The organism is Ekhidna sp. (assembly GCF_964218185.1).
Lineage (GTDB): Bacteria > Bacteroidota > Bacteroidia > Cytophagales > Cyclobacteriaceae > Ekhidna.
The window spans coordinates 1-57,671 of sequence record NZ_CAXPLV010000008.1; the positions used below are offsets into that span (position 1 = coordinate 1).

The window sequence follows — 57,671 nt, forward strand, 5'->3', positions numbered from 1 at the left end:
ACCAGTGTGGGGGATCATCCTCTCAGAACCCCTAAAGATCGTCGCCTTGGTGAGCCGTTACCTCACCAACTAGCTAATCTTACGCATACTCATCCAATACCGATAAATCTTTAATCACTTCAAGATGCCTATCTGTGATACTATGAAGTATTAATCCGAGTTTCCCCGGGCTATCCTCCAGTACTGGGTAGATTGTATACGCGTTACGCACCCGTGCGCCGGTCGCCACCAGTCCGAAAACCGTGCTGCCCCTCGACTTGCATGTATTAGGCCTGCCGCTAGCGTTCATCCTGAGCCAGGATCAAACTCTCCATTGTATATAAATCTTAATGTACTGTTTAAACCTAGCTACTTATTACTCAAATAATAAAACTTAAGTTGGAACTAAATTGCTACATAACAACATCCGTTCAAAGAACTTTTGCTTGACTTTTCAAGCTTAGAGAGCATTTAAAGACTGTTTTTTAGTGCTCTGTGTCTGACCTCCCTGCGAAAGCGGATGCAAAGATAAGAACATCTTTTTTATCCGGGCAAGATTTTTGAAAAATTATTTTTAAAAATTTTCAAATTATTTCAGGAAGTCTTTTCCGTGTTTACGAACCCGTTGTGATCTTTATCTCGAACGGGGACGCGAAGATAGAACTTTAATTTCTACACTCGCAAGTTTGATCTCATTTATTTTTCAATAAATTTTCTTGATCACCTAGTAAACATCTCAGCTGGAATCTTTTTTCCGAAGCGGGATGCAAAGATAACTAAAGGAGTGATTTTGCAAAGTTGAAAAATGCTTTTTTCTAACTTTTTTTCAGGACCGTTTCGTTACGGTCTGGTCCTAAGGAAATTAGGTGTATTGGGACCCCTACAGATTGCTCAATTGAATGAATAAATGAGTGAAGATTATCCGGAAGATCGCTGTAAGCAGGTACTCCATTTAATTTCCAAGATGGAACTTCTCTAAATATTGGAGAGAATGTGTCATCCCATATATATGGAAATTCCTTTATAATTCCGTTTGAAGAATTGTAAGACTCACATATTTTAACCGGAGTGACATCTGATAGTACGTCCGCCTTCATCATGAAGAGCTGGGTTACTCCATTAAGCATACATGCATAATTTAGAGCAGGAATGTCTAGCCATCCGCATCTTCGTGGACGTCCTGTTGTTGCACCGAACTCATTTCCCAATCTTCGCAGATCCTCCCCTTCCTGATTGAATAACTCTGTGGGAAAAGGGCCACTACCTACTCTTGTGCAATATGCTTTGAAAATACCAAAGACTTCATTGATTTGGTTTGGAGCTATGCCCAGTCCTGTGCAAGCACCAGCCGTTGTGGTATTGGAACTTGTGACAAACGGATAACTACCAAAGTCTATATCTAATAAGGTTCCTTGTGCTCCTTCTGCTAAAATATCTTTTCCAGACTTTAATGATTCGTTGATCAAATATTCAGTGCTCTGAATTTTGAACTTTCGCATAAGATCCAGGCTTTTAAAGAATTCCTGTTCTTGCTGATGAAAGTCATCATCTAATTCAAGTGTTGATAATAGCGATAAATGCTGTTTTTTCAACTTCTGATATTTGACATCAAAATCCTTATGAATAATATCTCCTATCCTGAGTCCGTGCCGACCAATTTTGTCTTGATAAGTTGGGCCTATACCTCTCAGCGTTGATCCGATCTTTTCCTCCCCTTTTGATAATTCTAATGCTTTATCAATCAACTTATGTGTCGGTATAATAAGCTGAGCCTTGTTGGAAAGGATCAGTGTCTTGGAAGCATCCACTCCAAATGGTTCCAGATCCCTTATCTCTCTAGCAAAGACAATCGGATCGATTACCACTCCATTGCCAATTACATTTAGTATCTCCGGATGAAAGATTCCCGATGGTATCTGGTGGAGTACGTGTTTTTTTCCGTCGAACTCCAATGTGTGTCCTGCATTGGGACCACCCTGAAAACGTGCGACTATATTGTACTTAGGAGCAAGAAAGTCTACTGCTTTACCCTTACCCTCGTCTCCCCATTGAAGACCTAAGAGTACATCTACTTTTGACATCTACTTATTTGATTTTTTGGAGTGCTTCTTCTTCTGATTCCGCAATATTAAATATTGCTTGAAGTTTTGTCATAATAAGAAGCTTATTTACATGCTCTGATGGATTGATAATGTAGAGTTCGCCGTTTTTGTTTCTGAATTTCGTCAAAAGGGTGATGAGAACTCCTATCCCGCTACTATTGATGTATCGAACATCCGAAATATTAAGCAAGCAATGAGTGATACCATCTGCTATAGCATCATTGGCCAATTCAACCACTTCCGGTCCGTTGTTTTCACCAATTAAATCACCACTGAAGTTGAGTTTTAAAATTCCGTTGCTTAATTCCTGGGTATACTTCATTTATTTATTCTTAATAATATGATCTATCTATTCTCACAGTTTTCCTTTTGGCATGCTCCATACAGAATTAACGAATGGTGCATCACCTTAAACTGCAAAAGTTGACCAACGGTAGTTTGTATATTCTGAATGCGTGGATCGCAGAATTCATGAACCTTATTGCAATCAGTACATATAAGGTGGTCGTGCTGACGAAAACCGTAAGCTTTCTCGAACTGCGCCAAGTTTTTACCAAATTGATGTTTGGTAACTAAATCGCAATCAACCAATAAATCCAGCGTATTATAAACAGTGGCTCTACTCACCCGATAGTTCTTGTCTTTCATACTTACATATAAAGACTCAACATCAAAGTGGCCTTCCCGCACATATATCTCTTCCAAGATTGCAAAACGCTCGGGGGTTTTTCGAAGATTCTTGTTTTCAAGGTGTGCCTGAAAAATCTTCTTTACCTCTTCCATAATATTCTGTCCCTGCATATTGCAAATATAATTTAAGCATCTGATCAATTTGACCTGCTGACCTTGACAACCCCAGTTACTTTTTCGAGCTTTTTCACAAGCATGTCCAAATGTGAGGTATCCTCCACATATAAGCGTATAATGCCTTCAAAGATTCCACCCTCGGTGTTGATTGAGAGCGAACGCATATTTACTTTCAGTTCTTCTGAGATGATGTTTGACACATCACTAACCAAGCCAAGTCTATCCGTACCTATTATAGAGAGTGTGGCCTCAAAGGAATGCTTTCTTGAAGATGCCCACTTTGCTTTAATGATGCGATAGCCATAATTAGAAAGAAGCTCTGCCGCATTGGGGCATGTGGTCCGGTGAATTTTAATGCCTTCACTTACCGTAACGAAACCAAATACATCATCTCCGGCAATTGGATTGCAGCACTTGGCAAACTTATAATCGATGATATCCAAATCCTCACCAAGCAATAGCAGGTCGCTATCTGTTTTTCTAACCCTGCTAAGTTTTTCTTCTACCTCCTTAGCTCCCCGTACTCTAGCATCAGGTTTGGAATTTACTTTGTCAGTTTTGACAAATGATTTAATAAGGGAGTGATCGATTTTACCAGTACCCACCAAGTAAAGCAGGTCAGAGGCCGATTTCACATTGAAGTAGTGAGCGATTTCTTCAAGGACAGTTTGTTTGTAATCGATCTTGAGCTGCTTCAGTTTTCTCTTGACGATTTCTCTACCCTCATCTATAAACACCTTTCGCTCTTCCTTGAGAGCATCCTTTATTTTTGACTTTGCCTTCGAGCTTACCACATATTGCAGCCAGCTCTCATTTGGTTTTTGCTTGCTTGAGGTTAATATTTCAACCTGATCGCCATTCTTTAGTTCAAAGTTTAATGGAACCAACTTCTGATTCACCTTGGCTCCTAAACAGTGCTCACCAATCTCTGTATGTATATCAAACGCAAAATCAAGAGCTGTGGCTCCCTGGGGTAAAGTTCTTAAATCTCCCTTTGGAGTGAATACGAAAACTTCATCACTATATAGGTTGGATCTGAAGTCATCAACGAACTCAATAGCATTACCATCATTCTGCTCCAGAATCTCGCGCACTTTGGAAATCCACATTTCAAGTCCTGTTTCATCCGTGGCTCTTCCATCTTTGTATTTCCAATGAGCTGCGTATCCTTTTTCGGCGATTTCATCCATTCGCTTTGTTCGTACCTGCACTTCGACCCATTTTCCAGTATCACTCATTACGGTTGTATGAAGTGATTCATAACCATTTGCCTTAGGGATGCTAATCCAATCCCTTAATCTGTCCGGATTGGGCTGATAATAATCCGTGACCAACGAATAGACCTGCCAGCACAGCGCCTTCTCTTCTTTATAAGGCACATTCAATATTATCCTTACAGCGAACAAGTCATAAACTTCTTCAAAGGGAACCCCCTGCTTCTTCATTTTACTCCAAATAGAATGGATGGATTTAGGTCGTCCTTTGATTTCATACTCAACCTCAAGAGAGTTGAGTTTATCCTTTATAGGTTTGATGAAGTTTCTAATAAATTTATTCCTGGAGTCCTTGGTCTCATTGATCTTGCCGGCAATGTCATTGTAAACTTCTGGCTCACTGTATTTCAGGTACAAGTCCTCTAACTCTGATTTGAAAGCATAAAGACCTAGACGGTGGGCGAGCGGTGCATATAAGTAGATGGTTTCATTAGCAATTTTAAGCTGCTTATTGCGAGGCATACTTTCCAGCGTCCTCATATTGTGAAGCCTGTCTGCGAGCTTTATTAAAATCACCCTCACATCATCCGAGAGTGTTAGGAGCATTTTTCGGAAATTCTCGGCCTGCTGCGAGCTTCCATGATCAAACACCCCCGCGATCTTCGTGAGCCCGTCAATGATGACCGCCACCTTCTTTCCAAATAATCTCTCTATATCATCCAGCTCATAGTCTGTGTCCTCAACAACATCGTGTAACAAAGCAGCTACTATGGAAGTAGTGCCAAGCCCAATCTCAGCAACACAGATTTCTGCTACCTCTAACGGATGAAAAATGTAAGGCTCTCCAGATCTCCTACGCATCCCACTGTGCGCTTCCATCGAAGTATAAAAAGCTTTTTTTATGATTTTGGCATCACCATCTTTCAATATTGGCTTAGCCTTTCTGAGTAAGCGCCTGTATCGCCTAATTATCTCCTTTTTTTCTGATTCTAAATCTTCCTCTACTACCATAATAATTTTACAAAATTAATCCCTTGTTGAATCAAAAATATTACCTACTTTTGCCTTCCAATTTTCAGGGCAAGAAAAAGTTCGAGCAAAGAAAACTGCGGATGTGGCGAAATTGGTAGACGCACTAGACTTAGGATCTAGCGCCGCGAGGCATGGGGGTTCGAGTCCCTCCATCCGCACTGAAAAACAACCCTCTTTCCGAGACCCGATATACGGGACGAGTAAGAGGGTTTTTATTTTATAAACACCAAACAATAGTACGTTGGATATAACTTTTGACAAAACCGGAAAAACACAAGGTGTAATTAAAATTAGCGTAAACCGAGCTGATTTTCAACCTGGAGTAGATCAAAAAATCAAAGAGTACAGCAAGACTGCAAACATTAAGGGATTCCGACAAGGGAAAGTGCCTACTGGCATGATTAAGAAAATGTACGGCAATGCACTTATTGTAGACGAAATCAACAAACTCGTTTCAGAAAAACTAAATACCTATCTAAGGGAGAGTGAAACTCAATTTCTGGGCGAGCCACTTCCTGTGCAGCAAGATGTGGAGTTTGATTGGGAAAACCAGGAGTTATTTGAGTTTGAATATCAAATTGGATTTGCTGAGCCATTTGAGGTGAAAGCTGACAAGAAAGTGAAGCTGGAAAAGTACTTTATCAATGTAGACGATAAGGTAATAGATGAAACTATCGAAAATCTGCAGCGTCAGTTTGGGGAAATGGAAAATCCTGAAGTTTCTTCTGAAAAAGACACGCTTTATGGTCAGGTAAAGTCTAAAGATGGTGCTGTTGATCAAGAGATCAGTATTGATCTTAGAGACGTGGAAAAAGGCATTTTGAAAAAGCTGGTTGGGATCAAGAATGGAACGGAAGTGGAGCTTGATCCTAAAAAGAGTTTCAAGCACGAAAATGTTTTGAAAAATCAGTTGAGGATGGATGAAGATGAATTCAAGAAATTGAAGAAGTTGACATTCACTTTAAAAGCCATCAATCACTACAAGCTTGCTCCTGTAAATCAGGAGCTATTCGATAAGACTTTCGGAAAAGACACAATCAAAGATGAAGCTGGTTTTAGAGATCGAGTAAAGGAGATTGTTTCTCAGAATTATAAAGGCGAGTCAGAGCAGTTTTTTGATCACCAGGTTCGTGAAAAATTAACTGAGTCCGCTAAAATCAATCTTCCTGATGAGTTTCTGAAGGAGTGGCTCATAAAAACGAATGACAACATCACTCCTGAATTGATGGAGTTGGAGTATGGATCGTATGCGAAAGAACTGAAGTGGTCACTTATCAGAAATCAGATTGTGAAAAATCAGGAAATAAAGGTGGAGCATGAAGATGTGATTAATGAAGCAAAAGAGCTGATCAAAAAGCAATTTGCCGGCTCAGGCATTGGGAATCAGATGGATGATCAGTTGGACACGTTTGCTAACAACTACTTACAGGGAGAGAATGGTGAGAACTATATGAAAGTTTTCAATCAGGTTCAATCGAAGAAAGTGCTTGATTATATCAAAAGCGAGGTAACAGTGAAGGAAAAGACTGTTTCACTTGATGAATTCAGAAAACTTTGATTTTGAACCAAATAATATCATTTTGAGTTTTGAAGAAGTCCTGTACACGGGACTTTTTTATTTTTACACCTTATACTTTAACTTTTTGAAATGATAAATACTGAGGAATTCAGAAAATTTGCCGTAAAAGGCCAAAATATAAGCGGAACTACAGTAGATAGCTATGTTCAGCATGTTGAGAATATGACCCGCGCGGTGATAGAAGAACGACCAACTAATTTCCGAGAAATTGACGTGTTTTCACGTTTGATTATGGATCGGATTATTTTCCTTGGTATGCAGGTAGAGGAAAATATTGCCAATATTATTACTGCACAGCTTTTGTTTCTTGAGTCTGTAGATTCTAAGAAAGACATTTTGCTTTACATAAATAGCCCTGGTGGTTCTGTTTACGCAGGATTGGGTATGTATGACACCATGCAGTATGTAAATCCGGATGTAGCAACAATTTGTACTGGAATGGCTGCATCTATGGGGGCAGTGTTGCTTTCGGGTGGCGCTGCTGGAAAGCGATCAGCTCTCCCTCACGCACGAGTGATGATACACCAACCAAGTGGCGGAATGCAGGGTCAATCTAGAGATATGGAGATTACCCTCAAGCAAATGCAAGAGCTGAGAAAGGATCTATACGGAATTTTATCAAAGCATTCTGGTAAATCGATCAAAGACATTGAAAAAGACTCAGATCGTGACTATTGGATGCGCGCATCAGAAGCAAAAGAATATGGCCTCATTGATGAGGTGCTAGAGAAAAAATAAAAAATCATGGCTCAGGTAACTTGTAGTTTTTGTGGTAGAAATAAGAAAGATGTAGATCTGATGATCTCAGGCATACATGCACACATATGTGATAAATGTATAGCTCAGGCTCAGCAGATTCTTAATGAGGAGTTGAAAACTACTTCTGAAAATGATAGTCCAAACTTCAAACTCATCAAGCCAGCGGACATGAAATCGCACCTTGATGAGTTTGTGATTGGGCAAGATGAAGCCAAAAAGTATATATCAGTGGCTGTATACAATCACTATAAGCGATTGATGCAGACAGTCGATAAAGATGATGTGGTTATTGAAAAATCAAACATCATCATGGTTGGTCAGACCGGAACTGGTAAAACATACCTGGCAAGAACATTAGCTAAGATTCTTCAGGTCCCTTTTTGTATTGCTGATGCCACCGTGCTTACTGAAGCAGGATATGTTGGAGAGGATGTGGAGAGCATTTTGACCCGTCTTCTTCAGTCTGCAAACTACGATGTAGAGGCAGCTGAAAGAGGTATCGTTTACATCGATGAGATAGATAAGATTGCTCGTAAATCGGACAATCCATCTATCACTCGTGATGTAAGTGGTGAAGGTGTTCAGCAGGCATTACTAAAACTACTTGAAGGAACTACCGTAAACGTGCCACCGCAAGGAGGAAGAAAGCATCCGGATCAAAAGATGATCAATGTCAACACCGAGAATATTCTATTCATATGTGGAGGAGCGTTTGATGGTATTGAAAGACATATTGCAAATCGTCTAAACACACGGCCAATTGGTTTTGCAAATGATAATGAATTTAGAACTGATGCAATTGATAAGGATAATCTACTGCAATACATTACAGCTCAAGACATCAAGAGTTTCGGTTTGATTCCGGAGCTTATAGGACGTTTGCCTGTCTTAACTCACCTTGATCCGCTAAATACAGAAGCACTCAAGCAAATCCTGACAGAACCTAAAAATGCGCTTGTAAAACAGTACACTAAACTCTTCGAAATGGAAGATGTAAAACTGGATTTGCAGGAAGATGCTCTTGAATACATTGTAGATAAAGCAATGGAATTCAAGCTTGGAGCAAGAGGTTTGAGATCCATATGTGAAGCAATCGTAACGGATGCGATGTTTGAATTACCTTCAAATAAAGATATCAAGGAGATCATAATTGACCGTGCATATGCGGCTGAGAAGTTTGAGAAATCGAAGTTCAATAAGCTGAGAGCAGCTTAATCTTCCTCTTCTAGCCATTCAACAATTTCACGGGCAACCTGTCTCGCAAAAGGTCTATTGCCAACCTTTGCTCTAAATACTTGATATTTTTCGAGTATACCTGCACTGTAGTGATGATCTGAAAGTATCAAGTCGAGTTCGTTTGCTATTGCTTCTTTGTTACTCATCGGAAGATTCTTCACTGTCTGATCCTTAAGAAGCCCATTGATGCAAGACTGCTTGTTTGCAACCTTTCGAAGTAACCCAGTCCTGTAAACATTCACCAAAGGTACGTTGGACAATGCGGCCAAGGCATTTGCAAATTGATCTAAAGCAATAACGGCATTTGCCTGTCCTATCTGCTTGATTGCACTATCAAGATTTGAAGAATAATCAATGAATTGGAACTTATAATTGGTTCTCTTATCCGTTAATCCTTCAATAAAACCACCACTAACAACTGATCCACAAATGGCTATTTGAGCCTTGGTATCAATTTCATCTGTTCGATCCGACTTTCGGATTAAGTCAGAGAGCAAACTACCCTTTCCATCATCTTTCTGATCAACCGAAGGCATGTCCTGATAAACTTTCTTGCTTTTTGAAGAAGTCATGAGATTGGGATATGAATCCAATATCGACATATAAAAGAAACAGCATCTAATGCCCTTTCGCTCTGCTAATCGAATTGCCTTTATGGATTTTCTTCCCCCAAGAAGAATAACAAGACCAGGTTGAAAAGACTTTAAATTTTGTTTTAATGCTTTAATACTGTCAACTTCAGCTATCTCACTCCTAATGTCAAATCGGTTCAACTCTTCTATCAACAGGGATGACAGCCTAAAACAAATCTTATTCTCAGAATAAACCAGATATCTCACTTACTCACCGTAATAATCAACAAAGTTTCGAGGAGTCTCATAAAGACGCAAACGGTGGAGTTTGGCATTGGAGTTTACCTCTTGAATCTTCGGTTGGAGTATCTTCCAGAATTCAACCACCAGGCTTTCGCAACTAGCCATCTTGCCAAACATAAAAGGAACATCTAGATTCAGATTCTTGTGATCAACCTTTTCTATGATCTCATCCTGAACCAAGCTACTTAATTGCTGCGGATCGATAACATAACCTGTTTCAGGATCTGGATCACCTCTCACTCCCACAATCAATTCAAAGTTGTGTCCATGCCAGTTAACATTGGCGCAGGGGCCAAAAACCTCAGCATTCTTCTCATCAGACCAGTTTGGATTGAAGAGTTTATGAGCCGCGTTGAAGTGGTGCTTTTGAAGGATGATTGGCATTGCAACAAAAATAGAGTGATGAAACTGCAATTCTTACTTATATGCAGGCTTTATCAGTGGGGGGAGCTAATTTCCTTTACAAAAAAGAATACTTTTACAGCAAAAAAATACATGAAGTCCATTTTAAACATCGTCTGCATTTTCTTTATCTTAATCAACTCATTCGCACAAAAAAATCTAAAACCTGGGTATATCGTTACACAAGAATATGATACACTAAAAGGCCACATAGACTACCTTGTCTGGGACTCAACACCTACCAAAATACTCTTTTATGACGAGAATTCAAACGCAACAGAATTTGAACCCATTCAAATTAAGGCATTTGGAGTAATGAGTAAACATTATGTAAGTGAGAGTGTTGAACTTGAAACAAGTACTCGAAATATTAATAGCATTGATACTGGCGATGATCTAAAAATTACTAAAAAGGTAGTTTTTCTACAACGACTAATCGCTGGTGAAAAAAGCCTTTATTTTAATCGAACAGAAAATGGAATTGATAACTTTTACATTGTTGAGAATGGCGAATTTATCTTGTTAATCTATAAGATTTACTTGATAGAGGGCACCTCCAATGTTGGAGTTGAACTGACTCATCGATTTTCAAATGAAAACAATAAGTTTATTGGTCAATTGACGTACTACTTTTCAGACTGCAAAATCTCATCTAAAAATTATGAGAATTTAAAATATTCTCTTAAAAGCCTTTTAAGCTTATTTGAAAGATATTATGAGTGTAGAGGTATAAAACCACATTACCAAACAAGTCTACCAAAGATGCAAGTTATTCTTGGTCCTTCTTTTGGATGGAACATTAACACACTGTCGTTCGATTATCCAATCTCACATATCAACTATGATTATTTAAGAAATTCAGACTGGAAGCACTCAGGTTTTTCAGCTGGTATTTTCTTCGATTTATTGAATCCAAAAAGTAAACTATCATTCCACAGTGAATTTCTCTATTCGAAATTCAAGTCAGAGAATAACTATAATTTCACACAGGGTATAACCGAATTTGATATTGAAGCAGTATTTGATCTACAGTACATTCGTTCCATTATTTCCTTACATTACCAAGCTAAGAGAATTCCATTATTTTTTGAAGTAGGACCTTCATTTAATTACTTAATAGGGGACAATTCATCCAAAACAGAAAGAAGAGAATTTTCAAACAGAGTAGAAATAACAACTGAACATCCTATTCAAAGTGGAATTAACAAAGTTAGTCCTGGATTAAATGTAAGTATAGGCACGAACTATGATAACATGGATTTTAGGTTACGTATGGAAAGAATGATTGGGATTGGTCAAAAAACAAAAGATTTGGGATCCTACTATAATAGAATTGAATTTGTATTAAATTATTCACTTATTAAATGATTATCAAAAAGGAATGAGAAAAGTGCTTTTCGTAGCTATTGGGCTTTCAATAGCTACTGCTTGTAAGACAAAACAAAACTATTCGAGCGGAGAAGAATGCATCAAGAAACCTACTCTCGAAATGAACTGCACTCAAGAATATATCCCAGTATGTGGATGTGATGGAAAAACATACTCCAATGATTGTGTAGCTAAGAGAAATGGAGTTCAAAAGTGGACAAAAGGAGAATGTGAATCAGAATAACGAATAGATACTCCTCCTTTAATCTAGGGTTCCATTTATTTCTGCAAAAAAATCTATTATTTCAATTGATGATTGAAGTGAATATTGAAGCTCATTTTCCCTGACATATTCTTTTAGCTCATTCTTATTACCTAAAAGTTTGAAAAGGCTATTGAATGATCTAAACCTATTAAAAACGTCACCTTCTCTTAGGTAAAGAATATTGTACTCTTTAACGATGTTCCTGTCTCCAACACCCAATACAGCATTATAGTCCCCTTTTAAAATTTTAATGACTCGTTCAACAAGGATTTCATAATCCCTGGTGACTTTTACAACTTCCAAAAAAGTCATATTGGTTTCTAATTTATCAGATTTCACTCGTTCAAAAAATCTTGCGGAGGAGTCAACTTCAACTTGAAATCTCATAATCTGATTGAGACCATAAACTTGATCTAAACCAGAAATGGTAGCATGAAGAAGATTTTTATGATAGTTAAATTTCAATAAACCTTCAGAGTTGAATGACGAAAAACCTATCTGACCTGGAAGATTTCCATCCCAAAGCCACGGATTAAAGTCTGACTCATTTATAGTCCTATCCTCAAGAAAAGGCACTAGAGATCTATTTACTACCACATTTCCCCTTGTGCCAATACTGAAGTCTTGTTGACAATATGACTGTAAAGCAAATATTATGGCTAAAAGCCATGTAAGCATTCTAAAAATCATCTTTTGATAACTTTAATAGATTTCACATTGTCACCAGACACAATACGAACAAAGTAAACTCCACTTGCCAACTCACTCCCGTTTAGCAAAACCTTACCATTATATCTTCTTAAATTGGTTAGATATTCCCTTCCACTGGTATCAAACAAGCGCACTTCTGCTCTTTGTTCTGTTAGATTTAACATGAGATTGTCTATGAATGGGTTAGGATAAATCAGAAATTCTTCATCATCCTCATTCAAATTCAAAACAACATAAAATAGCTCTTCACTTATAACAGTACATCCTCCTGAAGTAACAGCTACAGTATAAAAACCTGTTTGAGTCGGCGAAAAGGTGGCAGATGTTGCACCTGAAACATCTATTCCATTTAGTTTCCACTGATAAGCATCGCCCACGACATCAACTGTCAATTCAGAAATATTCTGCTGAACTTCAGGTTTCAAAAGCAATGGCTCAACAACCAATGATGACTCACCACTCTGACACCCTCCATCATTAGCAGTAACAGAATATGTTCCGACGTTAAATGAATCAAAACTTTCTATTTGAATCATTGATCCTGATTTTTCAAATCCAAAAGGGCCTGACCAGAAGTATTCAAGCGATTCATCAGGATTTTCAACACTTAATGTTACATCATCTCCTAAACAAAATCCAGAAATGGATACAACAGAAGGAGTAGAAGGAGTAGTCGATGCACCTATAGTTATTAATTCACTATCAGAAGAACATCCAGAATTAGTATCGGTTACAGATACCGAGTAATCTCCGGGAGTCGTAACAATTATTGATCTTGTAATAGCTCCGTTACTCCAAAGATACTCATCCCCTTCTGAAGCTATCAACTCAATTGCAACCCCGTCACATATTACATTTCCATCAGGAGTACTTACATCATTTTTTGGTAAAACATTTAGATAAATTGGAGTTCTAACACTTTCGTCTTCACCAACAACATTGGACACATACACAACCTTATCATCAACTAAATTACCTGTTGAATAGATTTCATTTTCACCTAAAAGAGTACCGCCCTCAAAACTATCATACCATCTTACACTACTAAATCCATCCATAGATATATCCTCAGATGTCCCATAACAAACATCGAAAGATTCTGAAGGGACTCTTTCAATTGAAAGAGTCGTATTATAAAGATAATCAGCAGTGTCATATGAAGATAGCATTCCCTCACTTCCCAATGCTCCGCCAACAAAAAAAGCTATTTTTATTTTTTCTCCAGCTGGAATACTCAAGGGGCCTAATCCTATGAAACCGCTCACATCGCTGGGCGAGGAAATCACAGAATTCTGAAGCCCCCCAGTTAACCCATTAATATTATTTTGAGATGAAAATGTAAAGTCTGCGTTATCTACTATTAAATAATTGGCCTCACCCAAATTAGTAAGAGGTGCTATTCCCGCATAGATTGAACCATTTTGCGATGATATGAGTCCCATTTTTCTTTGGTTATCAAATTCTGCTAAATTATTTGCAGGATCATCTCCAACGTCCCAATCGGAATATAAACCAGCGTAATAATTGCTAATATCACTGACTGATGAGTTTTCAATCTCGTATTCTACTATAATAAATTCATTAATTTCAGGTGACTCCCATGCATAAATATTATAAGTATAATTGAGGCCTAAAGGAGTGTCAGCTCCAGTATCATCAAATGTCCCTGTTACATGAATAGCTGATTTCCGTATTTCATCATCATCTATTAAGTACGCTTTGACGTCCTTTTTAAAATCATTATCAATATTACCAGCATCGCTTCTAACACTGCTATTCAAAATAGTACCATTGCTAGCCAAAAAGCCAAGTTCATAAAGTAAGTTTTCATTATTGTAAATAAACCCTAATCCTAAGGGTTCTTGAGAAGGCTGCAAATACCCAAGTCTACCATTACTGGCAATGGTGGTGGAAATTTCATCTGTATAAACATTAACAATTGACCTATTTGCTACCAATGTGTAAGAGTCCCAATCCATAAATCCTGATGGAGAAGAAATCTCAAATCGAAGTAAAATCTTAAGATTCTCAGGAGCTGTATCGGAAATTTTAAAAGACAATTGATCATCGATTCTTGTAGAAGAATTTGTACCCAAGGAACCAATTATAGATGAAGAATTTATAAGTTCCACATGATTATTACTCTCAACTATGGATACTTCCAAACCAGAAATCGGTTCCAAATAATTGGTAAACTCCAGATCCAAAGTAACTATATCCCCAGCCTGAAGATTTGAGTTGTTTATATCAAAATCCGTAACTCTAATTGCAGCTGACTTTTCAGTCAATGCTCTAAATAGATTTACTCTTCCTTTACCAAGTTCATTTGAAAACCCACCTGTGTTCTCTGAAATATCATCAGAGGTGATTCTAATTTGCTCCGCTATTTGACTTGGGCTATAAGATGGGTATCTCTTTTTTACTAATGCAGCCATACCGGCAACAACAGGGGAAGACATAGATGTACCAGTCTTTGTACCATATTGTCCATTAAAAACGGAACTATATATATCAGTACCCGGTGCTGAAACATCTACTTGATAGTTGTATGTGGAGGAGAAATTTTTTCTATCTTCTACATTAACATTTGCAACAGAAAGGACGTTATCATATGAAGCTGGGTAAGACAATTCGTCATTCCCATCATTACTTGCAGCGGCAACTACTAAACTTCCTAACTCAGTCGCATAGTTTATAACATCCTGCTCGAATTGACTAAAGCCTGGCCCGCCCCATGAACAATTGATTATGTGCGCTCCTTGCTCTGCTGCGTAAGCTATTGCATCATAACCTCTCAAAATAGATGTTGAATAATCTCCTCCGGCATCCTCGCCGCATTTTAATGCCATAATTTTTGCTCCAGCAGCTATTCCAGCTATGCCAACACCGTTATCAAAAGAAGCCGATGCGATTCCTGCTACATGCGTACCATGATCGCTTCCACTTGTATTAGGATTATTATCCTCCCAATCAGCCCAATTTACTGGTGCTCCTGCATCTATTATATCACTAATACTAGCCCCTACAAAGTCCCAACCCAAATAGTTGTCTATATAACCATCCTCATCATCATCAATTCCATTGTCAGGGATCTCATCATCATTCGTGTAAATTTGATCTTTTAGATCAGAGTGATTTAGCTCCACACCTGAGTCAACGATGGCGATGATTATATCTCTAGCGTCTCGTACAACATCCCATCCCTTATAAGCTTCAATGTTATCCAAATGCCATTGCTGGGATTTTAATGGGTCGCCAGGTTGATATTGCATCTTCCTAAGAAAGATCGGCTCAACATACTCAACTTGCAACTTTGACTTAATATTCTGTATTTCTTTTTGATGATCTATTTCTGAGTCATAAATAACTATAAAGATGTTATCCAACCTTGAGCTTAATTTCCTCGCATGGGAAATCATTCCAGGCCTAAAATTTTCTATTCTTAAGAACTTTGGAACACTAACAAGTCTATTTCTTAGGTCTTGTGGTGAACCTGCTTTTGTTTTAACAACAAGCATGTTAGGAAGAATGTCTGGGGATACTAAAGTCCGCTTCTTATCCTGAGAATAGGAAGCGGACAAGAGACAAAAAAATATTATTAGGCTAGAAAGATTCTTCATACTTCAATTATAATTGAATCATAAAATTAAAATAAAAAAGGCTCATCAAGCATTGATGAGCCTTTAAAATTAAATGCTATTTAAATCATGATCCTCCATGAACCTCTGTAGCCGTTAATACATCCGGTAGAGGACTTGGCGTACTTGTATTAGTATTTATTTCAGATTGAGGATAAATCAATCGCTGTGGAACTCCTGAAAAATTCTTCAACTGAATTTCAGCGATATTATTAGTCCTTCTTAAATCTGTGAATGGCTCTACAGTACCTGCTAATGATATATATCGCTCTTCATATATTTCTCTCAAAAGCGCATTAACAGGCGAGGACGCAGTACTTCCTGGATCTTCTAAACCACCTGGGTTAAAATCAGCATCAACATATGCTTGGAAATCCCATGTCGTAACACCCAAATTGGTTGTAAATCCATATCCACCATTAATCAATGCTCGATAAGTATTATATGCTGTAACACCGGCAGATAACCCATTAAGTCGAGCTTCTGCTTCTGCTATAATTAAAAGTGTCTCACCATAAGTAACTAAAGGGAAATCCTCACCAAATCTTCCACAATCCTGACAACCCCAATCGAAACCATTCAAAAAGTTCGGCTCATACCCAGCTGTATAGTATTCAAATGGCTCGTAGTAGTAATAAAATCTAGCACCCTCGTCATGTTTTGCATGATTTCGATTAGCTCCTCCATACGTATTAGCAAAATTTCCATCTGGATCCATAATTGTTGGTGCATATGCATCCATAGCACCCATATAGCCTGATCTGTCATATACTAAAAAAGAATAGTATGGATTAAAACTTGTACCATATCCAGCGCCGAAATCAGCAATCATATCATTCGCAGCTGAACTAATACCTAAAGCTGCATTGGTAGCTGCATCGGCGTAATCGCCAGTGTGCAAATAATACCTCGCTTTCAAAGTATAAGCTAATTCAGTCCAAGAAGCTAAATTTCCACCGTAGAAAATATCCTTAGCTGAGCTAATTCCAGGACCACCAGCAGCTAAATTAGTTATTGCATCATCGAGAAGATTCTGCAAACCAGTATACACATCAGATTGTGAATCATACGCAGGGTTCGGATTTGTATCATCCGCTGCTTCAGTAAAAGGAACGTCCCCCCATAGAGAAGTTACTGTTCCCATTGCATGAGCTTCCAAAACTTGAGCGATTCCAGCTAAAGCTGGATTACCCTCTGCTATAGCTTTGTCTGCTGCAATTCTTGACTGTGTAATAATTCCATAATATGCTGTACCCCATGGGCTATCAAAATCAGTTGAAGCCGTAGTATTCCAGTCATTCAACCCGACATATTGTCTATCTTGTCCTGTAAAATGATTGGTCCACAGCCCTACTAAACGGGCTACCTCGCCTGCATGAAAAAGCTGATTTGCCACCATAGGACCCTGAATCATGTTTGTTGCATCAGCATCCAAAGGTCTGTTCGGGTCTATTCGTAAATCCTCAGTGAAGCTTTCACATGCGAATATTCCTCCTAGTAATAATACTATCGAAATTCTATTTATAATTTTCATATTAAACTTCTTTTATTAATTAAAAAGTAGCAGTCAAAGTGAACACATAAGACTGTGTACCCGGGTTGTTAAAGTAAAGGAGTCCTCGTCCATTACTTGATCCAGTCAAGTTAGACTCAGGATCTACACCAAAGTACTCTTTACTCCAAATCTTCAAGTTTCTACCTGTTGCAGCTACTCTCAGATTATTCATCTTAAGCTTAGATGCGATTGAAGATGGGAAATTGTAAGCCAAGGTTACCTCTCTCAGTCTAGTCCAAGAACCGTCCTTAACGAATTGCTCTCCTACAGGCCCAAAACCACCTCCAAGAGAAGAATACCAAGCCTCATCAAGAGCAACAGTCCCAAAACCAAAATCCTCTAGATTTCCTCTAAAAGTATAAGTTCCATCACCATTATCAGTTCCAAACGCTGTGATAGGATTTCCTGCATAATTAGTAATAGTTGCAGCATCAGCAGCAGAAACAGTTGTTTCATTCGCAGTTTGAAGTGCTCTACCAAACGTATGAAGCGCACCATCAGTTCCGTCCCACATGTCTCCACCTTGCTTGGTTTCAACCAACACAAACAAAGAGAATCCCTTATATGATACAGTTGAGTTCAACCCTGCCATCCAATCTGGGTTAGGATCTCCTAAAATCCCTTCATCCAATGCTTGCTGAGGGAATCCAGACACAGGGCCTTCTGTTAGGTTACCATCTGCATCACGATCCCATCTACCTCCCCAAAGAGTACCTACTGCTTGACCTAGAACTGCTCTTGAAGAAGTACCGGTAAATCCAGCCAAGAATAATGACTCAGTACCACTCAAATCGGTTACAGTATTTTCGTACTTAGACCAGTTACCACCAACTGTGAAGTTGAAATCGCCTGTTCTTATCACGTTTGCAGAGAAATCTAATTCAATACCGTTGTTCTCAAGGGTAGCAGCATTATCGTACTGGTTAGTGAAACCAGTAGAAGCAGCAGTTTGAACAAAAAACAACGCACCTTCTACTTTATTCTGATAATAAGTTGCTGACAGGTTGAATCTATCTTCTACAAATCCTAAGTCAACTCCAACCTCAAACTCAGTTTTCTTCTCAGGCTCGACAGCTTCATTACCCCTAGTGTTATCTCGGATAAATGAACCATCATATGCAGAAGCACTCGCACCTGGCCCCCAACTCTCGCCGAATGCTGCAGAAGCATAATAGTTATCTGCAGTATAGGCCGCAGGTGCAAGACCCACTTGACCATAAGTTGCTCTGAATTTACCATTTGAAATAACCGGAACGTCAATCAAATTAGAAAACAACACACCTAATTCAGCGGATGGGTAAACAAATATCTTAGAAGCATCACCAAAAGCAGAAGAATTTTCCGCTCTAGCAGTCAAGTTTAAGAAATAAGTATCATCATATCCGAAATTAGCATTTAGATACCCTGCAGAAGTCCTTACTTTAGACTCACCTGTGAATGGGAAGGTATTGTTATCAGTTGCGTTAGCAAATGTAACTGCCTCAGTATTCAAGATGAATGTTTGGTATGTACCGCCCATGCTCAAGAACTGTCTCTGATTTAGATTCATACCAACAATAAATGATCCAGTTAAATCATCAGAAAGGTTAGTTGCAATTCTTGCCATGAAGTCTGCATTCGTTTGCGTTTCAGTAATCACGTTATCTGTTGCAGATCCATTACCGCCATTAGCAGCTGAATTAATTGGAAATACAGTAAGTCTTCTATCTGAATAGTGATCAGCACCTACTCTTGCAATTAATGTCAACCAATCGGTTGGCTTAACATCAACTTGGAATGATCCAATGATACGATCTACTTCACTCGTATTTGTAAATTCATTGATTACCCAAAGCGGGTTATCGTAAATAGGACTTGCGGAGTTTCCTATTTGTCTTCTATAACTTCTTTGTCTATTGAAAGAAGGAACACCTGCTGCATTATAGTATGTTCCCTTATAATCTCTCTGATCAAAGTCAGCTGGAGTTCTCAAAAATCCTAGATATAAACCACTAGTATTAGATCCAGTTTGAATTCTATTGGATGTAATTGACGAATAAGTTACTTTCGTTGAAGCTGTAACCATATCGTTGAATTGCATTGTTGAATTCAATCTTCCTGTTGTTCTTCTATAGTCAGAGTTATTTCTAATAATACCTTCTTGGTTCATATCTGAGAAGCTCAGATAGAATGTACCATTGTCTCCTCCGCCACTTAAGGAAATATTATTTTCAAAATAGTTACCATTCTGGAAAACACTATTAAAGTTACTTTCCTCATAGTTTGAGTTATCATTCTTTGTAATGATTGGATAATAGAGAGAACCATCTTCAGCCTCAAAGTATTGGCCAGAAGTGTCAACCTCATCAGCTCCACCAGCTCTGTCTTCAATTTTATCACCCCAAGAGTTACCAGTTGTACTAGTTCCAGTTGCAGCATTACCACCACTTCCTTTACCATATTTAGTCTGGAGATCATGTTTGTAAGAAATCTTATCAACGGAATAAGTACCTGTGTACTGTACCTGTACCTGACCTTTCTTACCTTTCTTTGTTGTTACAACAATAACACCATTTGAACCTCTTGAACCCCAAAGAGCAGAAGCTGACGCTCCTTTAAGAATTTGAACACTCTCGATATCGTTAGGGTTTAAGTCATTTAGTCTTGATTGCTGGTGAACACCACCTGTATTGTTACCTATTTCACTATTGGTCATAGGAACACCATCAATAACGATAAGAGGTTGCAAAGATCTTGTAATTGAACTTTGTCCTCTAATTTGAATGTAAGCACCAGAACCTGGATCTCCAGAGTTTTTAGTAATTCTAACACCAGAAGCTTTACCAGCTAATGATTGAATTACTCCAGGTTCTCCTGATTTTTTGATGTCGGCTCCACCTACCTGGGATGAAGAAGATGCAATTTTATTTCGATCTTCTTGGAAGCCCAATGCAGTAACCACTACTTCTTGAAGCTCAGTAGCTCCCCCCATAGAAATATCAATAGTCGATCTAGCACCAACTTGAACTTCCTGAGTTTCAAAACCAACAAATGAAAAAACCAAAGTAGCTCCTTCATCTACTGAGAGACGGTAATTACCATCAAGGTCAGTAGTTGTACCAGTAGTTGTGCCTTTTATCACAACATTCACTCCTGGCAGAGATTCACCTGAATCATCGGTGACCTTACCAGAAACCGTTCTTTGCGCCATTGCACTAAAAGCAACAACAGTTAAGAACGCAAAACTTAGTAGTAAAATCCTCTTCATACTAACTAGTTAATCGTTTAACATTAATTTAATAAAGCCCGAAAGATATTACTTTTTAAGATTATTTAACAAAATATGAAACCAAGAAATCTATCGACATATTAACTACTAGTGAAGATAAACCTGATTATTTTGATTCATTTTGAATAAAAATAACAAATGACAAAATAAAAAATGCCCGTCCCTAGTAATACTTCAATTAAATTCTGATTTCAATAAATTTTAAAAATTGTAATAAAAAGCAAAACCTTTCATTGCTTCGTCCGTATGACACGAAATTCTATTCTACGGTTGGATTGACGGTTAAAATTTGATGTGTTCGGTAATAAGGGTTGCGAGTCTGCATAGCCTTTGAACAGAAGTTGATCCTTAGCACACCCCATTTCTATTAGCTCATTATAAACCGATTCAGCTCTCTTCTCGGAAAGGTTCTGGTTATAAACTTTTGAACCTGTATCATCTGTATGTCCAGAAATCTCAACTATGATTCTTGGATTTTGATGTAAAAGCTGAGCCACATTCTCAATTTCAGACTTAGACTTTTGATCAAGCATATAGGAATCAACATCAAAATAGATATTCTTCAAAATCATTTTCTCCCCCACTTGTATTGGCTGTAAAGCGATTTCAATTGTATCAGGATTAGCTAGTGAGTTCTCGTTGGTTGTGAAAGTATAATCAGCAAAAAGGTATCCTCGCTTTTTTACATAAGCAGCAAGCTCCAATCCCAGGGGTAAGACCATTAGATATTCTCCCGATATGGAATCTGAAGAATTTTCATAAATCGTCTCATTGGTCTCCATATTCACCACCTGAACTTCAGCCCTAAGTGGATTAGAATTTTTAGAATCAATCACCCTACCTATTATATAGGTGACAGACTCTGTTTGTTTTTCCTTGGGTACTTTGAATGAGACTATTCTGCTATCTAAAATCTCAAAGTTCTTTTGTTCCTCCTTTGCGTAGAAGGCAGTACGTCCATCTGACCCTATCACGATAGCCACTTCATCTTTATGAGTATTAATCGGAAAGCCTAGATTCTCAGGAACACTCCAGCTTGAATCATGCTTCGATACATAAAGATCATAGCCTCCCAAACCTATATATCCATTTGCAGAAAAATATAGAGATGTGCCATTTGGATGGATGAATGGGGTTGTTTCATCTTTTGGTGTATTTATCGATGGTCCGAGATTAACTGGCTCACCCCAGTCTTCGTCTACTTTCTTTGAAACCCAAATATCCCTTCCTCCATATCCCCCAACTCTATTGGATGAAAAGTAAAGTGTATTGCCATCAGCTGAAAGTGAGGGCTGAGATTCCCAATACCTTGAATTGACAGGTTTGCCTAGGTTTTTAGGCCTAGACCAAACATCGCCTGTTTTCTTAGAAATATATAGATCACAACTTCCCAATGAGTTCCTTCCATCACATGAAGTGAAGATCATCGTTCGACCGTCAGCAGAAACGGCGCAGGCTCCTTCATTCAGAGATGTGTTGATTCTTGGCGAAACAGATTCAGCAGCCGACCATTTTCCATCCCGGTAATACGAAACCACAATATCCTCATCACCCTGCACGAAATCACGCTTGGTATAAAACATGGTAGAATTGTCTACTGTGATGGACGGTAAATACTGAAGTTTGAAGCGATTAATCTCTTTGGGCAGCTCTTCAATCTTCAAACTATCGCTAAAATTTTTGATTTCATTTTGTGCAAACTCCAAGCTCTCAAGAAGAAGTTTAATATCTCCGCCGGATCGTCTTTCGGGTACTTTTTCTAAAAAAGCATTTACAAAGGACCTGGACTTACCGTACTCGCCTCGATCAAAAGCCATGAATGCTAGCTTTTCCAAAACTGAGGCAATAGGATCATTGGCTGTTTTAACATAGGCCTGAAACTTAGAATAGACCGAATCTACCTGCCCCATTGCATTATAGAGGCTACCCATCCTTATATAAGCCTCAAAAAAAAGAGGATCTTCATTTGCCGCCTCTTCTAGAAGCCCTAATGCTGTTTGAAAGTCCCGCTCTTTGTATTTCTTATCAGCTTTTTCGTAAAGCTTTTTGGCCTTTTTGCTTTGGGTAGACAGGCCACTTTGAGAGAATGAGAAAAGGGTGAATATGAAAAGAAGAATGTATAAGAGAATTCTCCTCAGGGAATGTCCATGTATTTGTGAGTCTGTAATGATATCTTCCATCTTGGATTTCTCTTGACAAAATCAACGACCAAAGGTGTCATTTCTTTTTCTTTTGACCACTCAGGTTGCAGAAACAATTGCGAATCCTGGTTCATTTTATCCCCATGCTCTGAAGCCCACTTGAAATCGCTCTTATTGAAAGCAATCACCTTAAGCTCATGAGATTTGGAATAAAACTCCTCCAAAGGAGCTTTGAATTTCTTTGGTGAAAAGCAAATCCAATCCCAATCACCTGATAATGGATAAGCTCCAGATGTTTCAATGTTGGCTTGTAAACCGCTTGCTTTGAGGGATTCTGTGAGCTTAGTCAGGTTGTACATTAATGGCTCACCACCTGTAACCACCACGACTTGGGCTCCAGAAGCTTTTGCTTCTTTCACAATTTGACCCACACTGAACCATTCAAATTGAGATGCATCCCAGGAATCCTTTACGTCACACCAAACACATCCCACATCGCAACCGCCCAGACGGATGAAGTAAGCTGGGGTTCCGGAATAGAAGCCTTCTCCCTGAATTGTGTAAAAGGACTCCATCACCGGAAGGTATTCCGGATCAGTGATTGAGCTCATAAGCTTTTAGCGTATTCAAAAGCAAAGATGCAATGGTCATCGGGCCAACGCCACCAGGGACCGGGGTTATGTAGCTCGCAATCGGTGCGACTTCATCGTAAACAACATCACCCGAGAGTCTGAAGCCTGATTTTTTAGTCGCATCCTCTACCCGGGTAGTGCCAACGTCAATTACCACAGCACCCTCTTTTATCATGTCTTTTGTAATCAATCCTGGCTTTCCAACAGCCACAATAAGGATATCGGCTTGAGAGGTGTGAGACTTTAAGTCAACCGTGGCTTTATGACAAACTGTAACGGTAGCCTTACCCTCCTGAAGCATCATCAAACTTAAGGGTGCTCCTGCAATTCTACTTGCTCCGACCACTACGCAATTTTTTCCTTCAGTTTCAATTTCATATCTGCGAATCAGCTCCATAATACCATAAGGAGTAGCAGGCAACAATAATTGATTCTCTGAGACAATACTTCCAAAGTTTTGGTTAGTGAAACCATCAACATCCTTGAGAGGAGAAATGCGCTCAGTAATGTGTTCAACAGAGATATGATCAGGGAGCGGAATTTGAACAATGAATCCATCGATATCAGAATCTTCATTCATCTGCTCGATATGCTTGATTAGTTTCTCTTCAGAAATGGTACTCGCAAAATGCATTAAGGTGAAATCAAAACCTACCGCTTTACATGCATTAATCTTTCCGTTCACATAGGTATGACTTGCGCCATCATCACCAACAATTATGATAGCCAGATGAGGTGCTCGCTGACCTTCTGCTTTGATTTTTTCAACCTTAGCAGCTATTTCATTCTTTATATCCTTGGAGACCTTTCGTCCGTCAATAATTGTAGGCATCTTTTCTTTGATTAGTCAAGTTTCAAAACAGCCATGAATGCCTCCTGAGGAATTTCTACGTTCCCTACCTGACGCATTCTTTTCTTACCTTTTTTCTGTTTTTCTAATAATTTTCTTTTCCGTGAGATATCTCCACCATAGCATTTTGCCAATACGTTTTTACGCATAGCTTTCACTGATTCACGAGCTATAATCTTTGTACCGATTGCCGCCTGTACCGCAATCTCAAACATCTGCCTTGGAATTAACTCTTTCAGTTTTTCACAAAGCCTTTTCCCCCACTCATATGCTTTATCCCTATGAACAATTGCCGAAAGGGCATCTACTTTATCACCATTGAGCATGATATCAAGCTTCACCATATTCGATTGTCGATATCCAATCAACTCATAATCAAGAGAAGCATAGCCTCGTGATATTGTCTTTAGTTTATCAAAGAAGTCGAAAACAATCTCAGCGAGCGGGATTTCGAAAGTCAGTTCTACTCTATTAGAAGTGAGGTATACCTGGTTTTTGATCTCTCCACGCTTGTCCATACACAAGGCAATGATAGGTCCTATAAACTCCGCCTTTGAGATAATCTGAGCTCGAATAAAAGGCTCCTCGATATGACTGATTAGGTTGGACTCTGGCAGCTCTGATGGTGCACTTACTTTCAATATTGAACCATCATTATTTATTGCATGAAAACGTACTGAAGGCACTGTGGTAATCACAGTCATATCAAATTCTCGTTCAAGTCTTTCCTGTACGATTTCCATGTGCAGCATTCCGAGAAATCCACATCTAAAACCGAACCCAAGAGCTGCGGATGTTTCCGGCTCCCAGATCAATGAAGCATCATTCAATTGTAGCTTTTCCATAGATGCTCGCAGCTCCTCAAACTCACTGGTCTCAACAGGGTAAATTCCAGCAAAAACCATAGGCTTCACATCTTCAAATCCCTTCACCTGCTTCTGAGTAGGGCGACTCACATGGGTAATTGTATCTCCCACTTTCACCTCTTTTGCCACCTTGATACCTGAAATCAGATATCCCACATTACCTGCTGATATAGAATTTTTCGGCTCGTGATCAAGCCTCAGCACTCCGATCTCATCCGCCTCGTAAGTCTTTCCTGTATTGACAAATTTTACCTTGTCGCCTTTGTTCAGTGTGCCATTGAATACTCTAAAGAATACCTCAATTCCTCGATATGGATTAAATACTGAGTCGAAAATCATGGCCTGAAGCGGCTCCTCTGGATCTCCGACGGGGGCAGGCACTCTGCTTACAATAGCTTCCAGTATATCAGTCACACCAATACCCTCTTTCGCACTCGCATGAATGATTGATTCTTTGTCACATCCAATCAGGTCAATGATCTGATCGGAAACTTCTTCGGGCATGGCTCCCGGAAGGTCAATTTTGTTCAGTACCGGAATAATCTCCAGATCATGCTCCAGAGCCAGATATAAGTTTGAAATGGTTTGTGCTTCAATCCCCTGAGCTGCATCCACCACCAAAAGAGCTCCCTCACATGCCGCAATTGATCTAGATACCTCGTACGAAAAGTCCACGTGTCCGGGAGTGTCAATCAGATTGAGCGTGTATTTCTCACCATTCAGCTCATAGTCCATCTGAATAGCATGACTTTTTATCGTAATCCCCCTCTCTCGCTCCAGATCCATATTATCGAGCAATTGTGCCTGCATATCACGATCTGATACGGTATGGGTAAACTCCAAAAGTCTATCGGCCAAGGTGCTTTTACCATGGTCAATGTGTGCTATAATGCAGAAGTTTCGAATGTTCTTCATAAATGTAAGTCAGCGGATTGTTGACTTTCAATCTCCTCAATCCTTTGAAAATTAGGCGCAAAGGTAGCAATCCTTTCACCTATTCAATCAAAAAATATCATTGTTTGTTTTTGGTGTCTACCAAAATTGTAACAGGACCGTCATTGACTAAAGAAACCTTCATATCAGCACCAAATTCACCTGTTTTAACTTCATGGCTCAGATGGGTTTGAAGCTCCTTAACAAATGATTCATATAGAGGAATAGCAGTATCAGGTTTTGCTGCCTGAATATACGAGGGGCGATTCCCTTTTTTGGTACTTGCATGAAGGGTAAACTGGCTCACCACCAATGCTTCCCCATCAACTTCAATAAGACTTTTATTCATGACACCACCTTCATCCGGGAAGATCCGCATATTAGCAATCTTTCTGCAAAGCCAATCAATATCCTCTTTCGTATCGGCCTCCTCAATGCCTAAAAGGATCATGACGCCAGTATTTATGCTGGATTTGATTTGGTTGTCAATTGTAACTGAAGCCGAAGAAACACGCTGAATAACTACTCTCATGAATAGGCAATATCTATCATGTGACTGGGCTTGTAGCGGTTAAAGCCCACTTCATTTTTCTTGGCTACCTCAATCATTGCTTTGGCCACTTCTACATCTCTTATGGCTCCTACTCTTCTTTTTGAACCAATTACAAAGAATGAAGCTATTGAGCTGATGACTTTGGCTACCTCTTCAAAAAATCTACTTTCTGGTCGATCACCAAGCAGCAATGATGGTTGAAAAATTTTCAGAGACTTTAAATCCAGATTTAGGAGGCCATCCTCCAGTTTCCCTTTTGCCATATTATAAAATAAGGGAGAAGAACTATTAGCGCCAACAGCGGTCACAACCAACAATTGCTGAAAATCCGGAAGGTCTGAGACAATTTTTGCGAATTCTAAAGGAAAGTCAACATCTACTTTAAGGAAAGCTTCTTTGGATCCCGCCTTCCTCCTTGTGGTTCCCAACGCACAATAGTAATCGTGCGCTTTCATCTTGGATTTGTACTTGCTGAGTTTTGAGAAATCCTTTACAATCACCTCTACAAGTTTGGGATCTTTTAGTTCGTGTGAACGACGGGTCACAACAATAACAGAGTCATAACTCTCATCTTTTAACAATAACCGAACAAGCTGTTTCCCTACAAGTCCAGTCGCTCCAATAACCAATGCTTTTTTTGCTGACATTCGTAATTTTTTGTGTCTAAAAGAATTTAGTACAATGAAATTAGTCAGCTTGTTCCCATTGCTCCTCTTCCCATAGATGAAACTTCTCAATATCTCGATTAAGCTTCCGCGCGATCAGAAAAACCACCGAAGCATCGTCTGTAAATCCGAGGGCAGGGATAAAATCAGGGATGAGATCTACAGGTGTGATAAAGTATACCAAGGCAAAAACAATCAAGACTATGGTGGATATCGGGAACGAACGATACTCCCCCGCAAGATGTGACTGAATCATGCGCATCAATATCTCAAGTTTCGACTTCAGCTCCTGCAACTCTCTGGAATTTTCAGCCAAGTTCTTCAGTTTATTTCCGGCAGAAGACAAGGTGCTCTTGATTTGCTCCTTATCCGTAGCAGTCCTTTTAGCTTTTTCCCAAATCTTCTTTGTCTTATCCATAATTAAAATACGTCCTGAATCTCTTCTTTGATGTATCTGATCGCCTGCTTTGGAGTGTCCATTTCTTCACCTGCACTATTTTCTATGATCGCCCTGGCCAGATCAAACCCTTTCGCTTTGTCATCCAGTGCATTGGTGGAGGAGTTGATGATAGAAATAGTCTGTTCCACTGCGGTGGTTACATACGTCCAGGCACTGTCTGACATGTAAACTTGCTGGGAAAGGTTGTGGTTGAATTCATTCCTGATTTCATGAATCAAAATCTGCTGAAATTCCTCTGCTGTATAATCTGAGCTGCTTAGCCTGGAAATCAAATTGGATGGCGTGATTCGCTCCAATAGCAATACAATCCGCTCGTAAGCCTGTAGTCGAATAGGTACCACGATCTCCTGATTTTTCTGGCGAACGCTAAATGCAATTTCGTCGAGTTGCTTTTGTAAAAAGGAACGAACCAGTAGGTATGCCAGGTATAATACCAGTCCGGCCGGAATTGTAATTTTCAGAAGGTCGTAAACCATTTCCATGTATAGGATTGTTTAGTGTTTGATAATCGTCAAAAATAATACTTTTACAAGGAGGTCGTAATCCTTTTGCAAAAGAATGAGCAAGCATATGAAACCACCCGTGGAAATAACGGAAAGAGCGCTGGAAGAGGTGAAAAATATCCTAAAAAATAAAGGCATACCCGAAGGTTATGGCCTGCGCATTGCTACTAAAGGCATGGGGTGTGGTGTGGGATTTAAGCTGGGATTTGATAAGAAAAAAGAGACCGACGATGAGTACATCATCGATGGTGTGCAGGTGCTCGTTCAAAAACGGGAGGTGATGTTTTTGATTGGGAAAAAGATCGAATTTTATGATGAGGCCGATGCGAGGGGGTTTGTGTTTGTTTAACCCTCCAACTCAACAGTAGCCTTATGACATAGCCCTTTGATCGGTGGGTTGTATTTGCTGATTCGAACTTGTACCTGATTGATTTGAGAGAAGTTTTCTTTTAGTGCCTTAATCATTTTACCTGCCAGATGCTCCAATAGATTTGCGTCTATGCTCATGACATTCTGTACGATTTCATAGACCTTCTCATAATTGACCGTGCCTTCCAGCTTATCATCTGTGGCAGCTTCCGAAAAATCCACATCGAGCGTTACATCCACGCTGTACTTGTTGCCAATGACACGCTCCTCCTCATAGTAGCCATGACGAGCATAGAACTCCATCCCTTCCAGCGAAACCTTCCCCATGTTTTAGTCAGTATCTAGTTCGTCAAAAAAGGAAACAGTTTTTGAAACACGAGGGCCTTTCTTTTCTTCAGCCGGCTCCTCTTCTTCGTTAGATTCTGCCTTTGATGTTTCAGGCTTGGGCTCCTCTTTTTTTATTTCTTCTTTAGCTTCCTGCTCTGGCTTCTTAATCTCAAGCTCTTCTTTTTCTTCAGCCGGTGCAGGCTTAACTGATTTTTCCTCTACCAACGGCTTCTGCTGTATGATTCGCTCGCGCAATTCTTCCGTCTTTGGAGGTTCTTTTGCCGCCTGAGCTTCTTGTTTGGCAACTGGTTCTTTCTCTTCTTTCTTTGGCTCAGGTGTTTCCTTTGGAGGTGCCTCTATCCGGGTGGATTCTATACGAACCTCTGTCTTCTCAGCCTTAATGCGCTCCTCACTATCACGAGCCAGCTGTTTCACACGCTTCACATAGTCGTCAAACCTAAACTCCTTGGTGGTCTGGCTGTTGCGCTCCACTTTTTCAATAAGCGTGACAGAAAGATTCTTTAGCTCCTGAATGGCAATTTGACGATGATTTTCAATATCACGGTGATTCTGCTCAATGCTTTTTACTGCATCCTGAAGCTCTTCGATGATCTGGCGGGCCTCCATCTCAGCCTGCTCAATCATCGCTCGGGCCTTATTTTTTGATTCGCTCAGGAGTGCCTCGGCATTCATCTTGGTCTCCTTCATGTGAAGCTCAGCAGCCTTGTTGGCTTGCTCTATCACATTCGCCCCGGTATCTTCTGCAGTTTTTAATGTTTTGTAAAGTGAGCTTTCTACCTCACGAAGCTTCGATACTTCTTTCTCTGCCTGCTTCAGCTTGAGGTTAAGCTCCTTATTCTCCTCCAGCATGCGCTCCCACTCATTGGAAAGTGACTGGAGAAAAGCATTCACTTCATCTTTATCATACCCCCTAAGCTTCTTTTCAAAGTCTTTCTGACGAATTTCCAGCGGTGTTATCTTCATTCTGCAAATTTAATTTCCCAAACGGAGATCGAACGATCATCGCTACAAGTTACTAACAAGTCACGATAATTCATCCAAAGGAGCTTATTAACGCTATTTCCATGCCCAGCGTGCCTGTGTTTGTCCAATACCTTCAATAGCTGAAAATTATGGGCATCCCATAGTTTGATGGACTTGTCCATGCTGGCGGTGACGAAATAGCGTCCATCCTGACGAAAGATCACATCGTTGATCGTATACAGATGGGCGGCAATGGACTCCCTTAGCACATAATCAGCCTGTGTATCCCAGACCTTAAGCTGAGCATCTCTCCCCCCTGAAATCACATATTTCCCAGATGGGTGATATTTCGCAGCAAAAACCGAGTTTTTATGTCCACTAAGCTCATTCACCACTTTCATGGAAGCTAAATCCACAATGCGTGTAAGGTTGTCACTAAAAGCTATAGCCACCTGACCATCACATGCATCAAATCTTCTCACACGATCATTGGCATACTTTACTCTATTTTCTATGGCCAGATCTTTGGTCAGTGTCACCACCTCACCATTTGACAGCCCAGCCCAGATCGTGTCATTGATGATTTTGATATCAAAAATCTGATGATTGCCCAGCTGAACGGATTTCAGCTCTTTCTTTTCCTTGAGATCGATCTTATGAATACCGTCGTTGTTTTGGCCAACATATAATATACCTTCCTCCTCATCGAAAGTCAAGCCATAAACAGACCCTTCCACCTTTGCAATCACCTCCCCCTCATCCGGTGATTTTAAATCCCACAGCACCACCATACCGTCACCTCCGGCCGAAATAAACCGATGATCATCCAGGCTTTGCAAGGTGTAAATGCTGTCATTGTGGCCAAGAAATGTGTGGAGTTTTTTTACGCTGATCATGCTCATTTGGTATGCAAAAGTATTACAATTGCTTTATGCCTTTGCTATTGAACAAGCAGATAGATGATGTGTCTGCCTATGCTGTCTGGAACATTCAGGAAACGTTTTTAGAACTGCCGTATCTGTCTCCAGAACCATTTCCAGCTGATCTCAATCCCGTGAGGCAGGCTGAATGGATCGTCGGAAGAATTTTGGTGAAATCGCTCTGCGAGAAGTTTGGTATTGAATTTCAGGGGATCAGTAAGCATGAGAAAGGCAAGCCATTCCTCAATGGAAGCAAAGCGCACATTTCCATCTCTCATTCATTTCCAATCGCGGCAGCAATGATCCATCTTGAAAAACCGTGCGGAATAGATATGGAGCGTCCCAGAGACAAGCATGAATATGTGAAGATGAAATACCTGCATGAATCTGAGATGGAATTTCAGAATGACCTGCAGAAGCTCTGCACCATCTGGTGTGCCAAGGAGGTGATCTACAAAATTTTCGGCAGGAAATTTCTCAGCCTGAAGGATGAAATCAAAGTTTCATTTGAATCGGACAGGATTATCAAAGGAGAGATCTTGAAGAAAGGGCATGAATCCACCCATATGATCAACTATGAATGGGTGAAAGAGTATTTGCTGGCGTTTGGGGTTTAAAAAAAGCGTGCTGAGTTTCATCTAACCCAACACGCATTTATTTTATTCATCTTTCAATGTTTTTACAGGATTGACCCTGGCCGCCTGATAAGATTTAAAGCTTACCGTAATAGCACCTACCATAAAGGTGATCAAGCCTGCTACAATAAATAAACCAATACTCACTGAGGTTCTGAACTCAAACCCATCAAGCCACTGCTGTGCATAGTAGTAACCAAAAGGAATAGCCAGGATGAATGAAAATATCATCAATACTGAGTAATCTTTCGATAGCAATAAGACAAGGTGTTTCACACTTGCACCATGTACTTTCCTCACCCCAATTTCTTTCGATCGTTGTTCTGCTGTAAAGGCTGAAAGGCCAAAGAGCCCTAGGCAGGATAAAAAGATGGAGATGACCACAAAGATTTTCACCAGGTTGCTGATCAGAAATTCGGTATTGTAGTTTTCGGCATATGCCTGATCCACAAAGTTGTAGTCAAACTCATAGCTGGAGCTTAGGGAGGTCAGGATTTGCTCAGTTTGCTCAAGTACCTCGGCAGGATTTCCATCAACCCGTATCAGCGCCACATCTGATCGCGACGGAGCAATACAGCTTATGATCAATGGCGAAATACTCTCATACATATCTTGCATGTGATAATTCCTGATCACCCCAATCACTCTTCCATCAATCCCCCAGAAAGAAACCCTTTTGTCAATCGGATCATCAAATCCCATGAGCTCTGCTGCCACCTCATTGATGAGGAAACTGGTAGAATCAGCTAAATCATCAGAAAAATCCCGTCCTCTGATTACTTCAACTTCTGTGGTCTCAACAAATGATTTATCTGTAAGCATGATGTTGATTTCATAATCTACATTGGGGTCTTTTCCCTCCCAGTTCGTGGAGCTCGTGGATCTATTTGATGCAAGCGGATTCCCAGACGCAACTGAAACGGCTGTCACATTTGGTAGCTTATTTACTTCTTCTTTCACTGTTTCCCAACGTTCGCCCAGCTCATAATTAAGGTCCACGGCAATGAGGTTTTCTTTATTTAGTCCAAGGTCTTTATTTAACACATAGTCTAGCTGCTTATAAACTACACTGATGCCAATGATCAGAAAAGTAGATATGGCGAATTGAAACACAACTAGTCCTTTACGCATCAACGCCGAGCCTGAAGTTTGCTTCACCATACCTTTCAGCGAACTAATGATATTGAATCTGGGCAGTAGCATGGCGGGGTAGCTGCCTGACAATAGTCCCACTACCAACACAATCCCTATGATATACATCCAGGTGATAGGAAGGCTGTAATCAATGGTTAGCGTTTTATCTACCATCTGGTTAAATGAAGGCAACAAGAGATAGGTCAGAATAATTGACACGACCATGGCGCAAGCAGAAAGAAGAACCGACTCCAGCAAAAACTGAGTCCCAATCGATGACTTATACGCTCCCATCACTTTTCTTAATCCCACTTCTTTGGACCTTCGGCTGGAGCGTGCAGTGGCTAGGTTGGTGAAATTGATGCAGGCAATGATCAATATCAGAAGAGCCACCACACTCAAAATCTTTACATACCCGATACGCCCTCCATCCACGACACCATTGGAGAAGTTTGAATAGAGATAATAGTCCTGAAACTTATGAAGAACCAATTCCTCATCCCCGGCATTATCCAGGCCAGCAGCATAGATTTTGATCGCATCCCTTATTCTATCTGCCACCACAGGTACTTTTGACTCTTCATGGAGGTTGAAATAGATTCTGAAACTACCATTCCCCCAATCGTCTACCCATTGATTTTCCTTAAAAAAAGATTCTGCGTTTACCAACCAGTCAAACTGTAGTGTGGAGTTTGATCCTGTGTTTTCAAAGACGCCTGTCACTATTGCCTCACGATCGTTATCAATCTTAAGCGTATTGCCAACCGCTTCATCTTTCCACTGAGAGCCAAAATATTTTTCTGCAACAGACCGGGAGATCATGATGGAGCTGATGTCATCAAGTGCAGTGTTTTTGTCTCCCTCAAGCACTTCAAATGAAAACATGGAGAAAAAACTTGAGGTCACGAAGTAGCCCACTTCATCTGATTTGTCATCTCCTTTTTCAAATCTCATTTCAATAGGCCAGCTAACCTGTACCACCCGATCTACTTCCGGATATTCATCTCTCATAAGATCAGCGGCAGGTTTGGGTATTGTCCAGGTAGTTCTTGTCTCCTTACCGGATTGCTTCATGTTTCGAAACATCTGATAAATTTTATCCCCATCCGTGTGAAACTTATCCATGGACACTTCATCGTGCACCCAAAGGAAAATGATTGATGAGGTGGTAATGCCGACAATCAATCCCAAAAGATTCAGCGCGGTAAATCCTTTGTATCGAAGCGCATTTCGAAGCGCGATTTTTAAATAATTTTTAATCATAGCAGTATGTATTAGTCCGTTTTTGAGTTCGATGTTTTTGATAATTCCCGGTCGAAAAAGGAGCATTACATCCAGTAAGTATCTGAACTTTGCTCCAACAGGGCTTTTGCTTCTTCGTTCTGCATAAAGCTCAGAAAGATCCCCCTCCACATCTTCTATAAGTTGTGGGTTGCAAAACCATCTTAAAAATCTGGTCGGCAATCGTGGAGGTGATATTTCTGATGAATTGCTCATGCAAATTTGAAATCAAAAGCTACCGATGGGATCGAATCCCATAGTTGTTTGCGGGTTTCCATTACTTGCTCAAGTACTTTTTTCCCAAGTGGAGTAACTTTGAAATAGCGTTTCCTCTTACCCCCTCTTACAGCAGTCGCTTCACCAAATTCAGAGTCCAGAAATCCCTTTTTCTCAAGTCTATTGAGTGCGGTACGCATGGCTCCTACACTCACTTTCCTTTCCAAACGCTTTTCTATTTCTTCCTTGATGGAGATACCATAGGCATCATCGTAAAGAATAGCGACTGTTAGCATTACTACCTCCTCAAACTCCCCTATTGAATATTTTCCCATAGAATTTTTATTTAAATCCTAAAAGTAATCTAAATATTTAAGTCCTAAACGTAGCTATTAAAAAATGGTTAGATTTTTTTTGGATTAAGGCTTGAGCCTGTTCTGAATTTTATCGCTCCTTAGCTCTCTCAGTGCGTCAGAAGCAATCCAGCGTGCAGCCTTAGAATCTTGAGCCTTTATACGCTCGGCTACCTTAATCGCTTGTCTGTTGAGATATAGATTTCGTTTCCCAATTTGCCTTAAAGCCCAATTAACTGCTTTTTTCACAAAATTTCGATCATCCCATGCCTCTCTTTCGATGATTGGAAAGAATTGTTCTATTCTATCATCCGTTTGCTTCGCACCTTTAAGAGAAAGGCCGACCATAGTGGCAAACGCCATCCTTTTTTCGAATTCTGGCTTGCGTCTGCTCCATTCTTCGACTTTAGAATAAGCGTATTCTTTTTTCGGGATGATCTTCATCCCGATACCATCTACCAAATCCCATGAATAGCAGTCAGATGTCCATTTTTCTGCAATTGCTTCTGAGAATTCTTTAGGATTAGCTGTCAGTATTGCCAGATGCTTGCACTCATGAATAGATTGATCCCAAAGTGCATTAGACAAATCTTGATTTTTCCCAAGTTCTTTTGCGTAGGGTTTCAGCACTGCATTTTTTATACCCAGAGATTTTCCTCCTTTGATACCGAAGTATTCCATTTGGGAGATGTAATCTGGATCTGCCATCTGACGGAGGTCTGCCAGGATTTCATTCAGCATTTTCACAACGAGAAGTACTGATCGTCCATTTTCTGGAGGATCATTTTGATTTCGTCTGCTTTGTGGTAGTCACCTAGCTTTTCAAAAGAGACAATGAGGTTTCGGAGTGCCCTTAGAATAATGTCAAGATTGGAACAAGGATCGTAAAAGATGTCCTGCTTCTCGAGTTGAAGACTTTCCAGGTAATTGTCGATATCGTCACGCGTAAAAATGAGCCCACGATTAAATACATTGATGTAAAACGATTCATCTCCTACTTGATATGTCAAAATGAACAGATTTGGGAGGTTTACACCATAGACTGGCAAATCCATCTTTTGGGCAAGTAGCAGATAGACGGCACAAAGTGAAATGGGATTCCCCTTTTTTGTTTCTAAAACCGCATTAATCATGGAGTTGGCAGGTGAGTGAAAGTTTTTGGTATTTGCCCTAAACTTGAATTTATTGAAGAAAACTTCATTGAAGACTTTGATGCGATCATAAGGGGTCATATCATCCTCCATGTGTCGCCACAGCTCATGATAAAGTTGCTCTACCTGCTTGCTCAGCTCCTCCAATTCCAAATCCGGATAAAGGTATGTCGCAACAATCCAAAGGCCTTCCAACAGATTTTCCGCGCCTCCTTCCTTCCACTCCAGAAACCGCTCTTTCAAGAGCTCAAACTGGAGCTCATGAACCAGGTCTTCGATCTTACTTTGAATGATAGGATTGAAAGTGCTTTCCCACTCTTGCTCCAGTAAAGGAATAACGCTTGTGCCGATAGACATGATTTTTTCTTCCACATGAGAAACCACCTCATGATCTTCATCGTCAAGCAACACAACGAGCGCTTTTATTTCAGATTCTTTTAGCAAGGAATAAATTTATCAAGTTTGAATGACTCCTACATTCATACGCTCCTCTATGGGCGCATGATTTGCCATTTCGATTCCTCTTGAGATCACATCACGTGTTTCCTTTGGGTCAATGATACCATCTACCCACAACCTTGAAGCTGCATAATATGGACTTAATTTTTCTCGGTAGGAATCTTCAATTTTCTTCAATTGTGCCTCTTTTTCTTCATCAGAAAGTTCCTTCCCCTTGGCTTTTGCTGATGCAATTTCGATCTGAAGTAATGTTTTGGCTGCTGACCCACCACTCATAACTGCAATTTCTGCTGTTGGCCAGGCGTAAATCAATCGAGGATCATAAGCTTTGCCACACATGGCATAGTTTCCGGCCCCATAAGAGCTACCCATCACAATGCTAAACTTGGGCACTACCGAGTTTGAAACGGCATTTACCATCTTAGCTCCATCCTTAATAATGCCTCCATGCTCTGATCTGGAACCCACCATAAACCCATTTACATCATGGAGAAAAACCAATGGAATCTTGCGCTGGTTGCAATTCATGATGAATCGGGCAGCCTTGTCTGCAGAGTCAGAATAGATCACTCCACCCATCTGCATTTCGCCTTTTTTGGTTTTCACCACCTTGCGCTGATTAGCGACAATTCCCACACTCCATCCGTCTATTCGACCATATCCACAAACGATGGATTTACCATACAGCTCTTTGTATTGATCAAACTCCGAATCATCAACCAGGCATTTGATCACCTCGACCATGTCATACTGAATTCCACGATTCGCAGGGAATTCACCGTAAATGTCCTCTAGTTTTTTCTTAGGCAGTTTGGGCTCAGATCGATTGAAACCTGCACTTTCTGGCTCCCCTACCTTGTCGAATATCTTTTTTATTGCATCCAGTGCTGCCTTATCATCTTTAAACTTATTGTCGGTCACACCTGATATTTCACAATGGGTGGTGGCACCTCCTAAGGTCTCGTTATCTATATCTTCACCTACTGCTGACTTTACCAGATAGCTTCCTGCCAGAAAAACAGATCCGGTTCCATCCACAATCAAAGCTTCATCAGCCATGATTGGAAGATACGCACCTCCGGCCACACAGCTTCCCATAATAGCAGCAATCTGAATAATACCTTTTGAAGACATCACTGCATTGTTTCTAAACTGACGCCCGAAGTGTTCTTTGTCAGGAAAGATTTCATCTTGCATCGGGAGAAAAACGCCCGCACTATCTACCAGATAAATGATTGGCAAATTGTTTTCAATGGATATCTCTTGTGCTCTCAGGTTTTTCTTGGCAGTCATGGGAAACCATGCTCCTGCCTTTACAGTCGCATCATTGGCTACAATCATGCACTGCCGCCCCGATACCTTACCAATTCCTGTAACTACACCTGCTGATGGGCATCCACCCACTTCTTTATACATGCCGTCGGCAGCAAAAGCACCAACTTCCAGAAAGTCATTTGGATCGTCCAAAAGGTAATCTATTCGCTCTCTGGCAGTCAGTTTCCCTTTTTTGTGGTGAGATTCAATCTTCTTTTCGCCTCCACCCAATTTTACTTTTCTTAGTCGCTCGTTGAGCTTAAATACCAATTGCTTATTGGCATCCTCATTTTTATTGAATTGAATGTTCATTAATATTCGCTACTTACCCTCCTGAGAAATTCCTTTTAAATTTTTGTTTTTCTTGCCAAGCGGCCCTAAGAAATCTTTTGGATAATTATTGAAATGAATGATGAGTTCATCCATATCTACTAAAAGCTTATTAAGATTATTATACACAGAATCATTGTTCAACATTTTGCCAACTGTTCCTTCGTCTGATTGAATGGCAAGTAATAATTTGTTTACGTGCTCTAAGGATTCGTTCACTTTCGCTAGTGTTTCAGATAAAGGAACAGCATTAAGCGAATCCATGAGGACTTTGGTACTTTTAAGTACTCCAGCCAACTGATCAGATCTTTGCTTAAAACTTATTAACAGGTCATCTGCATTTTTGATCGTCCCCTCTACATTGAGTCGGTTGACTTTACTTGTAATTGTACCTATGGAATATTTCAAGGTATCTACTGTACCCGCTATATCTGTTCTGTTGAGCTCATCTAAAAGATCATTGAGCTTAGTAATTGTGGTATTAAGGTTATCGGCCACCGGCTCAAACTGAGATAACATACCTCCATCCATATCAGATGCCAGCGTATCTCCGGGCTGTGCAAGCTCGGTAGATTTTCCAACATCCAGCACAATGGCTTTTCCACCAAATAGTCCATCATTTGCAAGAGTGGCGGATGCGTCCTTTCCAATAACCAATCCTTCATCGATATCTAGTGAAACCACGATATATCCACGTTTCTGCTTTAATTGAAATCCGCTAACCCTACCCACTGGTAATCCATTAAAGTAAATTGGATTAGAGACATTCAGTCCCGACACATTGGTGTAAGTGGCATAATATCTATTGGATGGAGAGAATAAATCCGAACCTCTTAAAAAATTGAAGCCATAGTATAAAAGTGCTCCAGCAATTATGGTGATAAGACCAATCTTAAATTCTTTTGACACAATTCCTAATTTTTAGTTTTGAGCATCAAATGCCTCTTTATATTCTTTGATGGCGCGGTATATACCGGAAGCAATATATGACTGCACCTCGGGGTTATTTAATTCCTTTTCTTCAGTTGGATTGGAAAGGTAGCCAATTTCCACTAACACACTGGGCATGGCAGTGCTCCACATCAAATAAAGACTAGATTGTTTAACTCCATAACTCCTTCGTCCCGCTCTATTTGTCAGTTGGTCATCTATAAGGCTAGCTATCAATACACTATTATCCTGATAGGCGGATTGGGTCAGATTGTAAAGTATGTAAGACTCCTCAGACTGGGGGTCAAATTCGTACTTCTTCTCATAGTCCTCCTCAAGCAATATCACTGAGTTTTCTCTTTTTGCAACTTCAAGTGCTCGGTCCGTGTTTTGTGACCCCATCACATACACTTCCGAACCTTTTATTGCTGCTTTCCTCGAAATTGGTGTGGTCTTTGGTAGGGAGTTGGCATGAATAGATACAAACAAATCTGCTTCATGCTTATTAGCAAGCGCAGCTCGTTTATCAAGATCTACAAACGTGTCATCTTTTCGGGTGTAAATAACTTTTACATCGGGGATGTATTTTTCTACATATTCCCCAACCATCATAGCTACTTTAAGAGCAACGTCCTTTTCCTTGGTATAGGACCCCAAGGTCCCTGGATCTTTTCCACCGTGTCCAGCATCAATTACGATTTTCGTTACAGCAAAATTCACCTTGCCAATCGGGTGAAATGAAGCCAAAACAAAAAATAAAGTCAATCCGATGGGTAGTACTAGATTTCTCACGCCCTTTATTGTCTAAAATGAAATACTTTTACGCAAAAGTTAGAAAAACCGGCTACTGCGGCAGTTTTCCAATCCGATCGATTGCAAAAAATTTGCCAAACGTGCCAATAAATAAACATCTCAAAGATAGTTTGGTCATAGTTCATTTTCAAAAAAGCGAGTTGGATTGAGGTGTCTCATATTACTTTTCTGTTTATTCGTTTCGATCTCTTCATTTTCTCAAGAGACAGATTCTACCTACCATAGGGCAGAAGAAGATGTTGTAATAGGTGAGGGTGAGGATCCGACCATTCCTGCCCTGGTATCAGATACAACTAAAAGAGATAGTATTCCTACACCCTCTCAAAACTCGAGACTAAGTGATATAGAAACCACAATTAATTACAGCGCCAAGGATTCGTTGTTTTTTAATATCAATAGTCGGGAGCTTTTTCTATACGGTGACACTCATATAGATTATGGAAACATTGCGTTGGATGCAGAGCGCACGGATGTAAACTGGAATAACCGAACACTTAAGGCCAAATACATAACTGACTCTACAGGTAGAAAAATTGGAAAACCTGTTTTCACCGAAGGTGCCGATACCTATGTAACAGATGACATTATCTATAATTTTAAAACTGAACGAGCGCTAATCAAAGGTGTAATTACTGAGAAGCAAGGAGGCTTTATGCACGGGGAGGATGTGAAAAAGAATGAAGAGGATGAGTTATTCATCAGGGGAGCCGAGTACACCACTTGCAACCTTGAAGATCCGCATTTCTCAATAAAGTCGACAAAACTCAAAGTCATCCCCAACAATAAAGTTGTCTCAGGACCATTCAATATGCGGTTCAGAGACGTGCCAACCCCTCTTTTCTTTCCGTTTGGTATGTTTCCACAACCAAAGGAAAAGTCTTCAGGGGTCATAGTCCCATCCTATGGAGAGGAAACCCGACGAGGATTCTTTCTTCGAGACGGTGGATACTATTTTGCCATTAGCGATTATGTAGACCTAAGACTGACTGGTGATATATATTCAAAAGGTGGAAATGGGATAAATGCCACATCGAACTATTACAAAAGATATTCATTTAGAGGTACCTTTAATTTCTCCTACATAAAGTCAGTATCTGATGATTTGGAAAATGCATTGGAAACTGAGGACTATAGCCTTCGATGGAATCACACTCCTGAATCTAAAGGAAACTCTTCGTTCTCAGCATCCGTGAATGCTGCCACCAGAAGCTATACTCAAAACAACAACCTGGTAGTTCAGGATTTTGACAGAAGTATAAACTCCCAACTGGCTTCAAGTATTAGCTATCGAAAAACATTTGCCGGCACACCATTTCAGATGTCATCCAACCTGAGACACAGCCAAAATCTGCAAACTGGGATCGTAAACCTGACCTTACCGGATTTGACTGTAAATATGAATCGGATTTATCCATTGAAGAATGTAGTAAAATCGAGCAAATCACCACTTTCAAAACTGAACTTTAGCCACAATTTTGCTGCAAAAAATGAGCTCTCAAACGATAAAGTAAGTCAGCCTTTCAACTTTGATGTTATCAACAGAAGCGCACGATCCGATTCAGTTATATCATTCAACAAAAGCAACTTTGGCGAAATTTTCAGGAGATCACAGCTTGGTGGAAAACACACCATTCCCGTCTCTACCTCCATGAGTGTCCTCAAATACTTCACCCTGAACCCAACATTCAACTATCAGGAATTGTGGTACAATAAGGAGTTAGCATACACTTTTGTGCCTGAGGAGAATGGCGTTCAAATTGATACCGTTGATGGATTTAGCCGAGCGGGAAGTTGGTCCACAGGAGCTTCTTTAAACACTCGTGTGTACGGTACAGCCTTTTTCAATGGTGGTAAAATTCAGGCTATCAGACATGTAATGACTCCAAGTATTTCATTCAACTATAGTCCAGACTTTTCAGATACAAAGTATGGTGTATATAGTGATATTCAGGTAGACACTTTAGGAAACACGCAGCGTGTAAGTAGATACCAAGGGTTTGCCTACGGCTCACCACCGGGTGGAGAAAGTAAGACACTTGGTTTCTCGCTTTCCAACAACATTGAGATGAAGGTAGCCAGCAAGAAGGATACGGTCAATGGATTCAAGAAGGTGAAGCTTTTTGATAACCTCGGGGTAAGTACTGGCTACAATCTGGCTGCAGATTCTTTTAAGCTCAGCAATATCAACGTGAATGCCCGAACTAGCTTTTTTGATGGTAAACTATCTCTGAACGTCACAGGAACCTTGGATCCATATGAATATTTGTTGTTGTCAGAAACGACAAATGCCCGTGGTGACAGGGTGGTGAGTCAGCGCAGGCTGGATAGGTATACATGGAACAATGGGAATGGACTTGGCCGACTGTCAAGCATGACTACATCATTAAGCCTTAATCTTTCACCCACTGGTTCAAATAGAAATAATAATAACAACTCAAATCAAACTGGTAGAGGATTTGATGATCCAAGTGGTGTAGCACCTCCGGAAGATCAGGTTGGTTTTGATGGATATTCAGAGCAGGAACGGCAACAAATTGAGCACATTCAAAACAACCCTGAAATGTACGTAGACTTTGATGTGCCTTGGACTTTGAGAATGCAATACTCAATCAACAGAAACAAACGAGGCTTTGAAGACGCATCCATTCGACAGAGCTTTCAGTTTAGCGGCACATTAGGTCTTACAGATAAAACACAGATCACATTTAACTCCGGCTATGACTTTGAGGCCAAAGATTTCACAACCACGCGTGTAGGTGTTTCACGTGACCTTCATTGCTGGACAATGAATTTTGACTGGGTTCCATTCGGTAGATACCAATCTTATTTCCTCTCCATACGAGTTAAATCCTCCGTGTTACAAGATTTAAAATTGGAGAAAAGAAGGAGTTTCTTTGACTTTTTCAATTGATCGAAAAAGCTAGCAATGTTTTAAGAAAGTCTATAAATTCATGGAATAAACCCTAATTACCATGATTAAGCATATTGACTTTACTCCTAAAGTGACAAAAAAAGGCGGACTCTTCAAGTCAACTGAAATTGAAACCTTTACAGATATTGTCACCTCAATGAATGAATGGACCACCGATTCTGGTCATGAAATCATAAATATAGAGACCGTTCTGCTCCCAAATATTCATGACTCTGATGAAGAAGGTAGTGAAGACACAATGCTAGGCACAGGACGGGAGAGTTCGTCACATTGGTACCAGTTAATCAGGGTATGGTATAAAGAGTGAGAAAAAATTGTAAAATAGCTTTGTAACTATTTCAAGCCCCTAAATCCCCTACGGTTTAGGGGCTTCTTTTTTACAATTAAAAAGACTTTTTCGGCGCTACCCTTACAGGTTTAAACATTTTTTTAACAAACAAATCATGCGTATGAAAAAGTTTTTCTTTTCAATGATGGTATGTCTCTTGGTGGTGGCTCAGGTCCACGCCCAGAGAACGGTATCCGGAAAAGTCACCGACGATGTTGGTGAGGGATTGCCCGGAGTGAATGTGGTGATTAGAGGCACCACGAATGGAACTACGACGGATCTAGACGGAAACTATCGACTTCAAGTAAATGATGGAGATGTTTTGGTTTACTCATTTGTAGGTTTCGAAACTCAGGAGATCAATATCGGTACAAGAACGACAATTGATGTCACAATGGGTGGTGCCACTGAACTTCAAGAGGTAGTAGTGGTTGCTTATGGTGAGCAAACAAGACAGTCAATTACAGGGTCTGTTGACGTAATTGACGAAAAGGATTTGAATAATGTACAATCAGGAGACCCAATTCAAGGATTGGTTGGTCGGGTTGCGGGTGTGCAGATCATTAATGATAATGGTCAGCCTGGCGCATCACCAACGGTAAGATTTAGAGGAATTGGCTCAATTGGTTCGTCAAGTGCTCCATTATATGTTGTAGATGGGGTGCCATTTTATGGCAATATCAATTCACTAGCCGCACAGGATATTGAGTCAATATCTTTCCTTAAGGATGCATCTGCAAATGCTCTTTATGGTAGTAGAGGTGCCAATGGTGTAATCATCATTACAACGAAAAAAGGTAGTAATAAAGGTCTTGAAGTGACTTTTAATGCCAAATACGGGGTGAATGATCGTGCGGTAAAGGAGTATGATATCATCACAGATCCTGGACAGTACTACGAAATGTGGTTCGACAGAGTAAGAATCGGTCGTATGAATCTCTTGGGTGAGGATAATGCAACAGCGAGTGCTGCAGCTGCCACCGGCCTAATTACAGGAGGAGATGCACCTTTGGGATACAATATTTACAGCGCCGCAGATGATGCTATTATTGACCCATCTACTGGAAGATTGGCTTCAGGATTGCAGCAAGTTATGACGCTGGATAATTGGGAGAACGAACTCTTCAACCAAAGTACCAGACAGGAGTATCACTTGGGAATTAGATCATCAGGAGAAAATACATCGACATATTTCTCTCTTGGATACCTCGATGATGAAGGGTACGCTATCAACTCTGGATTCTCAAGAATAAGCTCAAGGCTCTCCATTGATTACAATGCTACAGATTGGTTAGACTTTGGAGGAGCGTTCAATTATGCATTTACAGATCAGGATGCCCCATTGGCAACTGTTGGTTCAGCTACCTATAGCAATACATTTAGCTGGGTAAGAAACGTAGCTCCGATTTATCCAATTTATGCGCACGATGCTACAACTAAAGAGCTTCTATTAGACGCTGACGGTAATAGAATCTTTGACTTTGGTGAGGCGGATAACGGATATTATGGAACGAGACCATATGGAGCATTCAACAACCCTGTAGCTACAGGACTTGCTGATGTAGACAATTTTGTGACTCATAACATTACTTCCAGATTCTATACAAAGGCCAGATTCTTGAATGACTTCCAATTGGAATTAAGAGGATCAGGTGATATCGTAAGTGGAGAGTTTACAACTTTCGCCACTCCAATTGGAGGTGATGCAAAAAATGCGAACGGTAGACTTACTCAAGGTAGAAACAATGCTACTACCCTAAGTGGCCAGCAATTATTGACCTGGGATAGAGACTTTAATGAACATAACATAAAAATTCTCTTAGGTCATGAGTCTACAAAGTATAAGTTCACTTATACAAACGCTCAGAGAACTGAGGTAGCTATTGGCACCTTGCCAGTGCTCGACAACTCTGCAAACTTTCAAGCACTTAGAGGCTTTGAGAAAAACTATGCCGTTGAAGGATACTTTGCAAGCGCGAATTACTCCTACAGAAATAGATACTTTGTAAATGCTAACATCAGAAGAGATGGATCTTCCGTATTCCACCCTGATAACAGATGGGGTACATTCTATGGTGCAGGTATTGGTTGGATTATAAGTGAAGAATCTTTCCTTTCAGGTGTTGATCTGATCAACAACTTAAAGTTGAAAGCAAGTATCGGGCAGAATGGTAATGATGCTGTTCTTTATCCTTTCAACAGAACACTTGTTGGCGATCCTGATAACAGAAACTACTTCCCTTATTTGAATCAAAACCAGGTAGTGAATGTAAGTGGATCTCCAGGTATTCAATTCTATACACTTGGAAATCCAGATCTGCAATGGGAGACCAATACAAACATCAACGCCGGATTTGAATTGGCAATGATGGATAATAGAGTTGCGCTTGGGTTCGACTACTGGGTAAGAAAGGTGGAGGATATGATTTTTGACAATCCACTACCAATCTCAGAAGGTAGACCTTCATTCCCTCAAAACATTGGATCAATGGAAAACAAGGGATTTGACTTCTCTATAACTGCAGATGTAGTGAGAACAAGTGACTTAACTGTTACGCTTGATTTTAACGGATCAATGTGGAAAAATGAGTTAACTGAACTTCCTGATGAAGCTATTGATGACCCTAATGCTACTAGGTTTAGATGGCAGGTAGGTAAATCTAGATATGAATACTTCATGAGGAGATTTGCTGGTGTAGATGAAACCAATGGTGATGCCCTATGGTACATGGATGTTACTGATCCATCTACTGGTGAGCCTACAGGAGAGATTGTAACTACAAATGTATGGAATGATGCAACTGAATATTACATCGGTAAGACTGCAATTCCGGACATAAACGGAGGTTTTGGCCTTAACGTAGCTTACAAAGGATTTGACCTGAACGTTTCATTCGCTTACCAAATGGGTGGATATGGATATGATGGTTTATACCAAGGACTAATGGGATCTGCAGGAGACATTGGTCAGAACTATCATAAGGATGTGTTTAACACATGGACTCCAGAAAACACAAGTGCTACAATTCCTAGATTAGATGTTTTCGATGACGATCAGGATAATTTCTCTGATTACTGGTTGGTAAGTTCTGATTATTTGAGCTTGCAAAACATTACGCTTGGTTACTCAATGCCTGAGGCTCTTGTAAACAAAGCTTCTCTTACAAATACCCGACTATTTGTAACGGCCAACAACGTTGCTCTTTGGTCAAAAAGACAAGGGTTTGATCCAAGACTAAGCTTAACTGGTAACGGACTCAATGAGTACTCAGTGGTAAGAGCTGTCAGCTTTGGGCTTACAACCAGATTAAAATAAGTTTTTGATAGAGCTGGCAATGAACAATTGCTGGTTCCATGAAAATATAAAAATCAATAATATGAAAAATTTAAAGTCAAGTATTTTATTAACAGCGGCTTTGGTTTTGATTTCCGGATGTAAAGAAGATTTTCTGGAAACAACTCCGGCTGAAGTGGTGAGTGATGAGCAGGTAGGTTCAAGCCCCGCGGCTGCCCAGGGACTTATAAGTGGTATATATGCTTCACTCAGAACGTTCGGAATTGGTGGTACCACCGGACATACAGACTATGGCCACATGTCAGCAAAAATTGGCTCTGATATGATGGCGCATGATATAACTATGTCATTCCTGCATTGGTATGGATTTTACCATAACTTAACTGGTAGACTCCAGACTTCTACGAGAACAAGGCTAACATGGACTACATATTACAGCCAAATCGCACAATGTAACCTTCTGATTAATGCTACTGATCCTGCTACTGCTACAGATGAAAATCTATGGCTGCTTGGACAGGCTCATGCATTGAAAGGAATGATGCTTCTGAGGCTTGTACAAATGTATAGTTCTCCATATAGCCAAGATCCGTCTGCCTTAGGTATTCCAATACCAGATGGAGCTGACTTCTTAGGTAAATCAAGAGGTACTGTACAAGAAGCGTATGATCAGATTGTATCAGATCTCACTGCTGCAGTAGGTTATTTAAGTGGATTCACCAGATCTTCTAAACAAGAGGTTGACTTGAGCGTAGCAAATGGATTTCTTGCTAGAGCATATCTGGATATGGAAAACTGGGCCGGAGCAAGAGATGCTGCATTAGCTGCTAGAACAGGATATACTCTTGCTGCCTATGATGGATTCTCAGATTTAGGAAATGCTGAAGTGATGTGGGGAGCTGATATTGATGCAGAGTCTTCAACCGTTTTTGCTTCATTCTTCTCTCATTTTGGAAACACAACTCCTGGTTACACAGGTGCTTTAGGTGTGTACAAGATGATTGACAGAGCTTTATATGATGCCATTCCTGTCTCTGATACCAGAAGAGACGCATTTGTTGATCCAGTTGCGGGTGACCCTACTGGAAACGGACTTCCTGCTTATGCTAATATCAAATTTATCGACGATACGTTCTTTGAAGGAGACTATGTGTACATGAGAGCTTCAGAGATGTATTTGATTGAAGCAGAAGCTAGAGCAATGCTGGGAGATGCAACTGCCGCTAATGTGCTATTCGAACTGGTAAGTTTCCGTGATCCAGGGTATACTTTATCTACCAATACAGGAAATGCGCTAAGAGAGGAAATCTATCTTCAAAGAAGAATAGAGCTTTGGGGCGAGGGTGTTTCTTATAATGATCTAAAAAGGCTTAACAAGCCGATGGATCGAACCTATGCAGGAACAAATCACGCAGCATTTGCTTTGCTTAGCTATCCGGCCAATGGAATTCCATCATTATGGCAACTTCCAGAAGCTGAGATTTTGGCAAATGACAACATCCCTGCTGTAGATCAAAATGCACGAAACGAAATCAAAGCATTTGATTTAGAAGAGCAGTAATTTTCTAATAACAATCCATTAAGAATAAAAGCTATCAAATTGATAGCTTTTATTCTTTCAATCAATAAAATCCATGAAGCATTTAGTAAGTATCATAATTCTACTCCCTTTTCTGGGACTGTATTTCTGCAGTCCTGTGGCCACTTACAAAAAAAGTTTGAATGAATCCGTAGGTAAGCCAGATTGCCAACCAGATCAGTCTGACAAATACTACTTGTGTACTGTAGTGGATTCCAAAGGTCATCTGGTTATAACTGTATATTCAAAAACATTGAATAAAGAAATTGTCCGAAAGGCCACTGGCTCTATCGGGTCGGCTTCATGGGCTGAAGGCAAAATTCTTGTCAGCCTTTTACCTGCATTACCTCAAGTCAACCAAACCACCTACGACTATTATCTAGACCTGGATAATGGAGACTTAATACCATTAAAAAAAGAGAATCATGAAAGTCATTAAAATCAGCATATTATTCACATTAGTAATTCTAATGGTTGGAATTGTACACCGATCAAAAGCTCCTACTCCCGAAGAGCTAATCAAAATCAAATCTGACATAGATATCAGCAACTATCTATTCAGGATGATTAGGACAAAATCAGGAAATGAGTCTTTGAATATAAATCCCAATAAACAAATTCTCAAATACCTTAAAGCCGCTGAAAGCTCTCGTTTAAAAAATGAAACCCAAAATTCTTGGGTAGAACGTGGACCGTCCAATGTTGGAGGAAGAATGAGAGCCATTGTTGTAGATGAAAATGATCCATCAGGTCTCACTTGGATTGCCGGCTCAGCATCCGGAGGAATATGGAAGACCTCCGATGGAGGGAATACATGGACAGAAGTCTCAACAAACCTTCCTAACCTTTCAATTGTCACAATTGCGCAATCAGAAAGTAATCCTAACATTTTATACGCTGGTTCAGGGGAAGGAGCATTAGGCGGAGGGTTTGCAGACGGGTATGGAATTTTTAAAAGTACAGATGGAGGAGATTCCTGGGATTTATTGGAATCTACCTCCCTTCTAAATTCTTCGGACTTTACAAATACAAATCGCCTCATTGTCAATCCTGAAGATGAAAATGACATCATTGCTGCAACTTCAAATGGTGTAGAAGGAACACTTGAGTCCGCTTTGATGAGATCTTTTGATGGAGGAGCTACCTGGAGCAAAATTTGGGAGCCTGACTCTCGTGTTTTGCAAGTTGTCGCACACCCAGACTCATTTGACACACTCTACGCTTCTGTTCTTTTTAGGGGCATAGCTATATCAACCGACGGGGGTACCACTTTCGCTTACGCCAATCTTGATGACATTGTCAATTCTGCTGGAGGTACGACTGGAAGAATTGAAATGGCCATCGCTCCAAGCAATTCAGACATAATCTATGCTTCAGTAGGGTATGTAAACAGGACAGGATCGGGACTATTTAGGTCTGATGACATGGGCTATACATGGATTTTAATTTCCGATCCAAATCAGTCCAGCGACATAGATTATTTGATACAAGGTGAATACGATAACTGCATTGTAGCTCATCCCTTTGATGCTGATAAAGTTTTTTGGGGAGGTGTAGAGTTATACACCGGAACAGTCAGCGATCAGGTAACTGAAGGGTCTCCAAATTATTTAGGAACGGAACAGAATGACACAGAAGATTTCCTCTCTTTTGTAAACTTTGACAATGGCACTCACTTTCAGAATAGACTCTCTATTAACGATCCTGAAAACACGCCCACCATTGAGATTAGATTTGGACCTGGAAAATCTCAGTTAGCCCATAGATTCCTTGTGCCAGCAGGAGGAAATGCCGGTGTGCCCGCGCAGAATTATGCATATTCTAATTATGTTGAGGTGCCTTTTGAAGTTTGGGATATCGACAATAATACTCAGCTCATGGTTTCATTCAGAGATCAGGAAAGAGATGGTGCATTTAATTTAAATGAAAGAGACCCGGATGACGATGAGCTTTCAGATAACCGAGAGTACATTTATATACACTCTTTGGCATACAGTGCTACACCAAGTTCAGAAATTACTGTGAATGGTGGCCAGGAGATCAAGCAATATTTATTTTTCTGGCCAACGTTGACTCCCGGTGGTGAATGGACACCAGACAATCTTCCGGAATCTTCATTAAAAATAAAATTCGGGCCACTTGTCTTTCAAGAATCTCAAATTGCACAGCTAAATGGAAATGTACATCCTGACCATCACTATTTAACGACCATTGAGACTTCCGAGAACACTTTTAAACTTTTGAGTGTAAACGATGGCGGAGTAGCTTCCTCAACAAACAATGGTGCTACTTTCACTGAACACGAGAGTGGTCTTAACACCTCACAGTTTTATTCTATTGCTAAAAAGCATGGAGAAAATGTCTACCTGGGGGGCACTCAGGATAACGACGTGATGATGTCTACAGGAACATCTCCAAATGCTACCACTCCATACATTGAGCAACATCCAGCGCAGTTGGCAGATGGATTCGATGTGCTGTGGAATCGAAGAAATACCGATGAAATCTTAATCTCATATCAGAGAAACGTAATCAATAAATCTACGGATGGTGGAAACACATACATTTCGGCAACCTCCGGACTTGACGACTCTGGGTTTACAAATGGGAATGCTCCATTTATAACCAGACTCTCAAATTCATACCTGGCTCCTCATGTTGTTTTTGCAGTTAGTTCACGTGGGGTATGGAAGAGTACCAATTTTGCGGATTCGTGGGAGTCTGTCACTCTTAATAGCGACGAGACAAATAGCTGGGGTGGGTTTCTCAATGTAGAGGTATCTGATATTGACCCTAAGATTGTGTGGGCAGGTGGCGCCATTGATGATGACAGAAGCATATTTGTTTCCACGGACAGAGGAGAGACATTTGATCCGGTCAGCAAATTCTCAAAAGCTTTGGGGAATGTAACCTCCATTGTACCTCATCCTTCAGACCCAAACTCTGCCTTTTTGTTGTTTTCACAATACAATTCTCCTAAAATTCTCCGCACAAATGATCTGGGTGAAACATGGGAAGACATAAGTGGGTTTGGCTTAAGTGGGGAGGAAAGCAATAACGGCTTTCCTGATATTGCCACATTTTCCATGATTGTGTTCCCCGACAATCAAAAAATCTGGGTAGGCACTGAATTAGGCATTTATGAATCTATCGATAATGGGATGTCTTGGAATCCCTTAAATAGCAACATCCCTAAAGTTCTCATTTTTGATATGAAAGTATTTGAAGGAGAGATAGTAGTGGCTACCTACGGAAGAGGTATATGGACAATTGATCTGGATTTGGAATATGCCTATGAAAGCATTCTCTCTGCCGGCAATTCCGATAAGGATTCAAATCTATCCATATACCCCAACCCTGTAAAAAATGGCATACTTAACTTCAAATACTCTGAAAGAGTCCAGAGTATCAATGACATCTCTATTTTTAACTTAAATGGCAAACTAATTAAAACGATCTCCCCTAACTCATTCAGGAATTCTAATAGTTTGAATATCGGTGAACTCTCCAGCGGAACATACCTTTTGAGACTTCAAAGTAAGAGTGGCCAAACTCTTACAAAGAAATTCTTGGTGCAATAGGGCTTCTGCTAGATCACTCCTAATTGATTAAAATACTTCTTGGGGCTTGTATCCAAGAAGTATTTAAAATCCTTAATCAGATGAGATTGATCGTAATAGCCACATTGGTATGTCAACTCTGTCAGACTAAGCCCTGCTGCCTCCTTGTAGGTGTTTATGAAGCAATTGATCTTTTCAATTTTGCAAAATTCTTTTGGCGTAAGACCTATTTCTTTATTGAAGTGCTGTTCCAGTTTTGATTTGCTCACATTTAGCGTAGAGTAAATTTCTTTGATTGAAATCGTGCCACTGGTACTCCTGATCTTTTCAATCGAATCCAATACAGTCATGTTATATTCAAACAAGTCTGAGGCGTCTGGTAGCAAGTTTTGGATTACATCGCTTGCTTCATATATATCTCCACTATAAAGGGTTCTAAGAAGTGTCTTTACATCTCTAGCGCCGATTTGGAACTCATACACACCATTACATACTTCCTGAAGTCTCTCAGATATGTTTTTGGTATAGATTGAATTGACCTTTGCAATGAAGCAGTTTGTGTCTTCCAGCAAAACCTCAACTCCCCTACCTCTGGGCTTGAAAAAATAAGCTTTGCCAGCCTCTAAACTAATGTCCCTAATGCCCCCAATGGGTTTAAGTGAAATATCCTCACTTAGTGGAATGAAAATCTCAGCCCGATTGTCCGGTACTAGTATGTGATATTTTTTTGCGTTTCCTTCCAGCAAAATCATTTCTTCAACGATCGCCAGTTCTTCTGTTAGTCCTATTTCTTGAGTATACATCTTGGTGATATTTTGTTTCAACCAAAACGTATTTAATAGGACCCCTACTTATTGATTTTCAGGTACATATGTTAAGAATCGTGATTCTTTATATAAAGGATTATGCTTTTTTACATTTTCAGGAAATAATGATAGGGTTTTAGGAATTACAACTGTTTTACCGCCCGAAATTGTGTTGGCGACATTCCGGTCTCGCTTTTAAAAGCATTGTAAAATGAAACCTTGTTTGAAAAGCCGCACTCCTCAGCGATAGCCTCAATGGTGTAGTGGTCAAACTTCCCCCCCGTGAGTAGCTCTTTAGAGTGCTCTATGCGAAAAGAATTAATGAACTTATTGAAGTTACCACTCCCGTATTTGTTTATAGCTCGGGAAACTAACCGTTCGTTGTAGGAGAGCTCTTTGGCCAGATCTGATAGCTTCACACTCTTATTCAGATAGTATTTTTCTGTGTTTACCAGCTCTATCGTTTTGTTAAAGATGGACATTAGCTCAGCCTCATCATCACCCTCATTGTTCTCTGTGGTTTTCAGAGATCGGTATTTAGTATACCATATAAGAGCTATTCCCAATAGGGTAAGGCCTATCGCTATCATTGTCCAGTTCACGTTGAGTTGTGTTAGTTAAAACAAGCAATAAAGCTAAACACCCTGATTGGTCAGAAAAATCTTCTTTTTTACAGTTAGATGGTTTCAACCTTTTTTACAATTATCCAAAACGGTGCTACAATATCCTTGCATTCCTCTTCATACTTAACAGAGGGGTACCGGGTTGTTATTCGGCCCCTCTTTTTTATGTTTGGTAAATATTCTATTTAGAATTATTCCAAGATTACCATTTCATAATTCTCATTTATTTCAATCGTAATGAACATCCAATGAATTTTTATCGTTAAAAAATGTACATTTGATTTAACAATCAGCTTAAGTGTAAATCATGGAAAAGAAACGAGACAATTGGCTCAATTTCAAAAACATCATTCATTACGCGTTTGACGATATGTGGACCAGCATGTGGAGATTCCTTCTAAAAAGACAGAATAGATTCCACCACCATCATGCTAATCACGAAAATGATTAATGTTTGATTCAGAATAAAATACTAACAGAAAGTCGGCCTTAGCCGACTTTTTTTTTGTTTTAAATTCACCCCATGCAACCGTCAGCCTACAAGCTGCATCTACCCCATGAAGGTCATAACCATGCTGCGAATAAATAAGTCACTAACCGAAGAAGAATTGCTTGAGGGCTGCCGAAAAGGTAAGGCTTCATCGCAGCGTGACATGTATGATCGTCTGGCTCCCAAAATGTTGGGGGTATGCCTCAGATACATCAAGGATCGGGAAGAAGCAGAACATGTGATGATCGGGGGTATCGTAAAAGTCTTTGAAAAATTAGATCAGTTTAAAAGTGAAGGAAGCTTTGAGGGGTGGGTCAGAAGGATAATGGTCAATGAATGCCTAATGTACATCCGAAAAAATCGAAATATGTCATTGGAAACAGACATTGAGAACGTTACTGATAGTCCGAACCTCAACGTCATGGAAGACTCCCTTGATCAGGCAGACCTGCTTAAACTAATCGGTGAACTACCTGTAGGATACAGGACGGTTTTTAACCTCTACGCAATAGAGGGTTATAATCATGCGGAGATTGCGGAGCAGCTGAATATCAGCGAAAACACCTCAAAATCTCAGCTGAGCAGAGCCAGGAAATGGTTACAAACCAAACTGGCAGAAATTGAAAGTGAAATAGAAAATAATATTACCAATGGATCAACATAACATTGATCGGTTATTCAGAGAAAAGCTAGACCAGTTGGAGGTGACTCCTTCTGCGAATGCATGGTCTCAAGTAGAAAAACAGATTCGTCCCAAAAAGACACCCGTTGTTTATTGGGTGGCTGCATCTGTGTCATTATTCTTGATTTCATGGATTGTATGGCCTGACTCCAGTACGGAGCATCTTACTCCGATTGCTTCTGAGGTGAGTCATCCAGTTTATCAAGGACATCCTGAGTTTGTGTTGCCTGTATTGGAAGAAAGTGATGAAGATCAAAGCTCCAAGAAACAATCGAAACAACCTCAAAATGCTCCTGCAAGCAGGAAAAATAACAAACCACAAGTTCAGTTTGCGGTAAATGAGACACCAGATACTCAGCAAGAAGTAGAGGAAACGCTACCATTGGCAGAGGTGGAGTCAAAAACCATGGTAGCAGAAGTGGAAGTAGACCAACCGACCATACTTGAAGAAGTGAAGGAAGAGGTGATCAAGCCTGAGTTCAGAACTGTGAAAATCACCTACATAGCCTCCTCGACTAGCAATGAACCAGAAGGTGCACCAAAAGCTGATTCTACCAGTGCATTTAAGAAGTTTATTGCTTTCACCGAAAAAATTGACCCGGGAGATATGTTGGCAGACATTAAAACTGCAAAAGACAATCTGCTTAATGGCGGATTTAAAAATAAAAAGGACAAAAACTCATTATAAACGACTAAGGACATGAAAACGAAACATAAAATATACAGTAGGATGAAATCAATCTTAACCTTGGCAATGCTGGCTGTGATCATACCTGCAGTAGCATCCAGTCACAACGACCCCAGACAAGATACAGTCATCATCGAGCTCAATAACAACAGCAAGATCGTGATAGTGACTAAAAGCAGGGAAGATCTTGCTTCACTGGAAAATTATGATATCAACCAGATGATCAGAGATTTAAACAGTCAACTATCTGATAGTGTAGAGTATATGGAAATCAACGATGGCAAAGCATATGTAAATAATGATCAGGTTGAAATGAAGGACTGGAAAATCAATGATGATGAAATTCGCATCAAGCTTGGAGGTGTAGAAGTAGACGTGGATCCGGATAAAGTTGACGATTGGGATGATGACGATTGGAACGATAGAAAGAAAGTGACCTATGAAGCTGATCGTGCTGACAGAACCACCCACCACTTCAATATAGATATTGGTTTAAATAACTGGCTGGAAGATGGAAACTTCCCAGCGGGAAATGCTCCTCATTCTGTCAAGGCATTTGGATCATGGTACGTTGGTTTGAATAGTACAAACAGAACCTGGCTTGCTGGCCCGCTATTTCTGGAGTGGGGCCTTGGGATAAACTGGTACAACTGGAAGCTTGAAGATACAGATTACATCATAGTTGAAGGAGCGGATGCCACTGAGTTTAACCTGGCACCAGCCACCCAAAATGGACTGAAAAGTAAGCTCACAGCCTCATACATCAATGTGACAGCTGTTCCAATGTTTGATTTCTCAAGAGGTCGTCAGAAGATCACGAGCATCGAATCCAGTGGGCTGAAAATCAAAAAATATTCAAGAAAAGGATTTCGATTCGGGCTTGGAGGATACGCTGGATATAGAATTGGCAGTCACACCAAATACGTGTACAAAGAGGACGGAAACAGAGAAAAGGATAAAGAAAGAGATGACTTCTTCCTGGAAAACTTCAGATACGGACTCAGAGCACAGGTGGGCTGGAAAGGTGTAGAACTCTTTGGTACTTATGATCTAAACAATGTATTTTCACAGGGACGTGGACCTGAGCTTAATGCAATAAGCTTCGGAATCACCCTCTAATTATTGCGTTTAGAATCAGCTTTAAAAGCGTCATCCAATCGGGTGACGCTTTTATTTTTCATGCAGTTTTTGCCTATCAGCTTTTGTGAGACGCATATCCCTTACAAACTTATCCTCAGAGGGTCGCAGAAAAGAGTACTGTACCAAAATCGAAAAATAAGCAATCACTAAAATGAATGATGGCGCCAGCCACATTGCTCCTGCCATTGTGATTCCAGCCACACCAAGGATTAAATATTTTTTTGTATTGACCCTCTTAAATTCCCGGAGCTTGTCAATTAACTCCATCTTTTCACCTAGTCGATATTGCACTTTAGCTCCTCGCCATACATACCAGCTCGCGTAAGCAACCAAGCAAACAAGAAGGATGGATAAAATGAACAGGAGGTTATCCATTCGCTCATCAATGGAAGATGTATCCCACTCCAAAAACAAGAGTGCAAAGGGCACCAATGTCAGGGCTATGATCCCATGGTATATCTGATAAATCTGATGGTGAAAATCCTTCCAATTGATCGTCTCATTTTCCATCCTGCAAATCAATGAAAATATTAAATGATAACCATTTATTATTTTTCATCGTATATTGATATGATATCATTTTAATATCACAATTAAAATTGACTACTATGCAAACACAAGAAAAAACTCATACTCCCGTGTCAGGTTATCTGGCCCTACTACTAAACATTACACTACTGGGAGGGTTCATCGCCATGATTTCGATCACAAAGCAACCAATCTGGCTACTCCTACTTCTCCCATGGCTCCTCATGATGCCTGGCTTCTTCTATGTAAACCCGAACGGCTCCCGGGTTTTAGTCCTTTTTGGAAAGTACATAGGCACTGTCCGCAGCAATGGATTCTATTGGGTCAATCCCTTTTACACCAAAAAGCGAATAAGTCTTAGGGCAAGAAACTTTGACAGTGAGCGAATCAAAGTGAATGACAGCATTGGTAATCCTATCATGATCTCTGTCATTCTGGTTTGGAGAGTTAAGGACACATTTGCGGCCGCCTTTGAAGTGGATGATTATGAAAACTTCGTAAGGGTACAGACCGATGCTGCTGTAAGAAAACTTGCTGGTACCTATCCATATGACAACTTTGATGATGAACAGGCAGATGTAACACTGAGATCAGGAATAAAAGAGGTAAATGAGGATCTTGAAAAAGAGCTGGACGAACGTCTAGCCATCGCAGGAATCGAAATCCTAGAAGCAAGAATCGGATATTTGGCATATGCTCAGGAGATAGCAAGTGCTATGCTGAGAAGACAGCAGGCTACCGCCATTGTAGCAGCCAGACATAAAATTGTTGAGGGTGCTGTAAGCATGGTGGAGATGGCGTTGGATCAATTGAAAGAGAAAGAGGTTATTGATTTGGATGAGGAACGAAAAGCCGCCATGGTCAGTAATTTAATGGTGGTGTTGTGTGCTGATAAAGATGTGGCTCCAGTGGTTAATTCAGGTACACTCAATCATTAGAAGTCATGAATAGCTATAAATTCATTAAACAAAAGACCTTCGAAAAGCTGGAGAGCTTTGAAAAGAGAATGCAAGAATACATCGGACAAGGCTGGAAAGTACACAGCTTCACATCAGATCACAGAACGATCATTGTAATGTTGGAAAGGGAACGTTGAATTTTTTGTATCATGAAAGGAAAACTAATTTTTAAAGAAGAGCAAAGTTTCGTCGGCACCTGGATGTGGTATTTGGTTATTGGAATTTCACTGGTATCTGTTGGTGGCACAGCATTGGCAGTTTTTTACAGACAGGATACGGAAGGAATCGTTGGGTTGATCATAGCTGCAATTGTCACTGGTGGTTTGGTCATGCTCTTCATTTTTTCCAAACTTCACATTTCCATAGATCAGGAAAATCTATACTATCGCTATCCTCCTTTTGTGAATAAAGAAAAAAAGATCACAAAAGATGATGTGAAAGAGATTTACATT

At 40.1% G+C, this 57,671-nt stretch carries 51 protein-coding genes, 1 tRNA gene and 1 rRNA gene (1 of these 53 running past the window's edge); 21 read left to right on the top strand and 32 right to left on the bottom strand.

Going from position 1 to position 57,671, the window contains the following annotated elements; all coding sequences use genetic code 11:
• The 5 genes from ACEQZT_RS12690 to ACEQZT_RS12710 form a co-directional block, all read right to left on the bottom strand.
• Positions 1–317, bottom strand: a 16S ribosomal RNA gene (locus tag ACEQZT_RS12690); the annotation flags it as partial.
• A gap of 477 nt (positions 318–794) precedes the next feature.
• Positions 795–2,060 carry an adenylosuccinate synthase gene (locus ACEQZT_RS12695; protein WP_370089819.1) on the bottom strand — a complete coding sequence of 422 codons (1,266 nt, stop codon included), beginning with the start codon at positions 2,058–2,060 and terminating at the stop codon, positions 795–797.
• 4 nt (positions 2,061–2,064) lie between these two features.
• Positions 2,065–2,403, bottom strand: coding sequence for an STAS domain-containing protein (locus ACEQZT_RS12700; protein WP_370089820.1), 339 nt, complete (start codon positions 2,401–2,403; stop codon positions 2,065–2,067).
• A 23-nt stretch (positions 2,404–2,426) separates the two neighbouring features.
• On the bottom strand, positions 2,427–2,882 hold the full coding sequence (locus ACEQZT_RS12705; RefSeq protein ID WP_370089821.1) for a Fur family transcriptional regulator: 456 nt from the start codon (positions 2,880–2,882) through the stop codon (positions 2,427–2,429).
• A 26-nt stretch (positions 2,883–2,908) separates the two neighbouring features.
• On the bottom strand, positions 2,909–5,113 hold the full coding sequence (locus ACEQZT_RS12710; protein ID WP_370089822.1) for a bifunctional (p)ppGpp synthetase/guanosine-3',5'-bis(diphosphate) 3'-pyrophosphohydrolase: 2,205 nt from the start codon (positions 5,111–5,113) through the stop codon (positions 2,909–2,911).
• A gap of 97 nt (positions 5,114–5,210) precedes the next feature.
• Between ACEQZT_RS12710 and ACEQZT_RS12715 the strand changes: the two genes are divergently transcribed.
• The 4 genes from ACEQZT_RS12715 to clpX all read left to right on the top strand — a co-directional run bounded on the left by ACEQZT_RS12715 (position 5,211) and on the right by clpX (position 8,687).
• A tRNA-Leu gene (locus tag ACEQZT_RS12715) sits at positions 5,211–5,292 on the top strand.
• Between the two features lie 83 nt (positions 5,293–5,375).
• Complete coding sequence (locus ACEQZT_RS12720) at positions 5,376–6,692, top strand: trigger factor (RefSeq protein WP_370089823.1); 1,317 nt, start codon at positions 5,376–5,378, stop codon at positions 6,690–6,692.
• 90 nt (positions 6,693–6,782) lie between these two features.
• A complete protein-coding gene (locus tag ACEQZT_RS12725) occupies positions 6,783–7,451 on the top strand; it encodes a ClpP family protease (RefSeq protein ID WP_370089824.1) in 669 nt (222 codons plus the stop codon).
• Between the two features lie 6 nt (positions 7,452–7,457).
• Positions 7,458–8,687, top strand: coding sequence for an ATP-dependent Clp protease ATP-binding subunit ClpX (gene clpX, locus ACEQZT_RS12730; RefSeq protein WP_370089825.1), 1,230 nt, complete (start codon positions 7,458–7,460; stop codon positions 8,685–8,687).
• Here the strand turns inward: clpX and ACEQZT_RS12735 are convergent.
• Positions 8,684–9,280, bottom strand: coding sequence for a hypothetical protein (locus ACEQZT_RS12735; protein WP_370089826.1), 597 nt, complete (start codon positions 9,278–9,280; stop codon positions 8,684–8,686). The genes clpX and ACEQZT_RS12735 overlap by 4 nt on opposite strands.
• Before the next feature lie 267 nt (positions 9,281–9,547).
• Positions 9,548–9,967, bottom strand: a complete 420-nt coding sequence (locus ACEQZT_RS12740; RefSeq protein WP_370089827.1) for a 6-pyruvoyl tetrahydropterin synthase family protein — start codon at positions 9,965–9,967, stop codon at positions 9,548–9,550.
• An 18-nt stretch (positions 9,968–9,985) separates the two neighbouring features.
• Between ACEQZT_RS12740 and ACEQZT_RS12745 the strand changes: the two genes are divergently transcribed.
• Together ACEQZT_RS12745 and ACEQZT_RS12750 are read left to right on the top strand one after the other, a co-directional pair.
• Positions 9,986–11,353 (top strand): outer membrane beta-barrel protein, encoded by a 1,368-nt coding sequence (locus tag ACEQZT_RS12745; protein ID WP_370089828.1) that lies wholly within the window; start codon positions 9,986–9,988, stop codon positions 11,351–11,353.
• A 13-nt stretch (positions 11,354–11,366) separates the two neighbouring features.
• Positions 11,367–11,597 carry a Kazal-type serine protease inhibitor gene (locus ACEQZT_RS12750; RefSeq protein WP_370089829.1) on the top strand — a complete coding sequence of 77 codons (231 nt, stop codon included), beginning with the start codon at positions 11,367–11,369 and terminating at the stop codon, positions 11,595–11,597.
• 18 nt (positions 11,598–11,615) lie between these two features.
• Here the strand turns inward: ACEQZT_RS12750 and ACEQZT_RS12755 are convergent, their stop codons facing one another.
• The 12 genes from ACEQZT_RS12755 to ACEQZT_RS12810 form a co-directional block, all read right to left on the bottom strand.
• The gene (locus tag ACEQZT_RS12755) at positions 11,616–12,296 is read right to left on the bottom strand and encodes a hypothetical protein (protein ID WP_370089830.1); all 681 of its coding nucleotides are present in this window, start codon (positions 12,294–12,296) and stop codon (positions 11,616–11,618) included.
• Between the two features lie 8 nt (positions 12,297–12,304).
• A complete protein-coding gene (locus ACEQZT_RS12760; RefSeq protein ID WP_370089831.1) occupies positions 12,305–15,847 on the bottom strand; it encodes a S8 family serine peptidase in 3,543 nt (1,180 codons plus the stop codon).
• Between the two features lie 187 nt (positions 15,848–16,034).
• Positions 16,035–17,501 carry a SusD/RagB family nutrient-binding outer membrane lipoprotein gene (locus ACEQZT_RS12765; RefSeq protein WP_370089832.1) on the bottom strand — a complete coding sequence of 489 codons (1,467 nt, stop codon included), beginning with the start codon at positions 17,499–17,501 and terminating at the stop codon, positions 16,035–16,037.
• A 19-nt stretch (positions 17,502–17,520) separates the two neighbouring features.
• Positions 17,521–20,769, bottom strand: a complete 3,249-nt coding sequence (locus ACEQZT_RS12770; RefSeq protein ID WP_370089833.1) for a SusC/RagA family TonB-linked outer membrane protein — start codon at positions 20,767–20,769, stop codon at positions 17,521–17,523.
• A 251-nt stretch (positions 20,770–21,020) separates the two neighbouring features.
• Entirely contained in the window at positions 21,021–22,970 is a 1,950-nt protein-coding gene (locus tag ACEQZT_RS12775; RefSeq protein WP_370089834.1) for an OmpA family protein, read from the bottom strand.
• Positions 22,925–23,542 (bottom strand): 7-carboxy-7-deazaguanine synthase QueE, encoded by a 618-nt coding sequence (locus ACEQZT_RS12780; RefSeq protein ID WP_370089835.1) that lies wholly within the window; start codon positions 23,540–23,542, stop codon positions 22,925–22,927. The genes ACEQZT_RS12775 and ACEQZT_RS12780 overlap by 46 nt, the downstream gene beginning before the upstream one ends.
• Positions 23,526–24,395, bottom strand: a complete 870-nt coding sequence (locus ACEQZT_RS12785; RefSeq protein WP_370089836.1) for a bifunctional 5,10-methylenetetrahydrofolate dehydrogenase/5,10-methenyltetrahydrofolate cyclohydrolase — start codon at positions 24,393–24,395, stop codon at positions 23,526–23,528. Before ACEQZT_RS12785 ends, ACEQZT_RS12780 begins: the two co-directional genes overlap by 17 nt.
• Positions 24,396–24,406: 11 nt before the next feature.
• Positions 24,407–26,194, bottom strand: coding sequence for a translation elongation factor 4 (gene lepA, locus ACEQZT_RS12790; protein ID WP_370089837.1), 1,788 nt, complete (start codon positions 26,192–26,194; stop codon positions 24,407–24,409).
• A 97-nt stretch (positions 26,195–26,291) separates the two neighbouring features.
• A complete protein-coding gene (gene dtd, locus ACEQZT_RS12795; RefSeq protein ID WP_370089838.1) occupies positions 26,292–26,744 on the bottom strand; it encodes a D-aminoacyl-tRNA deacylase in 453 nt (150 codons plus the stop codon).
• The gene (locus tag ACEQZT_RS12800) at positions 26,741–27,412 is read right to left on the bottom strand and encodes an NAD(P)H-binding protein (protein WP_370089839.1); all 672 of its coding nucleotides are present in this window, start codon (positions 27,410–27,412) and stop codon (positions 26,741–26,743) included. Before ACEQZT_RS12800 ends, dtd begins: the two co-directional genes overlap by 4 nt.
• 40 nt (positions 27,413–27,452) lie before the next feature.
• Positions 27,453–27,848 (bottom strand): YkvA family protein, encoded by a 396-nt coding sequence (locus ACEQZT_RS12805; RefSeq protein ID WP_370089840.1) that lies wholly within the window; start codon positions 27,846–27,848, stop codon positions 27,453–27,455.
• Between the two features lie 2 nt (positions 27,849–27,850).
• A complete protein-coding gene (locus ACEQZT_RS12810) occupies positions 27,851–28,372 on the bottom strand; it encodes a hypothetical protein (protein WP_370089841.1) in 522 nt (173 codons plus the stop codon).
• Positions 28,373–28,448: 76 nt separating this feature from the next.
• Between ACEQZT_RS12810 and ACEQZT_RS12815 the strand changes: the two genes are divergently transcribed.
• A complete protein-coding gene (locus tag ACEQZT_RS12815; protein WP_370089842.1) occupies positions 28,449–28,742 on the top strand; it encodes a HesB/IscA family protein in 294 nt (97 codons plus the stop codon).
• Here ACEQZT_RS12815 and folB read toward each other — a convergent pair.
• Genes folB through ACEQZT_RS12830 form a run of 3 tightly spaced genes read right to left on the bottom strand, consistent with a single transcriptional unit; the run spans position 28,739 to position 30,969 of the window.
• Positions 28,739–29,089: a dihydroneopterin aldolase gene (folB, locus tag ACEQZT_RS12820; protein WP_370089843.1), complete on the bottom strand. Its 351-nt coding sequence runs from the start codon at positions 29,087–29,089 to the stop codon at positions 28,739–28,741. The two genes, ACEQZT_RS12815 and folB, sit on opposite strands and share 4 nt — an antisense overlap.
• Before the next feature lie 3 nt (positions 29,090–29,092).
• On the bottom strand, positions 29,093–30,073 hold the full coding sequence (locus ACEQZT_RS12825; protein ID WP_370089844.1) for a DivIVA domain-containing protein: 981 nt from the start codon (positions 30,071–30,073) through the stop codon (positions 29,093–29,095).
• Positions 30,070–30,969: a WD40 repeat domain-containing protein gene (locus tag ACEQZT_RS12830; protein ID WP_370089845.1), complete on the bottom strand. Its 900-nt coding sequence runs from the start codon at positions 30,967–30,969 to the stop codon at positions 30,070–30,072. Before ACEQZT_RS12830 ends, ACEQZT_RS12825 begins: the two co-directional genes overlap by 4 nt.
• A gap of 35 nt (positions 30,970–31,004) precedes the next feature.
• Between ACEQZT_RS12830 and ACEQZT_RS12835 the strand changes: the two genes are divergently transcribed.
• Positions 31,005–31,610 carry a 4'-phosphopantetheinyl transferase superfamily protein gene (locus tag ACEQZT_RS12835; RefSeq protein WP_372530160.1) on the top strand — a complete coding sequence of 202 codons (606 nt, stop codon included), beginning with the start codon at positions 31,005–31,007 and terminating at the stop codon, positions 31,608–31,610.
• A gap of 42 nt (positions 31,611–31,652) precedes the next feature.
• On the opposite strand, the gene ACEQZT_RS12840 is transcribed toward ACEQZT_RS12835, so the two are convergent.
• The 7 genes from ACEQZT_RS12840 to ACEQZT_RS12870 all read right to left on the bottom strand — a co-directional run bounded on the left by ACEQZT_RS12840 (position 31,653) and on the right by ACEQZT_RS12870 (position 39,588).
• Positions 31,653–34,259 (bottom strand): ABC transporter permease, encoded by a 2,607-nt coding sequence (locus ACEQZT_RS12840; RefSeq protein ID WP_370089847.1) that lies wholly within the window; start codon positions 34,257–34,259, stop codon positions 31,653–31,655.
• On the bottom strand, positions 34,256–34,594 hold the full coding sequence (locus tag ACEQZT_RS12845; protein WP_370089848.1) for a PadR family transcriptional regulator: 339 nt from the start codon (positions 34,592–34,594) through the stop codon (positions 34,256–34,258). Before ACEQZT_RS12845 ends, ACEQZT_RS12840 begins: the two co-directional genes overlap by 4 nt.
• A gap of 84 nt (positions 34,595–34,678) precedes the next feature.
• Positions 34,679–35,353, bottom strand: coding sequence for a DNA alkylation repair protein (locus tag ACEQZT_RS12850; protein WP_370089849.1), 675 nt, complete (start codon positions 35,351–35,353; stop codon positions 34,679–34,681).
• 2 nt (positions 35,354–35,355) lie between these two features.
• The gene (locus ACEQZT_RS12855; RefSeq protein WP_370089850.1) at positions 35,356–36,207 is read right to left on the bottom strand and encodes a transglutaminase-like domain-containing protein; all 852 of its coding nucleotides are present in this window, start codon (positions 36,205–36,207) and stop codon (positions 35,356–35,358) included.
• Between the two features lie 12 nt (positions 36,208–36,219).
• Positions 36,220–37,848: an acyl-CoA carboxylase subunit beta gene (locus ACEQZT_RS12860; protein ID WP_370089851.1), complete on the bottom strand. Its 1,629-nt coding sequence runs from the start codon at positions 37,846–37,848 to the stop codon at positions 36,220–36,222.
• A 9-nt stretch (positions 37,849–37,857) separates the two neighbouring features.
• Positions 37,858–38,775: an MlaD family protein gene (locus ACEQZT_RS12865; protein WP_370089852.1), complete on the bottom strand. Its 918-nt coding sequence runs from the start codon at positions 38,773–38,775 to the stop codon at positions 37,858–37,860.
• A gap of 12 nt (positions 38,776–38,787) precedes the next feature.
• On the bottom strand, positions 38,788–39,588 hold the full coding sequence (locus ACEQZT_RS12870) for an N-acetylmuramoyl-L-alanine amidase (RefSeq protein ID WP_370089853.1): 801 nt from the start codon (positions 39,586–39,588) through the stop codon (positions 38,788–38,790).
• Positions 39,589–39,754: 166 nt separating this feature from the next.
• Between ACEQZT_RS12870 and ACEQZT_RS12875 the strand changes: the two genes are divergently transcribed.
• The 6 genes from ACEQZT_RS12875 to ACEQZT_RS12900 all read left to right on the top strand — a co-directional run bounded on the left by ACEQZT_RS12875 (position 39,755) and on the right by ACEQZT_RS12900 (position 51,324).
• Positions 39,755–42,520, top strand: a complete 2,766-nt coding sequence (locus tag ACEQZT_RS12875; RefSeq protein ID WP_370089854.1) for a putative LPS assembly protein LptD — start codon at positions 39,755–39,757, stop codon at positions 42,518–42,520.
• A 61-nt stretch (positions 42,521–42,581) separates the two neighbouring features.
• Positions 42,582–42,848 carry a hypothetical protein gene (locus ACEQZT_RS12880; RefSeq protein ID WP_370089855.1) on the top strand — a complete coding sequence of 89 codons (267 nt, stop codon included), beginning with the start codon at positions 42,582–42,584 and terminating at the stop codon, positions 42,846–42,848.
• Between the two features lie 142 nt (positions 42,849–42,990).
• Positions 42,991–46,185 (top strand): SusC/RagA family TonB-linked outer membrane protein, encoded by a 3,195-nt coding sequence (locus ACEQZT_RS12885; RefSeq protein WP_370089856.1) that lies wholly within the window; start codon positions 42,991–42,993, stop codon positions 46,183–46,185.
• Between the two features lie 61 nt (positions 46,186–46,246).
• A complete protein-coding gene (locus ACEQZT_RS12890; RefSeq protein WP_370089857.1) occupies positions 46,247–47,725 on the top strand; it encodes a RagB/SusD family nutrient uptake outer membrane protein in 1,479 nt (492 codons plus the stop codon).
• A 73-nt stretch (positions 47,726–47,798) separates the two neighbouring features.
• Positions 47,799–48,182 (top strand): hypothetical protein, encoded by a 384-nt coding sequence (locus ACEQZT_RS12895; protein WP_370089858.1) that lies wholly within the window; start codon positions 47,799–47,801, stop codon positions 48,180–48,182.
• On the top strand, positions 48,169–51,324 hold the full coding sequence (locus tag ACEQZT_RS12900; protein WP_370089859.1) for a T9SS type A sorting domain-containing protein: 3,156 nt from the start codon (positions 48,169–48,171) through the stop codon (positions 51,322–51,324). Before ACEQZT_RS12895 ends, ACEQZT_RS12900 begins: the two co-directional genes overlap by 14 nt.
• A gap of 8 nt (positions 51,325–51,332) precedes the next feature.
• Here ACEQZT_RS12900 and ACEQZT_RS12905 read toward each other — a convergent pair whose 3' ends face one another.
• Positions 51,333–52,106, bottom strand: a complete 774-nt coding sequence (locus tag ACEQZT_RS12905; RefSeq protein WP_370089860.1) for a helix-turn-helix domain-containing protein — start codon at positions 52,104–52,106, stop codon at positions 51,333–51,335.
• A 146-nt stretch (positions 52,107–52,252) separates the two neighbouring features.
• Entirely contained in the window at positions 52,253–52,711 is a 459-nt protein-coding gene (locus ACEQZT_RS12910; RefSeq protein ID WP_370089861.1) for a helix-turn-helix domain-containing protein, read from the bottom strand.
• 328 nt (positions 52,712–53,039) lie between these two features.
• On the opposite strand from ACEQZT_RS12910, the gene ACEQZT_RS12915 reads away from it, so the two are divergent.
• The 4 genes from ACEQZT_RS12915 to ACEQZT_RS12930 all read left to right on the top strand — a co-directional run bounded on the left by ACEQZT_RS12915 (position 53,040) and on the right by ACEQZT_RS12930 (position 55,711).
• Positions 53,040–53,183 (top strand): hypothetical protein, encoded by a 144-nt coding sequence (locus tag ACEQZT_RS12915; protein ID WP_370089862.1) that lies wholly within the window; start codon positions 53,040–53,042, stop codon positions 53,181–53,183.
• A gap of 106 nt (positions 53,184–53,289) precedes the next feature.
• Positions 53,290–53,886: an RNA polymerase sigma factor gene (locus tag ACEQZT_RS12920; protein ID WP_370089863.1), complete on the top strand. Its 597-nt coding sequence runs from the start codon at positions 53,290–53,292 to the stop codon at positions 53,884–53,886.
• A complete protein-coding gene (locus tag ACEQZT_RS12925; protein WP_370089864.1) occupies positions 53,873–54,592 on the top strand; it encodes a hypothetical protein in 720 nt (239 codons plus the stop codon). Before ACEQZT_RS12920 ends, ACEQZT_RS12925 begins: the two co-directional genes overlap by 14 nt.
• 42 nt (positions 54,593–54,634) lie before the next feature.
• Complete coding sequence (locus ACEQZT_RS12930) at positions 54,635–55,711, top strand: hypothetical protein (protein ID WP_370089865.1); 1,077 nt, start codon at positions 54,635–54,637, stop codon at positions 55,709–55,711.
• Positions 55,712–55,762: 51 nt separating this feature from the next.
• Here the strand turns inward: ACEQZT_RS12930 and ACEQZT_RS12935 are convergent, their stop codons facing one another.
• Positions 55,763–56,242 carry a hypothetical protein gene (locus ACEQZT_RS12935; protein ID WP_370089866.1) on the bottom strand — a complete coding sequence of 160 codons (480 nt, stop codon included), beginning with the start codon at positions 56,240–56,242 and terminating at the stop codon, positions 55,763–55,765.
• A 98-nt stretch (positions 56,243–56,340) separates the two neighbouring features.
• Between ACEQZT_RS12935 and ACEQZT_RS12940 the strand changes: the two genes are divergently transcribed.
• The 3 genes in view from ACEQZT_RS12940 to ACEQZT_RS12950 are tightly spaced (at most 12 nt apart) and all read left to right on the top strand, a layout consistent with a single transcriptional unit that may run on beyond the window.
• Positions 56,341–57,198 carry an SPFH domain-containing protein gene (locus tag ACEQZT_RS12940; RefSeq protein ID WP_370089867.1) on the top strand — a complete coding sequence of 286 codons (858 nt, stop codon included), beginning with the start codon at positions 56,341–56,343 and terminating at the stop codon, positions 57,196–57,198.
• Between the two features lie 5 nt (positions 57,199–57,203).
• The gene (locus ACEQZT_RS12945) at positions 57,204–57,356 is read left to right on the top strand and encodes a hypothetical protein (RefSeq protein WP_370089868.1); all 153 of its coding nucleotides are present in this window, start codon (positions 57,204–57,206) and stop codon (positions 57,354–57,356) included.
• 12 nt (positions 57,357–57,368) lie between these two features.
• Positions 57,369–57,671, top strand: the 5' portion of a protein-coding gene (locus ACEQZT_RS12950) for a hypothetical protein (RefSeq protein WP_370089869.1). 204 nt of this gene lie beyond the right edge of the window; the window shows 303 of its 507 coding nt (coding positions 1–303); it begins with the start codon at positions 57,369–57,371; its stop codon lies off the right edge, out of view.

What these genes read in the sequence shown, in the direction of transcription:
- ACEQZT_RS12695 (WP_370089819.1), bottom strand. Translation starts at nt 2,060, where the DNA reads ATGTCAAAAGTAGATGTACTCTTAGGTCTTCAATGGGGAGACGAGGGT.
- ACEQZT_RS12700 (WP_370089820.1), bottom strand. Translation starts at nt 2,403, where the DNA reads ATGAAGTATACCCAGGAATTAAGCAACGGAATTTTAAAACTCAACTTC.
- ACEQZT_RS12705 (WP_370089821.1), bottom strand. Translation starts at nt 2,882, where the DNA reads ATGCAGGGACAGAATATTATGGAAGAGGTAAAGAAGATTTTTCAGGCA.
- ACEQZT_RS12710 (WP_370089822.1), bottom strand. Translation starts at nt 5,113, where the DNA reads ATGGTAGTAGAGGAAGATTTAGAATCAGAAAAAAAGGAGATAATTAGG.
- ACEQZT_RS12725 (WP_370089824.1), top strand. Translation starts at nt 6,783, where the DNA reads ATGATAAATACTGAGGAATTCAGAAAATTTGCCGTAAAAGGCCAAAAT.
- clpX (WP_370089825.1), top strand. Translation starts at nt 7,458, where the DNA reads ATGGCTCAGGTAACTTGTAGTTTTTGTGGTAGAAATAAGAAAGATGTA.
- ACEQZT_RS12735 (WP_370089826.1), bottom strand. Translation starts at nt 9,280, where the DNA reads ATGACTTCTTCAAAAAGCAAGAAAGTTTATCAGGACATGCCTTCGGTT.
- ACEQZT_RS12740 (WP_370089827.1), bottom strand. Translation starts at nt 9,967, where the DNA reads ATGCCAATCATCCTTCAAAAGCACCACTTCAACGCGGCTCATAAACTC.
- ACEQZT_RS12745 (WP_370089828.1), top strand. Translation starts at nt 9,986, where the DNA reads ATGAAACTGCAATTCTTACTTATATGCAGGCTTTATCAGTGGGGGGAG.
- ACEQZT_RS12750 (WP_370089829.1), top strand. Translation starts at nt 11,367, where the DNA reads ATGAGAAAAGTGCTTTTCGTAGCTATTGGGCTTTCAATAGCTACTGCT.
- ACEQZT_RS12755 (WP_370089830.1), bottom strand. Translation starts at nt 12,296, where the DNA reads ATGCTTACATGGCTTTTAGCCATAATATTTGCTTTACAGTCATATTGT.
- ACEQZT_RS12760 (WP_370089831.1), bottom strand. Translation starts at nt 15,847, where the DNA reads ATGCTTGTTGTTAAAACAAAAGCAGGTTCACCACAAGACCTAAGAAAT.
- ACEQZT_RS12765 (WP_370089832.1), bottom strand. Translation starts at nt 17,501, where the DNA reads ATGAAAATTATAAATAGAATTTCGATAGTATTATTACTAGGAGGAATA.
- ACEQZT_RS12770 (WP_370089833.1), bottom strand. Translation starts at nt 20,769, where the DNA reads ATGAAGAGGATTTTACTACTAAGTTTTGCGTTCTTAACTGTTGTTGCT.
- ACEQZT_RS12775 (WP_370089834.1), bottom strand. Translation starts at nt 22,970, where the DNA reads ATGGAAGATATCATTACAGACTCACAAATACATGGACATTCCCTGAGG.
- ACEQZT_RS12780 (WP_370089835.1), bottom strand. Translation starts at nt 23,542, where the DNA reads ATGAGCTCAATCACTGATCCGGAATACCTTCCGGTGATGGAGTCCTTT.
- ACEQZT_RS12785 (WP_370089836.1), bottom strand. Translation starts at nt 24,395, where the DNA reads ATGCCTACAATTATTGACGGACGAAAGGTCTCCAAGGATATAAAGAAT.
- lepA (WP_370089837.1), bottom strand. Translation starts at nt 26,194, where the DNA reads ATGAAGAACATTCGAAACTTCTGCATTATAGCACACATTGACCATGGT.
- dtd (WP_370089838.1), bottom strand. Translation starts at nt 26,744, where the DNA reads ATGAGAGTAGTTATTCAGCGTGTTTCTTCGGCTTCAGTTACAATTGAC.
- ACEQZT_RS12800 (WP_370089839.1), bottom strand. Translation starts at nt 27,412, where the DNA reads ATGTCAGCAAAAAAAGCATTGGTTATTGGAGCGACTGGACTTGTAGGG.
- ACEQZT_RS12805 (WP_370089840.1), bottom strand. Translation starts at nt 27,848, where the DNA reads ATGGATAAGACAAAGAAGATTTGGGAAAAAGCTAAAAGGACTGCTACG.
- ACEQZT_RS12810 (WP_370089841.1), bottom strand. Translation starts at nt 28,372, where the DNA reads ATGGAAATGGTTTACGACCTTCTGAAAATTACAATTCCGGCCGGACTG.
- ACEQZT_RS12815 (WP_370089842.1), top strand. Translation starts at nt 28,449, where the DNA reads ATGAGCAAGCATATGAAACCACCCGTGGAAATAACGGAAAGAGCGCTG.
- folB (WP_370089843.1), bottom strand. Translation starts at nt 29,089, where the DNA reads ATGGGGAAGGTTTCGCTGGAAGGGATGGAGTTCTATGCTCGTCATGGC.
- ACEQZT_RS12825 (WP_370089844.1), bottom strand. Translation starts at nt 30,073, where the DNA reads ATGAAGATAACACCGCTGGAAATTCGTCAGAAAGACTTTGAAAAGAAG.
- ACEQZT_RS12830 (WP_370089845.1), bottom strand. Translation starts at nt 30,969, where the DNA reads ATGATCAGCGTAAAAAAACTCCACACATTTCTTGGCCACAATGACAGC.
- ACEQZT_RS12835 (WP_372530160.1), top strand. Translation starts at nt 31,005, where the DNA reads ATGCCTTTGCTATTGAACAAGCAGATAGATGATGTGTCTGCCTATGCT.
- ACEQZT_RS12840 (WP_370089847.1), bottom strand. Translation starts at nt 34,259, where the DNA reads ATGAGCAATTCATCAGAAATATCACCTCCACGATTGCCGACCAGATTT.
- ACEQZT_RS12845 (WP_370089848.1), bottom strand. Translation starts at nt 34,594, where the DNA reads ATGGGAAAATATTCAATAGGGGAGTTTGAGGAGGTAGTAATGCTAACA.
- ACEQZT_RS12850 (WP_370089849.1), bottom strand. Translation starts at nt 35,353, where the DNA reads ATGCTGAATGAAATCCTGGCAGACCTCCGTCAGATGGCAGATCCAGAT.
- ACEQZT_RS12860 (WP_370089851.1), bottom strand. Translation starts at nt 37,848, where the DNA reads ATGAACATTCAATTCAATAAAAATGAGGATGCCAATAAGCAATTGGTA.
- ACEQZT_RS12880 (WP_370089855.1), top strand. Translation starts at nt 42,582, where the DNA reads ATGATTAAGCATATTGACTTTACTCCTAAAGTGACAAAAAAAGGCGGA.
- ACEQZT_RS12885 (WP_370089856.1), top strand. Translation starts at nt 42,991, where the DNA reads ATGAAAAAGTTTTTCTTTTCAATGATGGTATGTCTCTTGGTGGTGGCT.
- ACEQZT_RS12890 (WP_370089857.1), top strand. Translation starts at nt 46,247, where the DNA reads ATGAAAAATTTAAAGTCAAGTATTTTATTAACAGCGGCTTTGGTTTTG.
- ACEQZT_RS12895 (WP_370089858.1), top strand. Translation starts at nt 47,799, where the DNA reads ATGAAGCATTTAGTAAGTATCATAATTCTACTCCCTTTTCTGGGACTG.
- ACEQZT_RS12900 (WP_370089859.1), top strand. Translation starts at nt 48,169, where the DNA reads ATGAAAGTCATTAAAATCAGCATATTATTCACATTAGTAATTCTAATG.
- ACEQZT_RS12905 (WP_370089860.1), bottom strand. Translation starts at nt 52,106, where the DNA reads ATGTATACTCAAGAAATAGGACTAACAGAAGAACTGGCGATCGTTGAA.
- ACEQZT_RS12915 (WP_370089862.1), top strand. Translation starts at nt 53,040, where the DNA reads ATGGAAAAGAAACGAGACAATTGGCTCAATTTCAAAAACATCATTCAT.
- ACEQZT_RS12920 (WP_370089863.1), top strand. Translation starts at nt 53,290, where the DNA reads ATGAAGGTCATAACCATGCTGCGAATAAATAAGTCACTAACCGAAGAA.
- ACEQZT_RS12925 (WP_370089864.1), top strand. Translation starts at nt 53,873, where the DNA reads ATGGATCAACATAACATTGATCGGTTATTCAGAGAAAAGCTAGACCAG.
- ACEQZT_RS12930 (WP_370089865.1), top strand. Translation starts at nt 54,635, where the DNA reads ATGAAATCAATCTTAACCTTGGCAATGCTGGCTGTGATCATACCTGCA.
- ACEQZT_RS12935 (WP_370089866.1), bottom strand. Translation starts at nt 56,242, where the DNA reads ATGGAAAATGAGACGATCAATTGGAAGGATTTTCACCATCAGATTTAT.
- ACEQZT_RS12940 (WP_370089867.1), top strand. Translation starts at nt 56,341, where the DNA reads ATGCAAACACAAGAAAAAACTCATACTCCCGTGTCAGGTTATCTGGCC.
- ACEQZT_RS12945 (WP_370089868.1), top strand. Translation starts at nt 57,204, where the DNA reads ATGAATAGCTATAAATTCATTAAACAAAAGACCTTCGAAAAGCTGGAG.